The sequence below is a fragment of the Streptomyces sp. NPDC093111 genome (genome assembly GCF_040683955.1).
Lineage (GTDB): Bacteria > Actinomycetota > Actinomycetes > Streptomycetales > Streptomycetaceae > Streptomyces.
The window spans coordinates 1-55,150 of sequence record NZ_JBFBNW010000028.1; the positions used below are offsets into that span (position 1 = coordinate 1).

Consider the following 55,150-nt stretch of genomic DNA (forward strand, 5'->3'; position numbering starts at 1 on the left):
ACGGGGCGTTCACCGTCGCCAGCGCAAGGACCATGGCAGCGACGACAGGCGTCATTGCCTGCGACAACACAGCGATGGCCGACACTCCTCACAACAAGGATGGGTGACGACCGTAGCGGCGGGCTCCCCGGGATGCGCTCGGCATCGATTCGCAGATCACCCGAATAAGCAGCAACAGTCCGAATGGTGCTGGGTCTGGCCGGTTCCGGCAGCCCTGTTGCCCGTGGAGCCGCGCGTGACCTCGACGACGCTGCCCAGGTCGCTGAGTACCGGGCCGGACTGGGGCGTGTTCCGAAAGTGGCGTCGTCCGCCCGTCAGGGCGGGGCTGGGGGCGTCCGGTGCGTGCGATCGCACGGCGGAGGTTGGCCCCCCGTGCCGCCAGGCACAGGGGGCGAGAGCTCAGCGTGCTGCGCCGACGACCGACAACGCGGCGAGCGTGCGTGCCGGACGCCCCCAGCCAGGCGGGGCGTTCGAAACACGCCCTAGTTGCCGGGGAAGACCGTGCCGAGGGGCTTCCAGCCGTTCGGGCCCGAGGTGTCGCCGCCGTCGAAGAGCCAGGCGGAGACGGAGCCCGCGGGACCGGCCAGGAGGTAGTCGGCGTGGGTGTCGCCGTCGAAGTCGGCCAGCTCGACCCGGTTGTGGTCGGTGGTCACCCCGGTCGCCGTCCGGTCCAGGAACCGCCAGCCGCCGTGGCCGTCGCCGCCCCGGTTGAGGTAGGTGGTGACCGAGCCGTCGGGGGCTACGGCCCAGTAGTCGGCGCGGCCGTCGCCGTCGTGGTCGGCGAGGTGGACCCGGGTACGGTCCTGGGTCGTGCCGGAGGCCACCTGGCCCAGGGGGAGCCAGCCGGTGTTGCCCGTGGCGTCGCCGCCCCGGTTGAGCCAGGCGTTCACCGCGCCGTTGTCGGCGACGGTGAGGTAGTCCGCCCGGCCGTCGCCGTCGAAGTCCGCGAGCCGGACCTGCTCGGGCCGGGTGGTCGTGCCCGTGGCCACCGCGCCGATGCCCTGCCAGCCACTCGCGCCCACGACGTCACCGCCGTGGTTCAGCCACACGCGCACCGAACCGTCGGCCTGTATCACCCAGTAGTCGGCGCGGCCGTCGCCGTCGAAGTCGGCGAACCGGACCCTGGTGCGGTCGTTCGTGGTGCCGGTGGCGACCGCGCCGAGCGCCTGCCAGCCGCCGCCCGGCGTGCCGCCCCGGTTCAGCCAGGCGCGCACCTCGCCGTTGTCCGCGATGGTGAGCCGGTCGGTGCGGCCGTCGCCGTCGAAGTCGGCCCAGCGGACGGAACCGGTGCCGCCCGCCTCGTTCCCGGCCCGCGGGGCCTTCGCCCGGACGACCCATCCGTCGGTGACCGCCTGCTCCAGGGCGTCGTCGTACACCCGGGCCATCTTGCGGTACCCGGCGTTGTTGGGGTGGATGCCGTCAGGGAGTTCGGTGGCGACGTCCACGTCCGGCGCGTCGACGAAGGTGAACCGTTCCCCGCGGGCGCGCCGGTCGAACTGCTGGTCGCGGATGAGGTCGTTGAACCGGACGGTCTCCGCCGGGACCCCGGTCGTCTCGGTGAACAGGCCCTGGACGATGACGGTCACGCCGGGCCGGTTGGCGAAGAGCGTGTCGATCAGCTCCGTCATCCGGCGCGCGGCCTTGTCCGGAGGGGTGTGGTCGTTCTTCAGGTCGTTGATCCCGAGGTGGAGCAGGACCACGTCGGGATCCGCCGCCCGCTGCCACTGGGTGACCCGGGGCAGGATCCCCTCGATGGTCCAGCCGCTGTGCCCCTCGTGGTCCCCGTCCTGGACACCGCCGGACGAACCCGAGCCGACGAAGTCCGGCATGAAGCGGGACTGGCCGGCCATCAGCTCCCACAGCGGCGCCCGGTACCCGCCCCCGTTCGAGCTGAGCGCGCCCTCGGTGATCGAGTCGCCGAGCGGCATGATCCGTACCAGCGGAGGGGTGGGCGCCGGGGCGGCGACGGCGGGGGCGGTGCCCAGGAACACGGAACCGAGGGCGACCGAAAGGCCGGCCGCGACAGCGGTGGTGCGCTTCATCAGGGTGAGGTGCCTTTGCTGGAGGAGACGGTCCGACCGGGTGCGTCGCGTCGGCCCGGTCAGACTAACGAGCTCGTGCGCGGTAGGCGCCTTCGGCCATCGTGATCTCGTCGTTCTCTCGCACCGGCACCGTCAGCAGCAGACAGAGGCGAGTGAGGATGCGGAGCGCAGGAAGCTCTCCGGCGCGGCAGCAGTCGCCACAGGCGCTGCGGGCCTCCTCGGGATCGCAAAGGCCCGCGACGAGATCGTCGGTGCGCTCACCCCCACCGGCGAAGCCGATGCGCCGTATCAGGCCTCCGCCGTCACCTGCTCGGCCCGCAGGCGGGGCCGGTCCCGCTCATCTGCGATGGTCCGCTTCGAACCCAACCACGGGCATCGCCGGACCAGTTGGGCCGTCCGGCCCACGCGCACCGTCCCGGACCGCCATGCTGGATCACTCGACGAAGGAGCATCCGATGACCGTGCTGGCCGACGGCCCCGCCGTCGCTTCGCTCGACTTCCTCTCGCTGGAGATCACGTCCCGCTGCCAGCTGACCTGCCCCGGACACTGCTACGCCGAAGCCGGCCCGACCCTCGGTCATGGCCCGATGACCACCGCCGACTGGTTCCGGATCCTCGACGAGGCCGCGGCGATGGGGACGCGGACCGTGCAGATCATCGGTGGCGAGCCGACGCTCCACCCCGGCTTCGTCGACCTCGTGGAGCACGCGCTGCGGGCCGGGCTGCGGGTCCGGGTGTACACCAACCTCTACCGCGTGCGCGCCGAGCACTGGGCGCTGTTCGGGCACCCGCGGGTCAGCGTGGCCACCTCGTACTACAGCGACGACGCCGTGCGGCACGACACGATCACCGGGCGGACCGGATCGCACGCGGCGACGCGCGCCTCCATCGCCGAGGCCGTACGGCGGGGTGTGCGGATCAGGGTCGCGGTCATCGACCGGGGCGACGGTCAGCGGGTGCGGCAGGCCCTCGCCGAGATGCGGGCCCTCGGGGTGGGCTCGGTGACCGTCGACAGGGTCCGTGCGGTCGGCAACGCCGCCGGCGGGGTGCTGCCGTCCGCGTCGTCGCTGTGCGGGCGCTGCGGGGTCGGGAAGGCGGCGGTTCTTCCCGACGGGCGGGTGGCTCCCTGTGAGTTGGGCCGCTTCCTGGCCGCGGGCAACGTCCAGGAGACGTCGCTCTCGGCGGTCCTGGCCGGCCCCGAGTGGACGCGGGCGCGAGCGAGCGTTCCGGCCCGGACGTCGGCGGACCCGTGCGGGCCGGACTGCGGCCCTTCGGACGACAGCTCGGGTGGTGGCGGCTCCTGTGGACCGATGGGCTGAGACGACCGACGCAGACGAGGAGCGCTCATGGATTGGGACGCACACGCGACGCGGCTGGCCGGCGAGGTCGCCCGGCCCGGCTCCCGCTGGGGGGCCGCCGTCGCCGGGGTCCCCCGGCACCTGCTCGTACCCCGCTGGTACGAGAGGGACCGGGCGGGCGGCGGCCGGGTGGTCCGCGACGGCGCGGCCGACCCCGGCGCGTGGTTGGCCACCGCGTACAGCGACACCACGCTGGTGACGCGGGTCGGGGCCCTGCACGCCGACCACGCCGAACCCGGAACCGTCGCCTCCGGGGCGTCGACGTCGTCCTCGACGCATCCGGGCCTGGTCGTCGGGATGTACCGGCACGCGGAGATCGTCGACGGCTCCCGCACCCTGGTGACCACGGGCACCGGCTACGGCACCGCCCTCGCCTGCCACCGCCTCGGCTCCGACCTGGTCACGAGCGTCGACATCGACCCCTACCTCGTGGAAGCCGCTACCGACCGGCTCGCCTCCATCGGACTCCGCCCCGAAACCGCCGTCTGCGACCTCACCCAGGGCCCGCTGCCCGGCGAGTACGACCGGATCGTGTCGACCGTGTCCGTACCGGCCATTCCGGCCGCCTGGCTCAAGGCCCTGCGGCCCGGCGGCCGGCTGGTCACCACCATCACCGGCACCGGACTGATCCTCTACGCCGACAAGACCCCGGACGGCGGCGCCGTGGGGCGGACCGCCCACGAGCCGGCCTCCTTCATGAGCGCCCGCCAGGGCAACGACTACGAAGAGGCGGTCCCGGCATCCGTCTGGGCCGAGGCGAAGCGCGGCGACGGCGAGGCGGGCGTCAGCAGGCATCTGCTCGTGTTCGTCCCGGAGACCTGGAGCATCCGCTCCATGCTCCAGCTCCACACCCCCGGCATCGAACACCGCGAGCGTTGGTACCCGGACCGCAGCCACACCGTCTGGATGACCCACCCCGACGGCTCATGGGCCCGCGCCCACGCCACCGCCCCCAGGGAAGCCCCCACCGTGCACCAAGGCGGCCCCCGCCGACTGTGGGACCCCCTTGAAGACATCCTCGACCGCCTCAACTGGCTCGGGGAACTGCCCGTGTACGGCGCCCGCGTCACCATCAATCCCGACGGCGAGACCACCTTCACCCACGGGCGCTGGCAGGCCACTCTCTAGTGCTCTGACCGGGGATGTTCGCCGGGTTGGTGGCTGTGGGGCGCTTGGATGGTGAGTCGACGTCCGATACGACGGCTGGGGTCGTGGTGGCTGAACCTGTGGGTGTGCGCAGGTTGACCGACCAGGTCCTGTCCGGCGGATCATGACGTCGTAGGCTGCGGCGTATGCACAGCACGCTGACCGAGCACGCCCGATGTCTCTACGGAGACGAGTACCGTTCGACACCGGCGTGCGCTCAGGAGCACCGCGAGCACTACTTCGTCGAGGAGCTGACGTTCGCCGATGCGGAAGCGATCCTCTCGATGCTGCGGGAGCTCTGCCCGAACCTGGTCGACGGGCAGCTTCCGGTGTGGGTTCGCAACCTCGCCTATCGGCTCGTGCTGTTGCAGAGGCCGGACGAGCCGACTCTTCTGCGGGAGGCCGCGCAGAACCTGTGGCTGCATGGTCCGGACTGGGACGGCATCGCGGCGGAGCTCGCTCAGAAGGCCGAAGAGCTGGAAGCCCGCTGACGGAACCGGCTCGTCAGGGCTTGAGCCACAAGCGGATCGAGGCCACGGTGACGGTGCCGGTGAAGACGTAGGCGCGCTTGTCGTATCGGGTGGCCACGGCCCTGGAGTGCTTGAGCTGGTTGATCGTGCGCTCGACCTCGTTACGGCGCTTGTACATTTCCTTGTCGAACCCGGCTGGTCTGCCACCCATGCTGCCCCTGCGTCGGCCGTTGGCGGGCGATCGCCCGGGAAGCCTTCCGCTACCTCACCACACCGGTCACCGACCCGGACGTGTCCGATCTCCGGCCTGCACGCCAGGGCAACAGCACCCCTCACCACCGTCGCGGAGCATTTCGGCGTCTGGCCGGCAGTGATTTCCTGAATCGAACGCGGCACACGCCGCGAAGACGACCTCGCCAGTGCCTAACGAGGCTGGCTCACCGCGGCCTGACGGCTCCAGCAGCGGATTCACTCATAGGCGGTGGCAGCCTGAAGGGCTCTTGCCAGGAAGGTCCAGTCCCCGCCCTCGGGAAGCTGCTTCCCAAAATTCCGATACCAGCCCGGCGAGTCATCCATCCACGCCGCAAGGGCCTCAAGGAAGTGATCGAGGCTCTGGTTCTCCCACTCATGCCCCCGGCGGAGGTAGTCCTGGCGCAGTTCTCGGACGAAGGCGACCAGCTCGTCTCGGCCGCAGACCTCGCCGTCGGGAGTGAATGACATGGACTGAAGGTACCTCGCTCCTGCGAGCGCCTCCCGACCCTTGACGATCAATTAGGAGCATCAGTCCTGGCTCACCGGTCAACCGACACCCGGCCATGAGCCCTCGGCCAGGGGCCAGCAGATCCGCCGCCATATCCTTCTTCCGTGGCGAACTGGTGGCGGTCTCTCGGGCATGGGTTCTGGGCTCTGGATCGGGCCCTGGGCGGGCAGCAGCGTCCGACTCAGTTCCAGAGGTGGGTGGCTCGACATCCGGTCAAAGCCGGTCTGTGTGCGGCCATCCCGTCACGCTCGTCTTCGTGCTCTTCTTCTTGATGCTTTCGCGTGATGGGGATGTGGGACGGATCCTGAGCAGGGCCCGGAGCTGCCTGGGCGGCGGGGACATACGAGAGCAGGAGGAGGGCGGGGATGTCACGAAACCCGAGGGTGGAGTTCTTCAATGGCCCTGGTGGGATGTGCTTGAGCATCGTGTTCTATGGGTGGACAGCGGCCAGTAGCAGCACCGCCCCCTGGTTGAGGGTTGCTGCGACGCTTCTTCTGGCGGTCTGGGTGATGCTGCTGGCGAGGGATCTTTTGCGACGGGCTCGTGGCCGTAGGTCTCCTGAGCATCCGGATGAACCGGCATCTTGAAGATGGCGATGCTGTGGACGACCCGCCATCTGTAAGGGAGGTGGCCTTTGCCTCCCGCCCCGGCCTCACCTCCGTGGCCCTACAGCGGCCCGGGCGCAGCCGTTGCCGGTCCTGCCAGGGCACATGACGCATGGTTCCCAGGATGCCCTTCGATCCCTTGCCTTGCAGCATCTGTCGCCCGGGGATGCTGAGAAGTGGATTGGTCTGCTTCGCCCTGGCGTGCGTCTTGAGGTAGCGGCTGGCTCTGACGACGTGGCGGGGCGGCTCGGTGGCCTTCCAGCCTTGCCAGCCGCCTCGGAGTGGCCGGTGTGGGAGGGGCATGGTCCGCTCTCCTTCGTCGCCTCGATCGATTGTGCGGGACTGCCGACGGCCGCGGTGGACATCGATCTGCCCAAGGCTGGCACGCTGCTCTTCTTCTACTTCGACAGCCAGCTGGACGACGGCGAAGCCCCCGTTCTTGCTGAGGACCGGGAGAGCTGGGCGGGGGCTCGTGTGCTCTATGTGGCAGCTGGTGAGGAGGTCGTGGAACGCGGGACGCCTGCCGGAGTCGATTCGTACCCGGCGGCGCCGCTGACCGCGCGGCTGGAGATGACGGCGGCCGAGCCCTGGCATCCTCGAATACGGGACGCCTTCGCTGCAGGTGCCCCGCTCGGGAACCGGTACGACCACCTGGTCTGCTCGCAGGAGTTCCTCGAGGCGCTGTGGGAGTTCGACGACGAGGTGGGGCATCAGATCGGCGGCCATGCTCACTCGGTGCAGAACCCTGTGGAGATCGAGGTTGCGGAGGCGGTTTTGGACGGCGAGGTGTCCTGGGAGGACCCGCGGCTGTCCGAGGAGGCGGGCAACTGGGTGCTGCTGGCCCAGTTCGACAGCGAGGGCGCCGCGGACATGATGTGGGGCGATGGCGGAGCCCTGTACTGGCTGATCCGCCCGCAGGACCTGGCCGAGCGGCGCTTCGAGCGGGCGATGTTCACCTGGCAGTGCAGCTGATGACCGCGGCACCCCCCGCTTGGGGAGTCCAGTACACGCTTGGCCTGCCGAGCGAGGACGCTGCCCGCACCACCGCGGCCGAGCTGTTCGGGATGGGGCATCGTCTGACGGCAGTGCGCGTGCACGATCACTTCCGGATCGTTCCGTCGAGCTTCTGGTACGGCCGGCCGTCGATGGACCCGGAGCTGGAGGGGTGGTGGCAGGTCGGCTCGCTGGCCGTCTACAGCGGGTACGAGCGCTTGGCTCTCGAGCCGTTCTTTCGAAGCGAACGGATTCGGGTGGCCCATGTGGCCCGTACCCACGGCGGTTTTCAGCAGGGGTGCAGCGAGGGGCATGCTGCTGCGGCTTGCTGCTTCGGGGCTGGCTGCAGAGGTCGCCCTGGCCGATCGCATCACCGTACTCGGGGGTGTCTGGGAGGAGTCTACAGCTGAGTACCTGACACGTTGGGCCATCGGCAGCGAGCTGCCGAGACTGCTGTCCCGCTGGGAGGGCGAGAGCGATGCCGTCCGATTCGCTCTCGCCGCCCTCACGGCGCTCTGTGGCACTCGTGACCAGCACGCACTCTCAAGGCTGGCCGCTCTCCCGGCTCCAGCAGGCAGCTCCCGCCCCGATGTCGTGTCGCTCGTGGCAGCCCTGCTCAGCGACGACCGAGAAGGCTTGGTACCTGCACTGGACGGGCTGGTCTCCTGGCAGCCCGGCGTTGCAGAGAAGGCAGCCAGCCCGTACGTGGATCTTCAGAGTCTGGGACTGGCCATCCTTCCGGACCTCGTCCTCGAAGACGTGGCGTCAGGAATCGCAGCAGAGCGTGATCTGCCATAACTGAGCTTCTTCAGCGGGCCGGCCGGCGGCTTGAACCACACCTCAGCAGAGCACCGTCATACAGTGCCCGGACGGGACCGGGAGAGTTCCAGGAAGTCAGCCGCGGACGATGTTCTCGGCCTGCGGGCCCTTCTGGCCCTGTGTCACGTCGAACGTGACGCTCTCGCCCTCGACGAGCTCGCGGAAGCCGTTTCCGGAGATGGGAGATGCTGGAGTAGTGGGCGAAGACGTCCGGGCCGCCACCGTCCTGGGCGATGAAGCCGAATGCCTTCTCCGCGTTGAACCGCTTCACCGTGCCGCCGGCCATGCTGATGTCCTTCAGATCGAGGCCGCCACGTTGGGCGACCAGCCAGAGGCCGCGCCTGGTGTGGGAGTGGCGGATGTGGCCCCGTCGGAGCGGGGCAACCGCGATACCAAGCGCACGGCAGTGGCCGCAGCTCTCGAGGACGGTCCGTCCCGCCACCGTTCACGATGTCGACTCCGGAGCTGACGCGAGCTTGATCCTGTCCCAGGGTGTGACAGCAGCACGCACGGGCCCGTTGTGTCTGTTGATGTGAGGGTCGGTGCTCGATTGGCGTATTGCGTCATTCCGGTAGCCGTGGTCTTTCACTCTGCTGCTCGTGGGAGCGTGCCGTGCTCAGCGCCGGCTGCTGATCCTTGGTGCGGCAGCAGCCCACTCCCAGGAAAGAGAGAGCAACATGACCGTGCCCGCTCCCCACCACGCTCCGAGCCGCCGTCGCGTCTGTCAGGCGGCCGCCCTGGCTCTCCTGCTCACGTCCTCGGCGTTCGCGGCCGGGCCCGCCACCGCGGCCGACGGTTCCGACGGCTCGCACGGAGGCGGCGCCAAGCCGACGGTGGTCCTCGTGCACGGCGCCTTCGCGGACGCGTCGGGGTGGAACGACGTGGTCGACCGGCTCCAGCACGACGGGTTCCCGGTCGTCGCCCCGCCGAACCCGCTGCGCGGCCTGAGCAACGACTCCACGTACGTCGCCAGCATCCTCAAGAGCATCAAGGGCCCGATCATCCTGGCCGGACACTCCTACGGCGGCGCGGTGATCAGCAGCGCCGCGGCCGGCAACCCCCACGTCAAGGCGCTCGTCTACATCGCCGCCTTCATGCCCGACAAGGGCGAGTCCCCGGCCGAGCTCTCCATGAAGTTCCCTGGCAGCGACCTGGGAACCGCCCTCAGGCCCGTCCCGTACACCGACAACACCGGCAGCGGCACGGACCTGTACATCCAGAACGACAAGTTCCACAGCGTGTTCGCCGCCGACCTGCCCGACGATCAGACCCGGATCATGGCGACCGAACAGCGACCCGTGACGGCGGCCGGGTTCGCGGAGAAGGCAACCGTGGCGGCCTGGAAGACCATCCCGTCCTGGTTCCTGGTGTCCAAGCATGACAAGGCGATCGCGCCCGACCTGGAGCGGTTCGAGGCCAAGCGGGCGAAGTCCCACACGATCGAGATCGACTCCTCTCACGTGGCGATGATGTCCCACCCCGACGTCGTCACCCACCTGATCCGGAAGGCCGCCTGGGCCACCCGCTGACGCGGCCGGCACGCCCACCAAGCCCCGGCCGCCCACACCGACGGTGTCGTCGACGACAGGTACCTGCGCCGAGTCCCCACTCCACACGACTCCGTCGGTCAACGGCTCGTCATCTCGGACGCCGACTACAGGGAGGCAATCGGCGACGCCACCGCCCTATGCCTTCGCCCACTTCCGGCCGAAGGCGGACCGCCAGAACGGTGCTCCCCTCCGCCCGAAATGCTCACCATCCTCGACGGCTGCGCGAAGTACACCAGCGACTGGGACGACTTCTACGGCTGACCTCTGCGCTGCTGTCCTACCGGGCCAGGGCCTGAAACGGGGCGAAAGCCACGGCTCGATCACGGCCCGATCCCCGTCTTCAGGCGGGCTGCAGGGCGGGCGTTGCCGGAGCGGTCGCGGCCCTGCGGGTCTCGCGGAGGATCAGCAGGCCGTTGAGCATCATCAGCGTCGCGGTCAGGCAGTGGACGCCGAGCGCCGTGGCCACGGAGCCGTGGTGGGCCAGCACGTTGGCCATGTCTCCGTACGCGGCGAAGGCTTCCACCAGCAACACCCAGCCCAGTGCCCGGCGGTGGCCCGTCACCAGCAGGACGCCCAGGACCAGGGCCAGGACGACGTCGCGGATTCCCTTGACGACGAGGAATCCGTCGCCGTCGCCGGGTGGCCAGCTCGGCAGGCCGTAGCCCGGCGCCGGCGTCTGCGGGCTCAGGATGTACTCCGTCCCGAACCAGAGGATGAAGAGGATGAAGGTGGCGGCCAGGACGGTGTTGACCTTCTTCAGCGACATGGGTCCTTCTCCTTGCGAGTCTTCGTCGGCTTGGCTTGGTGAGCTTGGTGAGCTTCGTGGAGCTTGCCGAGTTGTGGGATCTGAGCGGCATCCCGGGGGAGCGCAACTCCGGCTGCCCTCCCCCGGGATGCCGCTGTGTCATACGTCGATCTGCTCGAAGATGTGCGGGTACGACACGATGTCGTCAGGGAACTCGGCGGCCATGCGCTGGAACTCCGGGCTGCCGAACGCCGTAGCGAGAGCCTCGGTCGACTCCCAGACCGCGACGTTCATCAGGAGTTGGCTGTCCGCCGTCCCCTTGTGCATCTGCAGAGAGACGCATCCCGGCTGAGCCTTCATGAACTCCGCCTGCCTCCGAAAGAGGGCCAGGAACGCTTCAGTCCTCTCCTTTGGGACGACGAAGGTGTTGGCCAGGACAATGGGCCCGGTCTTCTCCTTGAACTGCGCGAACATCGGCGTCTTCGGGTCCAGGCTCTGCAGCTTGGTCATCTTCGGTACTTCCTCTCGCTATCGGTCAGTAGATGGAGGTGCTGGTGCCTTCGGGCACACGGCCGAGCGATTTGCGGCTGACAGCCGGGCGGGTGAGCCCACGGGCTCATGGCGTGGCCGAGCTGGCGGCTGTCCTCGGGAAGCGCGTCGAGGATCCGGTTCGTGATCAAGGCAATGGATAGCCCCACCCCACCATCAGGCCGCCGATCACAGTGGTGCCGATCGCGAGCGCGCTGAGCATGCCCACCCCCGAACAATCTAGCGTTGCTAGGTGATGATGCAACGCTAGTACTGCCGACGCTTGATTGTCTAGCGGCGCTAGAATGCGAAGGGTTACCGCGACCCTCGCCTCACGCAACAGCAAGGTCACGGAGCGGCCCAAGTGGCCAATTGGGGACGAACGGACTCCGGCGACCAGTACGGCACCACGTCGGCCGAGTACAAGGCCGTCCAGGACGCCTGGGCCGGCGTCGCCGCCGGCGCCCGCTCCACAGTTGAATCGGAGCGCCCGGTGAGTAGCTGAACCGGGGCCTCCTCATGCTGCCCGGCCTCGATGCCAGGCAGCGCCCGATCCGCAAGCTCCACGGCGGCTCCAACACCGCACGCCGCTCCAGGACACCCACGGTCGGGCCACGGATCCACCGAGACCAGCGGCCTGGTCGGGGACCGGGTCCGCCACGTCGCGCCGCTCCAGCACCCGGACCACTTGATCGTAAGAAGGACCGCGTCGAACACCCCTAGGCGATCGCCGTCGGACAGGTCACACCTCCGAGGCTGGTGAGCCCGAAGGCGCCTTCTGCCCGGACGAGTTCGGCCGACTCAACCTGATTCTGCCGCTACCTGCGCAGCCTCTTCCCAGGTGGCATCCGGATCGCGATCGTGGCCGACAACTATTCCCCGCACCTGGCCACAAGAAGGTGCCAGCGAGTCGGCATCTGGGCCGCGGCGAACAACGTCGAGATCGCCTGTACGCCGACCACAAGGAGCGGGATAGCAGGATCCGCCGCTACATCATCCGGCGAAACCGCCACGCCGACGATCGCCGCCTACGCGGCGTCGTCGACAGGGCCAACGCTGCCTGACCCGCGCTATACGCCAGTGCTCCCGTCGATGCGTTCCCGGAGCAGATCCGCGTGTCCGTTGTGGCGGGCGTACTCCTCGATCATATGGACGTAGATCCAGCGGAGACTCACGTCCTGCTCCATGAAGCGACCGGTGTCGGCCAGCGCACGGCCGGCGCAGTGCTTCCGTGCGCTGGCGATCTCCGCGTGCCAAGTGACGAGGGCATCGCGCAGGGTGGCGCCCTTGGCGAGTTCGAAGCCGCCGTCGGGGGCATCCGGGTTGGCCTGTGGGTCGTAGATCGGCGGGGCCTGCTCTCCGGCGAACACGCGCCGGAACCAGTTCCGTTCCACCTCTGCCATGTGCTGAACGAGGCCGGTCAACGTGAAGTCGGATGGCGGCACGGACGCGACCGCGGCCTGCTCGTCGTCCAGGCCCTCGCACTTCATGGCGAGGGTGGTCCGGTGGAAGTCGAGCCAGCTTTCGAGCGTGATGCGCTCGTCGGCGTTCAGCGGCGGCATGGGCCGTTCGATAGCACTCATCAGTCGATTATCGACATCGGCCGAACCTCCCGACGGGCAGGGCCGACAGCAGGGCGAACGTTACCCGATGCAGCACTAGCAGATACCCGGTCTGACCTGCGAAGACAGCTGAGCTGGTTCGGCTAACAGGCCCCACCCTCCGCCGCCGCTTCTGCCCCGACTGCGGTATGCATCTGGTGTCCCTGACCGTCGGCTCCGCGGCACGCCGCCGGCGCCCGGGCCTCCAACCTCAACCCTCGCGCCTGGGTCGCCGAAATCGGCGACTTCCTCACCTGCCACCTTCAGGACCAGTACGGCCTCGACCCGGCTTCCCTCCGGGCCTGGCCGTCCGGGCTCCACCGCACCTCCGCCGACCTCACCCCACCGACCAGGGCCGAAGCCGAGCGCATCGTCCGCGGCCTCGGCATCCCCGCCGGCCGACCGGTTGTCGCCGCGTTCGGTCGCACCGACCACACCAAGGGCCTCGACATCCTCATCAAGGAGCTCGCCTCGCTGCTCGTACTGACGAACATCGAGGCCACTACCGGCAATTGACCTCTACCGCAGGTAGCCCACGACAGCACATGCCTCCGGAACAGCGTCACTGAGCCGGGATCGGCTGGGTGAGGTTCACCGGGTTGCCGTCGGGGTCCTGGATGTGGGCGACGCGCTGTCCCCACGGCATGTCGTTGGGGCCGCTGCGGACCGAGCCACCCAGCGCCTCCACCCGGCCGAGCGTCTCGTCGACGTCGTCGACACCGATGCTGAGCAGGATCCGCGGCGCTGCCCCGGTCCCCGGGTCCGCCTTGGCCACCAGCCCGAGGTCGGTGTCGCCGATGCGCAAGCCGATGTAGAAGGCCGGGCCTTCCGCCGGTACCCGGAAGATCTCCTCGGCGCCGAACAATTTCGTATAGAAGCCGAGCAGAACGTCGTGGTCGGCAGTGATGATCACTGGCTGGATGGTGGACATGGCACTCCTGTCGAGAACGGTCGTGTCGCTGGGTAGACCGTTCGAGGACGGTGAACTCATCGGCAAAATCCACCCCGCCGGACGATCTACAGCACAGACCGCCGCCCACGACCAGCACGAGCACCCCGAAACGAAGACACGCCACCCCGCTGACCAGCCACTTCAAGATGGCGGAGCTTCACTCACGTGGTCTCCGCGCGAGCGGGGGTGTTCCGAAGGAGCGAGCCTCTCTTCGTTTGAAGGTGACATCAATGGATTCCGTCAGGACTCTTGAACGCCCTCATTCGCTCCTAGCCTTCAGGGGCCTTGCCTTGGCCGGGCAGCTTGCGGCCCAGCCGCCGGCCAAGTCGGGAAGAGGCCGGACAGCCTGGCCCAGCGAGGAGGCGTTCGCGGGTGTCGCCGTCTGCAGCGCTGCTCCGCTGTGAACACCCTGGCCGCACTCAGGTCGATCCGGGCCGTCCGCCCGGACGGCGCTCCGATCCAGGTCATCGTGGACGACCTGTCCGCCCACAAGGGCGACACAATCCGGCGCTGGGCGAGGATGAACCGGGTCGAGCTGTGCTTCACCCGGACTTACATCTCCTGGGCCAACCCGATCGCGGCTCACTTCGGGCCGCTGCGGCAGTTCACGATCGCCAACTCCAACCACCGCAACCACACCGAGCAGACGCGGGCTCTCCATGCCTATCTCCGCTGGCGCAACCAGAACGCTCAGCACCCTGACGTTCTCGCGGCCCAGTACAAGGAACGTGCCCGTGCCCGAAGCCAGAAGGGCACCGTTAGGCAGGAGGCGAGCCAGGGGCAGCCTTCCTGCGGAAGAGGCACCGACCTGCCTTGCAGTCACAAGCAGGATCAGCGGTCGTCCTCGGCGTCGCTGACGAGACGGCCACGGTGGCCTGCGGGCCATCGCTCATCCACGTCGGAGGCGACTGACCGGCATGTCGTGCAGGCTGTCGCCCTCAGGGGGACCACGAGTACCGGTAGCCGGTCGGCCCTTCCCGCTCGATGTTCACACCGCACAGCGTCACCGTGATCACGGCGGCATGCTCGACCTCAGCCTCGGCCCACCGCGTGAATCTGAAACAGCCCCGAGCACGCCCGCTGATCACGCTGGCGCGCCCGAGAACTCCGTGATCCTCGACAGAGTCAAGCTCAGGTCAGGCCGCGACCAGGAGAGAAGTGACCGTGTTGATCGTCAGGGAGGAGGTGGGTGGGCCCGGGGCTGCGGCGAGGCGGAGGGTGGGGAAGCGGGTGAAAAGGGCCGAGAGGGCCGTGCGGAGCTGGAGGCGGGCAAGGGGAGCGCCCACGCAGAAGTGGGGGCCGCGGCCGAAGGCCAGGTGAGGGCCGCCGCCCTCCGTGAGCCGGAAGACGCCGCCCTCGCGGGAGGGGTCGCGGTTCGCCGCCGAGTAGCACAGCAGCAGGGCGTCACCGGCGCGGATCCGCTGCCCGCCCAGCGTCACGTCTTCGCGCGGGAAGGCGAAGGGCAGGGCGAAGACACTCGAGTCGTAGCGCAGACCCGCCTCCACTACCTGGTCCCAGTGCACAGTCCCGTCGAGGGCACGTGCCAGCTCGGCAGGATGCTCGAGAAGGGCGCGCACGGTGTTGACGAGGGCGGCCACGGTCGTGTCGAAGCCGGCCGCGAGGAAGAGCCAGAGGGTGTCCCGGGCCTCCTGGCGGCTGAGTCCGTCGGCGGAGTCGGCCGACTCGTTGAGTGCCGCCACGAGTCCACCCTCCTCCCCGACCGGCCGTTCGAGAAGGAGGTCGAGGTACGCGCGGATCTCGGCGTTCAGCAGGCGCGACTCCTGTGCGGTGAGGGCCGCCCGGGACAGGGCGCGGAAGACCAGGGATGTGGCCCGGGGCCGCTCCTCGTCGGGTACGGCGAGCAGCGAGCACAGCACGTCGAGGGCGAGCGGCAGGGCGAACTCCGTGCGGAGGTCGACCGGTCGGGCGGCCGGGTCGATGCCGTCGAGCAGCCGCCCGACGGCGCCGGTGACCGACGGTGAGAGCGTCTTCACTTGGCGGGGTGCGAACGCGCCCGCCGCCACCCGCCGCAGCCGAGTGTGGTCCGCGCCGTCCGCAGTCAGCATCCACTGCCGGGTGAGGTGGGCGGTCATCGGCCAGTCGGCAGGGATCTCGCCGTCCCGCAGCGCCCGCCAGTGCGCGGGCGAGCGGGCGAAGATCGGCTGGGTGAGAGCCGCCTCCAGTTCGGCGTAGCCGACGACGGCCCAGCACTCGACACCGCCTGGCCAGCGGGCCGGGACGACGCTGCCGCGCGCCCGCAGGACTCGCGCTTGCTCCTGGAGGTCCATGTGTGGGTCGAGGGTGACGGGGTCGAGGGTGACGCGGTCCGGCCCGATGAGGTGCCTCCCGAGTGACAAGTGACAAGTGACAAGTGGCGAGTGGCGAGGAGTGTGGGGCGAGTGGTGGTGGACGTGCGGGCGAGCTCTGCGGGATGCTCCGGAGCCTGCCCTTCAGGACGGGATCAGGACCGCCTTGACCACCTCGCCGCTCGCCATATCCTGTTCCGCGCGGTCGATCTCGTCGAGCGGGTAGCGGCGGATCAGCCGGTCGAAGGGGAACCTGCCCTGCTGCCAGAGGTCGATCAACTGCGGTACGAACAGTTGGGGTACGGCGTCCCCCTCGATGATGCCCTTGATCGAGCGGCCGGACGCGATGAGCAGCGGGTCCACCGTCAGGTCGCCGCGCTGGACGCCGACCAGGCCGCACGATCCCTCGCTGTGGAGCCCGCGGACGAGCGAGGTGATGACCGGGGGAAGCCCCGTGGTGTCGACCGCGTGGTCGGCGCCGCCGGTGATCTCCAGGATTTCCTCCGTGAGCGTGCCCGAACGGCCGTCGAGGGTGTGGGTCGCGCCCAGTTCCTCGGCCAGCTTGCGTCGTAGGGGCAGGACGTCGACGGCCACGACGACGGTGGCGCCCACGGCCCGCGCGGCCATCACCGCCGCAAGCCCGACCGCACCCGTACCGGCCACGACGACGCTGGAACCAGCGCGTGCGCCCAGGGAGTTGACCACCGCGCCTGCCCCCGTCTGGAAGCCGCAGCCGAGCGGCCCGAGGAGTTCCAGCGGCAGCGCCTCGGAGACCGGGACGAGGGCTCGTACGGGGACCACGGCGTGCGTGGCGAAGGAGGACTGTCCGAACCAGTGCGCCGACATCTCCTCGCCCGCGGTGTCCTTGGCCGCGCCCGTGCCGTCGGGCCGACGGCCGGACAGGTTGCGGGGAAAGAACGTGGCGCAGCCGGCCGGGCGGGCGGAGAGGCACGCGCGGCAGGTCCCGCAGGAGTCGAAGGACATGACCACGTGGTCGCCCGTGGACACCTCGTGTACCCCCGGCCCGGTCGCCAGCACCGTCCCGGCCCCTTCGTGGCCCGCGATGAGTGGCAGGGCGACGCCGAGCCGGTCGGTGCGGGGCAGGAGGTCGGTGTGACAGAAGCCGGTGCCGGCCACCTGGATCAGGGCCTCACCGGGACCAGGCCCGTCCAGGATGACGTCCTCGACGCGGAAGGGGAGCGTACGGGAGCGGAGCACCGCCGCCCGGGCCGCTACCCTTGTCCCGCCGCCGGCCGTCACAGCTTGGCCTTCGTGCCGTCCCAGAACGCGTCCGCCCACACGTCCCCGTACAGCCAGTTCCCGGGGGACTCCGCCTCCGGGCTGGTGTAGAAGTCGCGGTGCGCGCGCAGGACGTCCGCCATCGGCAGGCCCGCATCCTCGCCACGCAGGCCCATGAGGTCGGCGGCGAGGCGGATGTTCGCCGCAGGGGTGCCCATGCCCCGCTGGAACGCGGCGAACTCGGGGAGACGCACGATGCCGTCGTCGTCCCGGTCCACGGCCGCCCAGGTGGACTCGCCGACGGGCCGGAAGTACGCGTCGTAGTCGGCCATGCCTCCGGACAGGGCTTTCGCCATGGCCTCGCGCCACTCCTCCGGGGTGATCCGGCGTTCAGGGGCCCAGCCGGTGACGGACGCCATGTGGTCGCAGAATGCCTGCACGGCGGTGTGCACGGCGAGGGCCTTGGGGCTGCCGAGCGGCTCACCGACATAGATCAGGATGCGGGTGAAGAGGATCGACACGTCGGCGAGTTCGATCAGGGCGTCCTGGTCGCGGTCGGCGTGCGCGAAGCACACGTCGACCTTCCGCTCGATCAGCCGGGAGCCGATGTCATGAGGAGTGCGCATGAAGGTTTCTCTCCGGAGAGGGGACGAAGGCGGCCGCACGGCGCGTGCGGGAGGAGGGGGCGGTGAGCGCGTTCACCAGGGGGACGAGCGTGTGCCGGTCTGCGACGGTCCAGCCGCCGTCCCGGGCCAGAGCCCGCAGGGCGTCGTCGGGCTCGAACGCGACCGGGTGCCCGACCGACCCGAGCAGGGCGTGGTCGGAAGCGCTGTTGCCGACAGCCAGAGCGGTACGGAGGTCGGTGCCGAGTCTGACGGCGAGCGCGCGCAGGAGCTCGGCCTTGACCTCGGGGACGGCCGGCAGGGAGAGGAAGCGGCGCGTGTAGGCGCTGTCGGCACCCGTCGCGAGCCTCATGCCGAAGCGGTGGTCGATGCCGAGTTCGCCGGCCATCCGGTCGACCATCTCCTGTGGGCTTCCGGACAGCAGCACCGGCGTGAAGCCGTTCCGGCGCAGGTTCTCCACCAGGGGGGCGGTGCTGTCGAGGAGCAGATGGCGCACCCGGCGCCAGGCGGTGTGGGAGGCCCGCACGGCGTCCGTGTGCCGTACGCCCTCCACGGCGCGGGCGTACGCGTCGCTCGCGGGTCCTGTGGTGTCGCGGAACCGGTCGCCGGCACTGCGGTGGGCGTGCATGGTGTCGCGCACGTGCCGGACGGCGGAGGCGCCTATCAGGCCGGAGGCGCGCAGTTCGTCGAGTAAGGAGAAGCCGAGGGTCCCCTCGTAGAGGGTGCCGTCGACGTCCAGTGCCGCTATGCTCATTCGGCTTTCCCGGGACTCGGCCCGTGGGTGTGAGGTGTGTGGGATGTGCCGGGGGGGCAGGGCCGGCGGGCGGACGCGGTCGGCGTTCTTCTCCGGCCCTGCCGTCGGTGGATCAGGCGGCCTGGAAGTCGGCGCCGAAGAGCCAGTTGCCGTTGTCGTTGACGTCGGTGCTGGTGTAGAAGTCGCGGAAGGCGATCATCAGCTCCTCCACCGAGAGCGTGCCGTCCTTGTCGAGGTCCAGCTTCTCGAAGCCGAGGCGGGCATTCTCCGGGGTGGTACCGAAGGCGAGCTGGACGGCACTGAACTCGGCGGCGGTGACCTCACCGTCGTCGTCGCGGTCGCAGAGCTTCCAGATGGCCGTGGCGACGGGGCGGCTGGCCGCGTCGAAGGCGGCGGGCGAGCCGACGATCCGACGCATGCCGACGCGGTACTCCTGCGGGTCGATCTTCCCGTCCTTGTCGGTGTCGAGCTCCGACACCATCCCCTCCCACCAGTTCTGACAGACCCGCAGCATTTCGGTGGCCTTCGGGGAGTCGAAGGGCTCGCCGACGGCGGTGATCACGCGGGCGGCGAAGGTGAGGATGTCGGCGGCGTCCACCACGCCGTCCTTGTTCTGGTCGGCGTGACCGAAGCACATGTCGAACTTGCGGTCGAGAAGGTCGTTCTGCGGGGCGATGGTCATGCGTATTTCCCTTACATGGCGACCGCACGGCTGTCCGGGTGAACGGCCGTGCGGATCAAACAGAGTCGGGTTGAGTGTACGAATCGGACCGGTCTCGATTTTCCCCGCGGAAGGTTTATTCACTCCAAAGACTGATTAAGCCGTTGACCGCTGGTCGGTGGATGAATAATCGTTTCCCTGACTGAAATTGATGCCACATCAACCCAGCCCAACCATGCGGGAGATGCCTTCACGGGGCGAGCCTGGCCGTGAAGGGATTGGATCCCCTGGCTGATTCACGCTGGATGAATCTCCGGCCGCATGCGCCGAACTCACACATTCGTTCGTAAGGGCTGGAGCCTTCCGGCGGTCAGGCAACTCCCCACGATGCACGTGATCTCAGCTTCACGTAATTCCCCACCCACGTGGCCGTGTCCCCCAACGGGGCGGCGCTCGCGAAAGAGCCGCAGCGAAGTCCCGGCGGCGGGCGAACTTTTCGTACGTCGATTGGTTCGCCAACCTGGCTGGTCTGCCGCCAACTTCGACCGCCGTCATGCGGCGATGGCCGGGCGTCGCACTCGGAGCGTTAGCGAGCTGGCCCTGACCGAGCGCCCCCCGCTGAACTCGACGACGAGTACGACATCCTCGAATACGGCGACAAAACCGGCACGGCTGGTGCACGTGGACCAGTACTACCTGCGGACCGACACGATCGCCGCCGCGAACGGCCGGCTGGTAGCGGCCTAGGTGCGGATGCCGATCACCGCGCACTGGGGCGAGGGCCTGCTGGCCTCGGTGGACGGGCCGCGGTTCATGGTGCCCAAGCGCACGATCAGCGCCGGCCCGTCGCCGAAGTACTACCACTTCAAACGCGGCACCACATGGCTGATCACGGTGAACGGGCCGGCGGTTCCGGTCGTTTCTGCACAGGCGGGCGTGGACGCACGCCGAGGGGCCAGTGGCGCTGTTCAACCAGACGGTGGGGTGGCGCGGCCCGACCTCGGTCTCCAACCCATTAGCACCCTGGAGGGTCCTTCAACCTCCGTACGGCGTTGCCTCATTGCACCGTGCCAGGGCGCGGGCGGTGACGGCCGTCGCGAGCGCCCCGGCAGCGCCACTTCGGACAGACCATCAGCTCGGACAGGGAGAACGTGGCGGTGGCCTCGGGGGCTGGGGGAGGCCAGGTACGCGCGGGTGATGTCGACGCCCCCGTCGGCGACTTCGCGGCGGGATTCCAGCGCGTCCAGGGCTTCGCGCAGCCGCAGCCGTTTGCACGCGCATCGACACTCGGGTGACGACCTCCCACTGACACTCCACTGCAGAGCATCACGTGCAGTAGGCATCCCGCGAGGTGTAGCCGAGCGGGGCCCAGTGCGGGTGCGCGGCCTCGACCCCGGGCGGTGAGAACCGCCACGGAGTGCCGGACGTCGTCCATCGCTGCGCACAGACCCGCCGTCATCGCGCGCTCCTGTGCGGTGGTCAGCAGTTCCTGCGCCATCACGGCCGTCAGGACACCGCTGTCCTACTGCCGGGAAGACCGTGGCGGCCGGCGATGGCTGGTCAGGCTCTGGTCTGTGAGGCGGGAAGTGTTACTCGCGTTCACGGACCAGAGCCCTGGGGCCTGAGGCTGCCCCCGGTCTCCCGGATCTCGAAGTCCAACGCACCCCTTGAAGCTGGGGTGTTGCAGCGACCACTAGAACCTGAGCGGAACCGGGGACTTGCTGTTCAGGTACTTATTGTGATGCCCCTTGAGAACGGCGGCGCACCCATTGGTTCACGCCCTCCGTAAGTAGCGCGACAACAACGACGGCCGCCAGTCTCAGCCACCAGGGGAAGTCGAACAACTTGTCGCAGGTGAATGCGACGCCGATCCCGAATGTTACGGTGAGCAGCAAGGGTAGGTTCTTGGCTTCGCCGCGGTGAGCCATCTGGATTGGTCACTTTCGATATTTGAATCAGTGGAAAAGCTGCCAGATATCGTAGAGGTTGTAGGCGACGCCGGAAGCCTTGAGCGAACCCTTGACGTACCAGGGAAGACCGTCGAACCACTTCTTGAATGCGCTGTACGGCTTGCCGACGGCGGAGCTGAAGCCCTTCACCTTCTCCAGGAGTTTGATCAGCGGGTCGAACTTGCCGTAGGTCTGGGGAGCGGTGCCGTTCGCGATCGACTGGAGTTCTGCGCGCTCCGAGGGGCTGAAGCGGGCGCTCTCGTACCTGAGGAGGTTCGCGGCGAGCTCTCGGGCCGCCTGCTCACTGGTCATGCTGGTGGTCGAGCTGGATGTGGCGGAGGGTGACTCGCTGGGAAGATGACGTCGTGACAGGTGGTTTCACGCCGGGTGAGGGCAGGCGGGGCCGCGCAGCGGGCTGGCTGCCCTCACCCGGCTCAGAGACTATCTTTGGAGAGGATCAGGTCTTCTTTTCACTTCCAGACTTGGAATGCACCACCGTTGCAGCGGTGGGTGTAAACGGCGCCTTCGCGGTTGCTGTCGAGACACAGTCCTGTCTGCCGATTGACCAACTGCATGCCATCTCCCTTCCAGTTTTCCTTCCACTGCTGGTAGTAATTCGCCGGGGAGGAACAGGGTTCGATGTAGACGCGGCCGATTCCATTCCTGTCGGCGTACCAGCTAGCGAGGCAGTAGCCGTTGAAATACGAGTTTCTGGTCGTGATCTTGAAGGAACCGTTTGGGCTCTCAAGGTTGCTCTGCGAGTCGTCCCAGCGGGTGCTGTAGTGCTTCCCATCGAAGATGCCCACCATCTGGCAACGCAGTGCTGACCCTGCATCGGTGTAGACCTGGGCGTTGTTGTAGACCACGAGGCATCCACCGGTTGCCTTGTTGCGCCAGACAATGTTCTCGGACGCCTGAGCTGGGGTGGAGAATCCCACGAGCAGTACGGGAGCCAGGATTGCCGCCAGAACGGGCGTGCGCTTGGTGAACGCCTTAATCACTTTCTTCTCCTTCTTCAGATGCGGAGAGTCCGCGCACAGGAGGTTGCGAGTACTTCCTGTGCGCGTTGAAGTGCGGGAGTCGAACCGGCCGACGCCGGTCTCTTACGAGGATTTCGTTGTTCCTTGCCGCTCCCACAAGCGTGATGAGGGCGAGCGCCGCCCACGACCGATACGACCGCGAGACCGTCATCCGGTCCGGCGGTCCTCCTCGACGCCCGCAACGCACCGCACCGGCCGGCGCCGGACGATCCTTTGCGAGGGAGTTCGACCAGGCGGGGCGGTGCGCACCGTCTATGGACGGGGTCGGTGCAGGAGGAGGGCAGGGAGCGCGCGTTCTCCCATGTGGTCAGGCTGCCCCTAGAGCGTGCGGCGCAGGGTTGGTCGGCCTGGAGACGGCTGTGGTGGAGCTCGACGCCCGGTACGAGGGCGAGGAGACCAGCAGTGCCAGGCAGGAAGGAGGGCCCCGGCCGGATCAGGTCGGGGCCCTCGGCAACCACCTGTCCCCGTTGAGGCCGCGTGGGCCGCGGTTCAGCTGACGGGGGGCGAGGAGGTGATGAACGAGATGTTCGTCAGGATCGGTGTCGAAGGCGGTGCCTTCTAGCCCCGGTAACCACAGCTCCCCCAATAAGAGCTGCCGTCCCTCCCGTCCCGAGCGCCCATGCAGTGCCTTTGCCTGTGCCGGTTTCAGCGAGGGCGCCGGCTGCGCCGTTCTGCTCGGGACGGCCTTCCGTGGGGACGACCGAGCCGCCCTTTTCAGGTTCAGGGCGCGGATGAGGATCTGACGTGGGATCGGAGGAGGGTTCACCGTTGCCCGGCTCCGCAGCCCCCGGGTCCTCCTTGCCCGGCTCCTCCTTGCCCGGGTCGGGGGCTGTGATCTTGGTGCGGGACGGCTCGGACGCTTGCCAGTGCGGGCCATTGATCCGGGCTATGAGATTGGCGGTGTCAGCCGGGGGAACGTTCGGGCCGACCTGGACACGAATCGGTACGACGACTCGCGACGCGGGAAAGCCGACCCCCTGTACCAACGTGGTCGTCGAGAAGGTCCCGTCCGAGGTGGGGGGTTCGGCATCGCGCCATGCGCCGTCGAAGAAGGCCTGGACCCGGTAGTCCTCTGGTTTCGACGCTGCGGGGAAGATCCTCAGGCTCAGCTTGTACGGGTCGTCCTCCTTCAGCGCGCCGTTGGAATTGTCCACGATCAGGTGGGCCTGCGCCCAGTCGCCCCCGGCCTCCATTTTCTCGGGGACGTCCTGCCAGGCGAACTCCGCAAGGCGCGGCCAACGCGCGCTCGCCGCAGGCCGACCGCTCGTCTTCTCGCCGGCCTGCCGTGCGGGATCCACGGACACGGCCGGCATCTCCTGCGTGGCGTCCGGCTCCCGCTGCTCAGCGGCTTTCGCAGCAGTCGTTTTCCGCGGCAGCGGCAGCCAGGCAGACGGACCAGCCGGCCCCGGCTGGTCCGTACTGGCCGTAACCGCGCCGGGGGTTGGGCGGTCCCCGTCAGCGACCCCGTCCAGCTCCGGCACAGCGTCCGGGGCAAACACGGCAGGCTCCGCCACGGCGACTGGCGCGGCCAGGAACGGCGCCGGCGCCAGCACCCCGGCCGCAGCAGCGAGAACAACTCTTCCCAAACGCACAAGTACTCTCAATCTCTCTTATGACTTGCCGGGCCGACGCCCAGCCTGCGCGCAGTATTCACGGTGAATGCCTCTCATCGAGATGAAGTTCGGTCTGCTACGAGGGGATCCGAGCGGTCCTCCGGCGCCCCGCGAAAACGATCTTTGACCAGCCCAACAGCTCATCTTGCACCTAGGCCCGCGATAAGCGAACAGCCTCGGCTTTCGGCCTCCCATCGACGGCGAAGAGTCAAGATGCTTGTCTCTCCCGGAGTGCAGAATGGCTTGCACGGTCCCCCGGCGTAGCAGTCGACTCTTCGGCGACATGAAATATGCCAGCACCGACAGGTCTCCGGCGCGAGATTCGGGCGCAACTTAATGCAAGGGGCAGCTTCATCAAGTTGCACACCGCACGTGCCGGGATCTGCAGCAGGGCTTCGGCGTAGTCGGTGTCGGTGGGCGCCCATTTTGTGATCAGGCGCGGCCGAGGAGTGCGAGGGGCCGGCGGGCGTCGCGTGCGTTGCGGCGGAGGCCGGCGGCAATGTTCTTGACGCCGCTCAGCCGGAGGGCGCCGACGGCGAGGTTGCGCCAGGTCGCCATCGCGCGGGGTGCGTTGCCGGTCCACAGTGGGGAGGCGTCCTCGGCGAAGGTGGTGTTGCGGACGTGGTGCAGGGCCTCGATCTTCCAGTGGTCGCGGATCAGTCTCGCGAGTTGGACGGGGTGGCCTGCTCAGCGGTCAGGCTGGTGACGCGTAGACGGTCGCGATGGTGGTCTTGCCGGTCTTCAGGTCGGTGCGGCGGCGTTTGATCTGGACGGCCTGGCGGGCGCCGGGGAAGAGCAAGTTGTTCACGGTGGCGACCTTGATCCGGCGGAGCTCTGCGCGGCCGTGGCCGGTGCCCCGGGTGCGGCCCTGGAACGGGATGTCCTTCCAGGGAAGGGACTTCAGCTGCTTGCGCAGCTTCTTCTGGTTGCCCTTGACGATCGCGATGTCATGGGCCCCGCGGCCCAGGAGGTAGGTGGCGTGCTCGCGTTGCGTATGGAGCGCGTCGCTGGTGACCACGGTTGTGGCCAGGTCGGCGGCGGTGTCGAGCAGCGGCTGGAAGCGGGTGACCTCGCCGGTCTTCTCGCCGACGTCGAGCTGGGCCAGGACCAGCCCGGTGGTGTGCTCCACCGCAGCGAGTAGGTGGATCCTCCGCCCCTGGGCCTTCGCCGCACCGCGCAGGGACTTGCCATCCACGGACAGTCCCCGCAGCCCGGTGCTCTCGGGCCGGCGGTCGGCAAGCCATCCGCCCACCGCCAGGTCCAGGGCATCACCGTCGATGCGGGCGAGCAGCCGGCGGACCGCCGCCTCCCAGGGCACCAGCCTCCGCGGCCGTACTAGATCGGGGCGCACGCCGAGTCGCTCCCGCACGTGCGGGAGCGCGTCCGCGATCCACTCGCCGGCCGCCAGCAGCGAGGTCGCGCCCGTCAGCACCGCGTACGCCGGTCAGCGTGAGTACGACGGCCAGGGCATGGCGCACGCCGCGCGGATCGCGCGGATCTGGCACCTGAGCCAGCCGCTCCAGCAGGCCGGGCACCTGCCCGGGCCCGACGTCGGACTGCTCGCGGAGCCGGTCAAAGGCAGGGTGAATCAGGGATGACGCGTCGGCAGGCACGGTCTTCCAGGCAGGTCACGGGCGTAGAGCACTCCATGATCACGGGAACCTTGCCTGCATCGCCCCCGGTCACAACGACGCCGTATTCTGGCCCGCCACCCAGGTCGGCCATGCACGACGGGTGTTCGGCAGGTCGGGGCGGTCAAGGAGCCAGAGCACATAACCGGCGTGGCACCGGGCCCACGGACTGTCCGAATCAGCTGCCCGATCGAGCCTGCCCCGTAGGTCAGCGCTGTCGACAGCCCGGGCAACCCGCACGTATTCGCGATCCTTGCAGCGATACGCCCGGTGGACGACGATCTCGACCAGGTCGGTGAGCTTCGCCTTGATCGCCTCGTCCTGGCGAGCGCGGGCCACCTCCCGGATCAGGCTCTGCTTCGTACCCCACTCCTTCGCATGCCGCGTCCACTCCAGGGGGTACCTCGCCTCCCACTCCAGGAAGAGCAACACATAGGGCAGCCCTGGCCACGTCGCCAGATCCCCGTCCACAGGACCACCCCACACCCCATCAGGCAGCGAACGCCTCTGGGCTTGCCGATGCCTCCGGCGCGCCTGCGCAAAGGCCGGCTCCCGGTACTGCTCGTCCACTCCCAGGGGCCGCGTGAGCAGCCACATCTCGTGGGACCGGATGAGCGCGTCCGTGACCTTCCTCTGGGCCTCCGCCAGATGGACGAGCGCCGCACCTCTCACAGCCGGATCCTCCGCTATGAGCCCGAACGCCCAACCCAGCCGCTCAGCCCATGCACAAGCGTCGTCCGCATCTGTACCCGCCTCTTCAGCCACGCACGGGATCATCTCCTGGCGCAGTCGGCTCGCTCCACCCGATAATGCGGGAGACGCAAAGGCTCCGGGGCGCAACGGACCTGATCAGCAACCGCCCGCTATCCCTCACCGCGGGAGCTGTGTGCCTTGTCTGCGATCACATGATCGGGACGGCTACGTGGGCGGCCGGGACCAAGGCGGGGGACGCGCATGCCGTTCAGCAGCGGTTGCGCACAGACACTGTCATGGCGTTGGCCAGGGGTGATCAGCAGGGCCAAGGGCCTGCCGCCGCTGTCGCAGGCAAGGTGAAGCTTGGTGGTCAGACCTCCGCGGGGCCGACCGAGGGCCTGACCGTCCGCTTCGTCCAGTGGATGCATCCCCCTTTTCGACCGGTGGCGGCGGCGTGCTGGTGCGCTCGCACGATGGCGGAATCGATCCTCTGCATCAGATCATGACCCACTGACATATGTTTTTGGTGCCAGGGCTGTAGGGGGACCTCGCACAATCGCGGTATGACCAACATCGTCGACGCAGCCTGGCACAAGGTCCTGACCACTTACGGCGAACCTTCCCGACCGGGAGAACCACCGCTTCTGAAGCCGTTTGCGAAGCTGGTGCGGGTAGCGCATGCCGAACCGCTGCTTCGTCAGCTACACCCATGGACCGGTATGTGGGAGCTGCACTTCAGCAGATGCACGGAGATGAACTACACCTGGGACATCCCGTATATCGGCACGCTCAGAGACGGCCGGTACTACATCGAAGGACCAAGCCGAAACAGCCCGCGGATCGCTGAGACAGACAGCGCGCAGGCTGCAGTGGCGATGGTCGTCGATCGTTTGCCGCCAGGCTGCGGCCCGGCCTTCATCGGCAACGCAGGTGAACTGGCCGCCCAGGAGAAGGCAAGAGACAGCCGGAACCTTGGCGGCATTGAAGACGGGTCCTAAGCGTGTTGCAGAAGGTTGCGTCTGGGCAGGTCGGAGCGGGTTTCGGGGTCTGCCTGCTCACGCGGCCATGGCGAGGTTGTGCATGTGGGCGACGGCCTGCACCGCGTGGTGGAGGCCGTTGCCGCGTTGGCGGCAGTCGCGGAGGACCTTGTAGTGCTTCATACAGGCGAAGGCGTGCTCGACGCGGGCCCGCAACTTGCGGTGCTCGGCGTCGTCCTCCTCCTCGCCAGGCAGGAGGGCTCGTCCGGAGCATTTGCGGTGCGGGACGACGAGCCCGGCATCCCCCTGCCGGTCGTGACCGCCGACGATGCGGCCCTCCCCGCACACGTCACCGCGCCGGCCTCCGAAGCCGGGGAGGGCTCCTTCCTGGGCCGGAAGCCTCTGATCGTCGACGACCTCCTGATGGGGCATCCCGACGACGGCCCCGACGACGACTACCTTCTCTACCAGGACCAGGACCAGGACCGGGGCTGGCTGATCATCGCTGTACGCGCGGACGACGGCCAGAACCAGTTCGTGCTGTTGCCGATCACGCACCTCGAACGCCCCAGCCCGGCTGCCCGGATCCTGCGCAACTACGCGGCGCCTCGCCCACAGCCCTGATGGGCCCGCCTGATCACGGTGGTTACCTTCCAGCGCGTAACGGAGCTGCTTCCGCCTGGACGGGACGGCGGCCGGTCCCGGGCATGGGGCGCCAACACACCACCCCCGTCATCCCTGTGACTCCCGGTGCGCGGCCCGATAGTCTCTGCCTCACCTCACGAGCCTCCTAACTCAGTTGCCCGGAGGTTCAGTTCACGACCGAGGAGCATCATGCCGCTGTCTGAAGGGCAAGCCCTGTACACAGTCGAAGTGCCGCTGGGGAGCGGCGGCGAGGTCGTACGAGTGCAGGTGAACGACTGCGGGGACGACGTCGTGCGCGTCGGCCGCGGCAGTCGTGCCCTCACCCGGGCCGAGCAGTCCCTGGAGCAGATGCTGGATGTCGTACGGCCGGTCGCGGACGCGTTCGTCGGCCGCTGCCGTGGCATGCTCCGGCCGCCTGACGAGGCGACCCTGGAATTCGGCATGTCGCTCTCGGCCGACGCGAAGGTCCTCATCGCGGGCTCCTCTGCGGAGGCCAACTTCTCCGTCAGCCTCACCTGGCACAGCAGCCCCGCCGGTTCGGACACGGTGCCGGAAGCCGAGCCCGGCCCGGATGCCGCGGGCCGAGGCCCTGCGGGCGCCCACGCCTCCGGCGGCTGAGCCGCGCGGGTCGGGCCAGGATCCGCCTGCGCACTGCCAGCACCCTCTCGCTCTCCTTACCGCTCCGAGGAGGCCCTGTGTACGACCAGGACGAATCCGGCCCAACCTCGGTTGGGGCCGGGCACGGCGAACATGAGGATGCCGACACCATCCTCGCCGCGGGGACGGTCCGCCTCCGTGACGGGCACGGCGACTCTGCCGGGACCGGTTTCCTCGTCGGCGACGGGCTGGTCCTCACCTGCGCCCATGTGGTGTGCGACGCTCTCGGGAAGCCGCGCGACACCGAGGTGCTCGCCGGCGCCCGTGTCGCCCTCGATCTGCCTCTCCTCGCAGGACCAGGAGTCCCGGGGCATGACATCGAAGCAGAGGTGGCGCACTGGGTACCGATCCGGGAGGACCGGGGCGGCGATGTGGCCGTGCTTCGGCTACTCGGACCGGCACCGGGGGCGAGGCCGCTGCCCACCAGCCTCTCCCGGCGCCTGTGGGAACACGGGTCCCGCGTCGTAGGCTTCACCGGGGCCTCCGACCGGCCCGTGTGGCAGCGGGGCAGTCTCCTCGGCCCTGCCGGGAAGGGCTGGGTACAGCTGTCCCGGGCCGACGGCCAGACGGTCCGTGTCACCGGCGGGTTCAGCGGCAGCCCGGTCTGGGACAACGCTCTCGGCGCCGTCGTCGGCATGATCGTGGCCGCGGAGCCGGCACGCGACGACCAGCAGGCGTACATGCTGCATCTCGGGGCGCTCGCCGACGAGATCCCCGCTCTCGCCGGCGCGCTCTTGGCCCCGACACCGTTCCGTGGCCTGGAGCCCTTCCGCGAGGAGGACACCGATGTCTTCTTCGGCCGAGAGGAGGATACGGAGACAGTGGTCAGGGCACTGCGCGGTGACCACGCGGCGGTGACCTTGTGCGGGCCCTCCGGGTGCGGCAAGTCCTCCCTCGCCCTCGCGGGGGTGGCGCCCGTGATGCGACGTGCCGGCCACGAGGTGGTGGTTGTCAACTGCGGCCGCACCTCCCGTCCGGTGGGTGCCGTGGCGGTCGAGCTCCTCGAACTGGCGCGCCAGGAACGGTTCGGACCCCCGCGGGCCGTCGGCGTCGAGCGGGTCGTGGCCTGGCTGACCGGGGCGGGCCTCGCGGACACCGTCCACCGGCTCACCGGCAGTGCCACCACCGACCTCCTTGTCGTACTGGACCAGGCCGAGGCCCTGCTCGACCTGCCCGAGGGGGACCTCACGGCTCTCCTCTCGGTACTCTTCCCCGCCCGACGCACCGCCGGAATGCGGGTGCTGTTCACTCTGCGCGCCGACTTCATCGACGCGGTCCTCAGCCACGATCACCTCGGCCCGGTGCTGAAACGGGGAGCCGTCCTGCCGCTGACCCCGATGACCCGGGAGCAACTGCACGCCGTCATCACCCGCCCCGTGGACCGCGTCCCCGGCGTCTCCTACGAACCGGGGCTGGCCCGCCGCATCCTTGAGGACGCCGGCAGCGAGCCCGGTGCCCTCCCCCTGCTCTCCTTCGTCCTGCGGCATCTGTGGGAGGAACAGTCGGGCGGCCGCCTGAGGGTCGACGCGTACGAGAGGGCCGGCGGTGTCTCCGGCGCACTGCGCAGGCACGCGGAGGAGGCATGGCGAAAATACGTCCCGCCCGTGACCGGGACCGGCTCCCCGCTTCCCGCAGACACTCCGGACCCCGCGGAGACCATCACGCACGCGCGACGGCTCCTCGCCGGACTGGTGCGAGTGGTGCCGGGCAGCGGCGCACCCGCACTGCGGCGGGTGTTGACCCGTGCGGAAGCCGGCGAGCAGCGCTGGCGCCTGGCCGTATTGTTCGCCGGGAAGGACGAGCGTCTGCTGGTGCTCCACGGCGGGGCCGGAGTGCCGGAGAGTGTGGAACTCGCCCATGAGGCCCTCATCAAGGCCTGGCCGACTCTGTCCGAAGTGGTGCGCGAGGACCGGGACTTCCTGGCCGCGCGCACGGAGTTGCAGCACGACCGGGAACGCTGGGAGCGGGAAGGCTGTGCCGACGAGCTCCTGCCGCGAGGTGCCCATCTCGCCTCTCTCGAGAGCCGCCTCGCGGGGCGCACCGCCGACCTGACCACGGCTGAGAGCGACTTCCTCGACGTCGCAGACCGGCAACGCCGCGCCGTGGAGCAACAGCGCCGTGCCCGGCACAGACGTATCCGATGGGCATGGGCGGCCGGCAGCCTCGCTCTGGTACTCATCGCCACATTGAGCGTCTTCTTCGTCCAGGAGTCCCGGGTGAGCAGGGAACGGGCGGCGGAAGGCCGGTCCAGGACGCTGGCAGTGCAGGCGGACGAACTGGCCGAGGCCAACCCCGCTCAGGCCGCTCTGGCCGCGATCGCGGGCTACGACACCTCCCCGACGCAGGAGGCCCGCAACGCGCTGATGCGACGGTACTCGGAAATGATGAAGGTACGTTGGGTCCTGTCCGGACTGGATTCCGACATCGACCAGGCGAGTATGAGCGCGGACGGCAGGGTGACCCTGGTGACCACCGTGGGCGGCCGCGCGACCCTGTTCCTCCGCTCCGACGACGGACGAGTGCGACTGGAAAACCTGCGGCTGCCCCGGAAGGTCCGCAACCCTCAGGTGAGCGGCGACGGCCGGAGAATCGCCTACTTGCGCGAAGCCGACGCGCTCCTCGCCTGGCACGAGGTGACCACTTCCGGGAAGCACCTGGCAGGCCCGGCCCACCTGCTCCGGCACTCACAGGCACGGAACAAGGAAGGCGCCGTCCTCGCGGTCAAAAGGTCCAGGTTCTCTCCCGACTCGCGGTTCCTGGTGGAAGCCTCCCAGGTGTCCGGAGGACTGCCTCTCCTGGTGTGGGATCTCTCCAGCGGCCGGGCTCACGAAGTACCGGGGGCCATCACCGACGTGCGCTGGATCTGGTTCGGCGCAGATAGCGGAACCCTGGTCGCGTGGAAGGGGCTCAGTTTCGAATCGGGAGGGGGAGAGCGTTCCTCTCTGCTGGTCATTGATGTCGCCACCGGGTCCGTCCGTGAAGTGGCCCATGACTTCTACTCCATTCCCGAGGTCTCCTGGGACGGGAGAACGGCCGTCGTCTGCCAGAAGAAGGGGGAGAACGTCCGTCTCTACCAGGCCATCCGGGTGTCGGACGGCAGAATCCTCCGCAGCCAAGGACTCAAACAGTCGTCCTGCCAGAAACCGGAGTTCGACACCACCAGCCGCTACTTCGTCGTCCAAGGGGCCGACTCGGGTGACTGGTCCCGTATCGCGATCCACGGCGAGGCGGCGCCCGAACGGTTGGCGCCCCGTCAGCAACTCTCCACTTCGATCGGGGTCGAACGCCTGCCCCTCCTGATGTCCGGGTCGGAAACCGTGATGCCGTTCGCGGAGGGCCGCACGGTCACGGGCGTCAGCATGTCCGTCGGTCCCTCCAGGCCGGCATACGGGTATCCGGTGCTGCTCGGTGACGGTGACCGGATGCTGGTCCGCAGCGATGGGGGCAAGGCGCTCCGCATCGTGGAGACGAGGCCCGGGGCCCGCACGATCGCCCGGGTCGAGACTCCCGGAACGCCGCCGGCCGAGGAGCAGCCCCTTGTCACCGACAAGGAGGAATCCCTGGTGGCGGATGTCTCGGACCACAACAGGATCACGGTCCGCGCCCTGCCCTCCCTGCGTCGACTCAGCCAATTCGCCGTGTCCGCGCCGCCCCTCGACGAGGCGACCGGAAAACCGGGCACGATCGACATCATGTTCCAGAGCGACGACAGGGTGGCCACCTTGTCGGGTTCGGTTCTCGAGTACTGGGACGCACGGCAAGGGCGCCGACTCTCGTCCGCCATAAAACTCCCCAGCCTCGGGCTCAGTAGCGCCGAGGCCCCGTTCTTCACCATGGGGGCCCATCCGGACCCGGCATATGTCACGGTGAGTGTGCAGGGAGAGCCCGACGTACACACCATCGACCTGCGGACGGGAAGGGAGGACCGGAAGCAGCGTATCCGCCTCGCCGAGGACCTGCTCACTGCGGAGTATCTGCCGGATACGCGCTACATGGCGGTGCTCACCACCGGCAGGATCGTCGAGATCTGGTCCGTGGAGAAGGGGGCACCGCCGAGAAAGGTGCTGGGGCCGTTCGGACCGCTCCAGCCGCATCGCTGGACCATGGGGTCCTCCGGCAGATCCGGGTTCTTCCTCGCCTACGAAAGCACAATGGTCCGTCTCCGGGCCGACGATCCCGAGCATCGGGACACCTTCGTGTTCTCGAAGATCCAGCGGTTCCTGGACGCTACCAAGGACGGCAGGACCCTGCTGAGCATGCCGGTGGAGGGTGATCTGGACGACCCGTCCGGCCCCGGAGGCAAGTTGACACTCTTCCGGATCGACCCCGCGCTCTGGAAGGAACACCTCTGTCGTGTCATCGGCCGGGAGCTCACGGCCGACGAACGCACAGCTCTCTCCGGGGAGCTGCCGGAGAGAAGCTGCCCCGACCCCGCACAAGGCTGAGGCCGGATCTCGTCTTGCGGGCGGCCTCCTCATGCCTTTTACGACCTCTGCCGCCATGTAGGCACCTCGGCGACCGACTCGCTGAAACTCAGCCCAGTCAACGGGGCTGTCCAGGATGGGGCCGACGCCGTGAGCACTCCAGTCACAGCAAGATCATGGCGCCGGCCGATGGCCTGTTGCACTACCGGGTCCTCATGCCTGCACCGAGAATGGCTGAGGAAGCGATCCCGCATACCTCCGCCGCTACCCTGGGTGCGACCTCGATGCAGGGGGAATGGTCGGAAGAAAGGTCCGTCGGGCTGCGGGAACGCTGACCGTCACGGATCTGCTCCGGCATCCGGGGCGTCTCATCGAGCAGTTCAACGGGGTTGCTCGGCCTCGCGCCGAGGCGGACGTCGCAGCGTTGCATGCGGGAGAAGCTCACGAGGTCGCGGCGTTCGCCCGTGACGGCCATCGCTTCCGGCAGGGGTCGTCGATTCTGGATCCTGCCGCAGCATCGCCAGTGGTGTGGAAGCCGTTTCGACTGCTCGGCGGAACCGGCGAAGGCATGGCCTTGATTGCTCCGTTCCACATTCATGGGGCGGGCCGGTCGCCGGCCCGGGGAGCGCCGCCGACGCGAGTGCACCTTCCAGGCGGCACTGCCACCCCTGACGATCGCGCTGAACCGCCGGGATGCGCTCGCGCTCGAAGCTCTGGACCAGCTGTGCACCCTGAGTGGGAGCACCCCTGGGGTCTTCGTGGACCTGGCGGAGTACTTCGCCCGACGCGGCTGGAACGACGCCGACGTCTGGCAGATCATGAGCCGGCTCTCCGGTCTCGGCCTGGCCCACCAGCTGGTGACCACCCAGCACCCATTCAACCCGCCCAGCTACAGGGCAACACCGGACGGCATGAGGAAGAACATGGCGAACTCCGGCCGCAGAGCCAACACCTCAAACGTCAGCATCACCCAGCACACCCATCAAGGTGATCCCACAGTCACAGCGGTCTTCGGCACCGGCAACGCCACGACGAACCAGTACCGCCAAGGCGAGGTCCGGGACGTCCACCAGCAGGTGGTGGAGCGGCTGCGCGCGGAGGCCGCCCAGGCTCCGACGGCCGAAGCGGATACCGCCGCGAGCCACGCGGACAACCTGGAAGCCGCCCTCAACGCCGCAGACGCGGACGCCCGCGACGTGGTGCTGGGCCGAATTCAGCGCTTTGTCCAGACGGCAGGCAGCGGATTCCAGGCCACACAGCAACTGCTCACCCTCCAGGGCCTGCCCGGCTCCTGAAAGGTCATCGGCGACCTCAGCACACGTAGTGCTGCAACTGTCGTGCTCAGAGTAGATGTCGGTGCCGCGCAGGTTTGTGTCACTGCCCCTGGCACGTCGTAGACGGACAGTTGGTGGGGCGGCGAGCGGGGCGCCGGCACCGGGCCGGCAGAGCACGTCCTCGGCGGGCAGGTTCGCCCGGAGGGCTTCGCCGACGTCGGCGTTGGCGGTGTCCGGGTGGGCGCCCGGCCATACCCATGTCAGGCTGCAAACGCCGGGGCCGTGCCGCCCGCTCAGGTGGACCGGGGCCGGGCTGTGGTGGCGGAGCTTGAGGTAGCACGGTCCCTCGCCGGCCCTCGAAGCCGCGGTGACCGTGCCCGCGTTGAACTCCTCAGCGTCCGGCAGCCAGTGCACCCGGCTGCCGAACAGGGCGGGGACCGTCCCTGCAGGCGCGGGGAGCAGATGACGAGGGGGTTGGTGCCGGTGGGTGGGTCGGGACCATCCCCGCAGGCGCGGGGAGCAGCAGCCGGAGGGCCGACTTCACGACGGTTGGTCAGGAACATCCCCGCAGGCGCGGGGAGCAGACTCCGTGACCTGTAGTTCTATCCCACCTCCAAGGCTGCTTGCACCACTTTCACCGAAACCGACAAACCAGACACCACTCCCGCGTCTTCCCTGCACGCGAAGCAGTTCTGGACCCTGGCGCAAGTGGCCTTGGCGTCGGGACCATCCCCGCGCGCATGGGAAGCCCACTCAACGACGGCCAGTGGGCGTAATTCCTCCGACGCCCGACGAAGCTCGCGGTCGCAGGCCGGCGGCCTGCCTCCGGCCTGGCCGCGCCGCAGGCGGTTGGCCCCCTAGTCCACTCGCTCCGCGATCACCGCCCGGACATCCCGCCTGCGCAGGATCTGGCGGATTGTCTGCGATGACCGCTGCGGGCCTGAGGCGGGGACGCCGGCCCGGGGCACCCTCAGCACGTTCATGACCTCGCCGAAGAGGGTGGAATCGTTGACGTTGCCAGGCGCGACGACGACTGCCAGGGGCAGGCCCCGGCCGTCGCAGGCGAGGTGGATCTTCGTCGTCACTCCGCCACGGGACCGGCCCAGCACCTGGCCAGCCGACGGACGTGCCGGATCTTCCAGTTCGTCCCCTCCGCCGCCCTCCCTTTGCGAGTATCGGTAGCGCGTGCTGGTCAGCCCGGCTGATCGTGGAGTCGACCGACAACCTCCACTCCACGGCTCCGACGGACTCGTCGCGGACCTGGGCTTGTTCGGGCAGGCGGGCCCAGGTTCCGGCCCTCTCCCAGCGGGCGAACCGGTCGTAGGCCGTCTGTCACGGCCCGTAGGGCATTCACGGAGATATTCATCGTCGTACTCACGTACCACTCACGCAGGGCGCTGCGTTCACTTTCTGCAGGATCTCGACGTTCATGCACCCATTGGTAAGCAAATTCCCGAACCTCTCCGCCCATCCGACGCTTCAGGTGGTTGAAGGGGCTTCGGCTCCTGAGGTGGGTGTGAATGTTGCCCGGGAGGTCTTGTGGCGCAGCGTCCATAGGCTTGCCCGACGGGGCCCGATCGGGTTGCAGCTGGGCCGGCTGCCCCTCATGGCGCCACGAGCCCAGAACGACTCGGCGGCACATCGCCGACCTGCTGCACCCCGGCGCCGACCGTGCTCTCCGCCGGTCGCTCTCGGCAAGGCGCGGCCACCGGGCGCGGGGCGACGGGAACGGTGACCGCCTGGCACAAGGAGGGGCGCCCGCTGGAGCTGGGATCTCGTGAAGGGGGAAGCCGAGCAGGTCCTCCGCCCTGTGGTCCCATCGGACGATGACGCGTCACCGCGCATCGGTCGCCGGCGGTACGCCCGGGCCGACCGGGTCGGCCCGGACCGGGCACTCGGTGGCAGCCGGACGTACCCGCACCGCCGTGACCTTGCACTCCGGGCACGAGATCACGGTGTCGGCATCGGACATGCCTGTGCCAAGGGCCGCTTCGCGTACGGATACCTGACCTCGGCCGAGCGTCTCACCGAACCACTGGTCCGCCGCGACGGCGTTCTTTCGCCGACGAGTTGGGACGCGGGCTGCGTGCCGCCGTCCGGCAGGGTGGCCCCGACGCGGTCGCCGTGATCTCGTCGGCCCGCGCCACCAACGAGGAGAACTACCTCGTCCAGAAGCTCCTGCGGACCGTCATCGGCACCGACAACGTCGACCACTGTTCCCGCCTCTGCCACGCCCCCTCCGCCGCCGGACTCACCGCCTCCTCCGGGCGCGCCGGCGGCACCGACCCCTTCGACCACGTCGAGACCGCGGACTGCCGGGGCCTGGCCTTTCGGCGGCGCCGCGCACCGCGCGGCCGCAGTGTGGCGCTCTCGATGCGCGTGATCGAGTGGGTGTGCCGGGGCCCGTCCGGCCCTTCCTGGACGACCGACGTCGAGATCACACTCGGAGGGTGGCAGAGAGCCGCGCCCTCGGGCCGGTGGCTTGAGGCTCGTGTCGAGTGGAGGTCACGATGACCGTCTCCCCGTACACCGTCAGTGACGTGATGACCCACACCGCCGTCGCGATCGGCCGTGACGCTCCCTACAAGGAGATCGTCGCGCTCATGGACCAGTGGAAGGTGAGTGCTCTTCCCGTCTTGGAGGGGGAAGGGCGTGTCGTCGGGGTCGTGTCGGAGGCGGATCTGCTGCCGAAGGAGGAGTTCCGGGATGTGGAACCCCGTCCTGAGGAGTTCGGAGCGGCCGCCAAGGCCGGGGCCGTGCGGGCCGGGGAGCTCATGTCGAGTCCCGCTGTGACCGTCCACGCGGACGCCTCGCTCGCGGAGGCGGCGCGGATCATGGCGAGGCGGAAGGTGAAGCGGCTTCCCGTCGTCAACGGAATCGGCATGCTGGAGGGCGTGGTCAGCAGGAGCGATCTGCTCAAGGTGTTCCTGCGGGGCGATGAGGAGATCGAGGCAGAGGTCCGCCGGGCCCTGCTCGGCGGGGCGCCGGCCCTGGCGGGCCTCGACGTCGCGGTCGTGGAAGGCGTGGCCGTTCTGCGCGGCGAGCTGTCCGATCGGGCTCTGGTGCCGCTGGTCGCCCGGGCCGTACGGGCCGTTGAGGGCGTCGTCGACGTACGGATAGAGCTCGGTACCCGTGAAAGCGGATCCTGACGGACAATCCTTGTGAGGGGTGGGCGGGTACAGCGGGTACATACGGACATAGAAGGATCGCCATGACCGATCACCCCGCATTCGGCACCGCGACCACGCGGGTCTTCCTCGTGGACGACCACGAGGTCGTCCGTCGGGGACTGCGTGACCTGATCGACGACGAGGCCGACATGGAGGTCGTCGGCGAGGCGTCGACGGCGGATCACGCGCTTGCCAGAGGGCCTGCCCTGCGGCCGGACGTGGCCGTCCTGGACGTACGCCTACCCGACGGCGACGGCATCACCGTCTGCCGGGAGCTGCGCGCGCGGATGCCGGACCTCGCGTGTCTGATGCTGACCTCCTTCGACGATGAGGACGCTCTGCTCGACTCGATCATGGCCGGGGCGGCGGGATACGTGCTCAAGCAGATCAAGGGCGCCGACCTGGTGTCGGCGGTGCGAACCGTGGCGGCGGGAGAGTCGATGCTCGACCCGGCCACGACCGCCCGGTTGATGCACTCGCTCCGGGACCCCGAAGCGGCGGGGCCGCCGGAGGACGAACGGCTCGCGGCGCTGTCGGAGCGGGAACGGTCCGTCCTGGACCTGATCGGCGAGGGGCTCACCAACCGGCAGATCGCCAAGCGGCTGTATCTTTCGGAGAAGACGGTGAAGAACCACATCTCCCGGCTGCTCGGCAAGCTGGGCGTGGAGCGTCGTGTCCAGGCGGCCGTGATCTCCGCCCAAGTCCACGAGCACGAGCACGACTCCCACGGGAAATAGCATCTCCTACTCGTCCGACGCCAGCGGGATACGCCATTCGAGCCGGGTGCCGCCCCCAGTACCCGGCCGCGCCCGAACCGAGAGGGCTCCGCCCAGTCCCTCGGCCCGCTCCGCGAGGTTGCGCAGTCCGCTCCGGGGGCAAGCCGGGGCGATGCCGACGCCGTCATCATCCACCGTCACCGTCAGGAAGCCGTCCTCGGTGACGACGGACACCTCCGCCCGTCGGGCCCGTGCATGGCGAGCCACGTTCGCAAGTGCCTCACCGACGACGGCGACGACTTGGTCTGCCGCCTCCGCCGGGACGTCGGTGTCCAGGTCGTCGATCGCGCGGTTCAGACGGTCCGCCGCCTCCGGGTGATCGACGAACCGGCGGGCACTCCGCAGCGTCATGCCGGTGGCGAACAGGCGTCGGATCGCGATGCCGGCGGCGACGGCCAGGGGCGTGACCACCGCCTCGTCCTCGGCGTCGAAGTCCGTGCCGCCCCGCTTCTCGGTGAGGTAGAAGTTGCCGAACACCTCGTCGCGCACGCGGATCGGGACGCCGAGGAACGTGTGCATCGGCGGGTGGTGCGCCGGGAAGACGTACGAGGAGGAGTGGGCGGACAGTTCGGTGAGGCGCAGGGGCTGCGGGCTGCGGGCTGCGGATGAGCTCGCCGAGGATGCCGCGTCCTGAGGGCAGCGCACCGATCCGCTCACGTGTGTCGGCGTCGATGCCGATGGGCACGGACTCGGGGAGCCTGCGGCCATCGCCGATCACACTCAAGGCGCCGTACTCGGGGTCCCGTTCGGCCATCGGCACCTCCGGTGGCGTCGGGCACACGGACCGCACCCGTCGTTCCCTTCGCTTCACCGTTCACCGTAGTCCCGGTGCGCCGCCGACCGGTCCTGCCGGGATCGGTCGGCGGAACGCGGTGCGGACCAGGCGTGCCGCGAAGAATCCGGCCGGCGCGCATACCGCGGCGATGCCGACGCCTGCCCAGCCGAGCGGCTCGGTCTCCAGGACCGACCGAAGGAAAGGCACGTACAGGGCTGCGGCGGCCAGGAGGGCGGAGGCGGCAACCGAGATCGGCAGGAGCGGGTTCTTCCGGGTGAGCAGCCGGGCACGGAGGCCGAGCACGACGCCTAGCTGCGCGGCGAGCAGGGCGAGGAAGAGCACACTCTGCCAGGGCAGGCCGAGGGGCTCGGGCGGCGAGGCCGGCACCGAGGGTGACGGTGGTGACGACGGCGGCGAGGAGGAGCAGTCGCTGCCACGCGCCACCGCCGAGGATGTGCTGGTCGGGCGGTCGCGGCGGTCGGCGCATGGCGCCGGGGACCGCCGGTTCCGCGCCCGTGGCGACGCCGGTGAGGCCGTGGGTGAGGAGGTTGATCCAGAGGATCTGGCCGGCGCGCAGGGGCAGGGGCAGCCCGAGCAGGGGGCCGGTCAGCATGACCAGGATCTCGGCGGCGCCGCCGGACATCCGTAGATCAGGAAGCGGCGGATGTTGTCGTAGACGCGCCGGCCCTCCTCGATCGCGGCCACGACGGTGGAGAGCTCGTCGTCGGTGAGGACCAGGTCGGCCGCCTGTCTGGCCACCTCGGTGCCGCGGGCGCCCATCGCGACGCCGATGTCGGCCCGGTGCAGGGCGGGCCCGTCGTTGACCCCGTCGCCGGTCATGGCGGTCACCGCGCCGCGGGCGCGCCACGCCTCGACGACGTCCAGTTTCTGCCGGGGGGTGGTGCGGGCGAGTATCCGGACGGCGGTGAGGTCGCGGACGCGTCCGGCCGCCACGTCCGCGCCGGTGACGACCTGTCCCTCCGTCTCGCTCCGGTCTCCCAGGAGGGCTACGCGGGTCGCGACCGCCCGTGCCGTGGCCGGGTGGTCGCCGGTCATGAGGACGGGGGTGATGCCGGCGGCCCGGCAGGCGGCGAGGGTGGCGGCGGCGTGCGGCTTGGGCGGGTCGCTGAGGGCGACGAGCCCGAGGAGTGTCAGCCCCGTGTCCGCCGCCGCGACGGGGTCGGGCAGGTCGTCCCGTACGCCGGAGGCCACGGCGAGTACCCGGTAGCCGCGCTCGGCCAGGCGGGTGGCCTCCTGCCGGGCGTGTTCCCGGGCCTCCGGGCGATCGGAGAGAACGGCGGGGTCGAGTACGGATTCGGGTGCGCCCTTCAGGCAGACGACGACCCGGCCGTCGCCCGCCGCGTGCAGCGTGGTCATGCGTTTGCGCAGGCTGTCGAAGGGGGCCTCCGCGATCCGGGGCCGGATCGCGGACAGTGCGGTCGCGGGCGGGCAGCCGGCCTTCACCGAGGCCGCGAGCAGCGCGGCCTCCATGGGGTTGCCCAGGGCCGTCCAGCGCGCGTCGGGCCCGGCGGCGGAGTCCGGTGGGCGCAGTGTCGCGTCGTTGCACAGCACCGTCACGGTGAGGAGTTCCCGTACGGACGCGAGTACGTTCTCGTCGGCCGGTCGGCCGGCGGCCAGTGCCTCGCCCTCGGGCTCGTAGCCCACGCCCGTGAGTTCCACGCTTCCCTGCGGCGTCCAGACGTGCTGCACGACCATCCGCCCCTCGGTGAGGGTGCCCGTCTTGTCGGTCGCGAGGACGGACACCGAGCCGAGTGTCTCCACCGCCGGCAGTCGGCGCACCAGGGCGTGCCGGGCGACCATGCGCCGGGCTCCGAGGGCGAGGGCCAGCGTGACGACAGCCGGGAGGGACTCGGGGACGGCGGCCACCGCCAGGCTGATGGCCGTGACCGCCATCGTGCCGAGCGGGAGTCCTCGCGCGATCCCCAGGGCGAAGACGAGGACGCACAGGGCGAGGGTCACGGCGGCCAGGACCCGTCCGAGCGCGGCGAGGCGGCGTTGCAGCGGGGTCGGTTCACGGCGGTCGTCGAGCAGCGCTGCGATGCGGCCCAGCGCGCTGTCGGGGCCGGTGGCCGTGACCGTGGCCACGCCCCGGCCCTGTACGACGACCGTCCCCGCGCTCAGTGCGTCTCCGGCGGTCTTGTCCACGGGCACCGACTCGCCGGTGAGCATGGACTCGTCCAGGAGCAGGGCGAACGCCTGGACGAGCCGGGCGTCGGCCGCGACGATGTCGCCCTCCCCGAGGAGCAGCATGTCACCGGGGACGACGTCCGCGGCCGGGATGTCGCAGGCGGCGCCGTCGCGCTGTACCCGGGCGTGTGGCGCGCCCAGCTCCGACAGGGCGGCGACGGCGTTGTCGGCCCGGATCTCCTGCGCGACTCCGACGGTGGTGTTCACGACGACGACCAGCGCGATGACGATCGCGTCGGGGTGGTCGCCGATCGCGAGGGTGAGGACGACGGCACCGAGCAACACCATGATCAGCGGGTCTCGCAGCTGGGCGAGCACACGGGCGCCGAGTCGGACCGGCTGCCGCGCGGTCACCTCGTTGGGCCCCTCGGCGGCGAGCCGGCGGGCGGCCTCCGCCCCGGTGAGGCCCGTTGCCTCACTGGTCGGCGCGGTCGCGGAGGACGTCATGTCGGACTCAGAGGACGTCATGTCGGACTCATTCGCCGGGAACGGTGATGACTGGACAGTGGGCGCGGTGGAGCAGTCCGTGGGCGACGGAGCCGACGCGCATCCCGGTGTATCCACCGTGGCCCCGGCGGCCGACGACCAGGGCCAGGGCGTGCTCGGCCACCTCCGCCAGGGTCTCGACGGGCGAGCCGATGATCACCTCATGGGTGACGCGGACGTCGGGGTACTCGTCCGCCCGTCCTGCGGTCGTCTCGGAGAGCAGCCGGCGCTCCGCGTGGAACAGGGTGTCCCCGGTGTGCAGGGTGAAGACCGGCGGCTGCCAGACGGCGATGGTCCTCAGCGCGCAGTGCCGGAGGTCCGCCTCCTCGAAGGCCAGGGCCAGAGCGGCCCGGGAGGACTCGCTGCCGTCGACGCCGACCACCAGGTAGGGCGGGTCCTGCGTGCTGTGCTCGGCGTCGCCCACGACGACGACCGGGCAGCGCGCCTGTGCGGTGACCGGGAGCACGAGAGAGCCCGCGCTGAGGAACTCCTCGGTGCGCCGGAGGTGCCGGGAGCCGAGTACGACCATGGCGGCCTCCCGGGACAGGCCGGCCAGCACCTTCGGCGGAGGTCCGTCGAGGAGTGCCGTGGTGACCCGGACCGCGGGCTGTCGGTCGTGCGCCCAGGCGGCCGCGGCACGCAGTGCTTCCTCCCCGGCGGCCGTCCGGGCGAGATGCCGAGGGGTGTCGTCGACGTGCTGCGTGTGGTGGGGCGGCGCGACGCCGACTATGAGGTGGAGGGTGAGGTCGCGCCGACGGGCTTCGTCGGTGGCCCAGGCCAGTGCGAGACGCCCGTTCCTGACGGGGTCGATGCCCATGACGATGTCACGGCGCTTCGTCGTGCCGGTCATGATGTGCTCCCGTGTCCGGGGCCGTGCCGGGGGATGAGTTCCACCGGGCAGTGAGCGTGCTGCAGCAGGCTCAGGGTGGTCCGGCCGAGCGTCGGTCCGAGGTATCCGGGCGCTCGCCGGCCGCCGACGACCAGGAGGTCGACGTGCCGTGACGCCTCGACGAGCGCTCCCGGCACGCTGTGGCTCTTCTGTCCCTCGGCGTCCAGCCGAAGGTCCGGGAACTCCGCCCGCATCCGGTCCGTGACCTGCGACAGGGCCCGCACATGCTCACGGGCGGTTCCCTCGGGACCGCCGCGCAGCACGGCCCGCGCACCCGGGTACGGCACGGAGCCCCACACGTGCAGGAGCCGCAGCGGCACCTTGCGCAGCAGGGCCTCGTGTGCGGCGGCGCGGGCGCAGCCGACGTCGTTCTCGTCCCGGACGGCCGCGAGTACGGATCCGGTCTCGGCGGGCTCCAGGTCCCCGCGCACCACGACGACGGGTGTGGTGGCACCTGCCGTGGCTGCCAGTCCGACCGAGCCGAGCAGGAGCGAGGAGAAGCCGCCGCGGCCTCGGTGTCCGACCACGATCGTGCCGCTCAGGGCAGCGGCTTCGCGCAAGCCGGCGGTGGGGGCGCCCCCGCTGAGTTCCGTGACGACCGTGAGACCGGGATGGCGGCCCACGAGCTCCGCGGCGGTCCGGTCGAGCAGTTCCCGGCCTGCCCGCCGGTACCGGTCGAGCTCCGCCGGGGAGAGGGTCGGGGGCGCGGTGTCGGTGTCCGTCGCGTGGACCAGGCAGAGGACGCCGCCGCGCAGCACCGCCTCGTCCGCGGCCCATGTCGCCGCCGCCTGCGCGGAGGGTGATCCGTCCACGCCGACGACGACCGTGCCGAGGCCGGGACGGCCGGTGGTTCCGTCCATGGCTCCTCCTCGCCCGGTCCGCCGGAGTCCCGTCGGTGGCATCCGGTCGGAGGGGCTGGTGTTCTCACCCTGGCATGGGGGTGCCTGTGCCCGGAGGGCCGCTGGGGGCAAGGGAGGGACCAAAGGTCCCTTCCGTCCGCGCGAGTCCCTTCCGTCCTCGCTGGCCCCTTCCGTCCGCGCGGGTCCAGTCGGTCCCGACGCTGGGCCGTTCGGCCCTCGCCGGGCGCCGGATGGGAGGCGGAGAGTGAGGTGGAAGGAACCAGCCACCAGGCCCGCTCGGAAAGGAGGCGTGGTGATGAAGCACCTGAAGGTCGGCAGCCTGATGACCGACGACGTGGTCTCCGCCGTCCCGGACACGTCGTTCAGAGAGGTGGCGAAGCTGCTCGCCGAGCACGACGTCAGTGGTGTGCCGGTCGTCGACGAGGACGACCACGTCGTCGGGGTCGTCTCCGAATCCGATCTGCTGGCTCGTCGGCAGCTGACCGCGCGGGGGCTCATGACCGCGCCGGCGGTCACGGTGCACGCGGAGGAGAGGGCAGCCGACGCGGCCCGCATGATGGTCCGCCGTGGAGTGGAGCGTCTCCCCGTCGTCGACGAGGAGGAGCGGCTGGTGGGCATCGTGACCCGCCGCGATCTGCTGTGCGTCTTCCTCCGCCCGGACCCGGAGATCCGCCGCCGCATACGGGAGGACGTCCTGGCGGGCGCCCTGGGCCTGAGCGCCGACGCGGTCGACGTCCATGTGCTGGACGGCGTGGTGACGCTCGAAGGACGGGTCCGGCGCCAGAGCCAGGCCCGCACCCTCGCGGGTCTCGCCGACCGGGTGGACGGCGTTGTCGCCGTCGTGGACCGGCTGTCCGTCGACGAGGACGCCAGGCGGTTCGCCTCCCCCGCGCACAGCCGGCACGACAGCACCTGGTGACCCCCGCACTCAGACAGGACGAACCGTGCCCACCACTCCCCTCACCCGACCGCTGGTGACGTCGCTGATCGAGGACGCCGTCACCGCGCCGTCGATGCACAACGCGCAGCCGTGGAGGTTCGTCCACCGGACCGGCGGCGACACGATCGAGCTGTACGGCGACCCCTCGCGCGAGATGCCTCGCGAGGACCCCGACCACCGCGGCCTCCATCTCGGCTGCGGGGCCGCCCTGTTCAATCTGCGGGTCGCCGCGGCACACCATGGCCGGCACGCCGTGCCCCGGCTGCTGCCCGCCCCTGACGACCCTTGGCGTCTCGCCGAGGTGAAGCTCACGCCGGCCGGTGCGGAGGGCGACGAACTCGCCGTGCTCCACCCTGCCGTGCGCGAGCGGCACACCAGTCGCTTCCCCTTCACCGAGCAGGAGGTCCCCTCCGAAATCCTCGCCGAGCTGCGTGCCGCCGCCGCCCTGGAAGGCTGCCGACTGGTCGTGCCCGGGGCCTGGCACACCGACACGGTGCTGAATCTCGTCCACACATCCGAGCTGTTCGAAGCCGCGGACGAGGCCGTGCGCGCCGAGGTCGCCACCTGGATGCGGGGTGGTGCGGCCGATGAGGGCGTAGGGACCGAGGGGATACCGGACCGGCATCCGCGAGAGACCCTCACAGCCGGAACCAGCGCTCCTCCCCGGGCGGCACCGTGAACCGCCGTTCGCCGGGGAGCACGACCACGAGCGGGCCCTTCGGTGAGGGCGGGACGCGGACGGCCAGGCGCCCGGGAAGCATGCGCACACGCACCCCTCGATGACCGTGAAGGCAGAGGGTGAAGGCGAAGCGGGGTATCTCCGCCAGTGCCACCGGCGTCACCCGGAACCCGCCCGGGACGGCCTCCAGACCGGTGAAACCACGCTCGACCAGGTCGATCGTGCCCGCCATCGCCCCGAGGTGGATGCCCTCGCCGGTCGTCCCGCCCTGAATGTCGGCGACATCGGCGAGGAGCGCCTCCTCGCAGTACCGCCAGGCGTCAGCACCTTTCTCCCGGGCCAGTACCCAGCCGTGGACAAGGCTGCTGAGGGTCGATCCGTGGCTGGTGCGGCGCAGGTGGTACGCGACGGTGGCACGCCATACCTCGTCGTCCAGCACGTAGCCGAGCCGGGCGAAGAGCTCGGCGAGTTCCGCGGGCCGGAACAGGTAGCCGAGCATGAGGGTGTCGGCCTGCTTGGACGCCTGGTAGCGGTTGACGGTGTCACCCTCCGCCTCCAGGATGCGGTCCAGTCTGCGGATGTCGCCGTATCGGGCGCGGTACGTCTCCCAGTCGAGCTCCGCCAGCTCCCCGTATCCTTCGAACTGGCTCACCACGCCCCGGTGGAAGGGCACGTGGAGGCGGTGGGAGACGTCCTCCCACCGGTCGAGTTCGTGAGGGTCGAGCGACAGCCTCTCGACCAGCTCGGCGCGCCGGGCCCCGGGCAGTTCGCCCAGCAGGTCGAGGCCGCGGGCCAGTACCCAGGCGGCGGTCACGTTGGTGTAGGCGTTGTCGTCGATGCCCGGGGCCGCGGCGTCCGGATAGGCGTCGTGGTACTCGTCGGGGCCCACCACCCCCCGGATCCGGTAGCGCCCCGTGTCCTCGTCGAGGGCCGCTGCCCCGGCCCAGTAGCGGGCGACTTCCAGCAGGATCTCGGCACCCGCCGCGTGCAGGAAGCCGCGGTCCCCGGTGGTCCGCGCGTACCGCCACACGTTGTACGCGACGGCCGAACTCACGTGTCGTTGCAGCCGGGAGCGGTCGGGGAGCCAGCGCCCGGAGCGCGGGTTGAGATGCAGCTCCTGGGTCTCCTCACGGCCCGAACTCGCGCTCTGCCAGGGGTAGACGGCCCCGGCACCGCCTGCCCGGCGGGCCGCCTCGCGTGCTGCCGGGAGGCGGCGGTACCGGTACATGAGCAGGGCCCGGGCCACCTCGGGGAAGTGGAGGTCCAGGTAGGGCAGCACGAACAGCTCGTCCCAGAAGACGTGGCCCCGGTACGCCTCGCCGTGCAGTCCACGAGCGGGAACGCCGACGTCGAGGTCGGCGGTGTGCGGGGAGAGCGTCTGCAGGAGGTGGAAGAGGTGGAGGCGCAGGACGCGGCCCGCCTCCCCCGGTACGGTCAGCTCCCCTTGGGCCCAGAGCCGTTGCCAGGCCGCCCTGTGCGTGGTGAGGAGGCGAGGGTACGCGGGAGCCCGGCGGAGGTCCTCCAGGGCCGCCACGAGCGGATCGGCAACCGGCCGGTCCGTCGAGGCGCGCAGTGCCAGTGTCTTCACCACCGTCGCGGAACGGCCGGGACCGATCGGCAGGCGGTACGTCTGAGTGGTTCCGGTACGCGTGGCCGTTTCCCGTGCGGGGCGGGCGGGGCGGGTGACGGTGCGCACCGCCGAGGCGATCGATATGCCCGGATCGGTGGTCCGGCAGGTGAGCCAGGCGACGCCGTCGGAGGAGAACCCGGTCCGGTGCCGTCCGAGGTGGTTGCTCTCCAGGTTCCCGTAGCGCTCCACCCCGGCGTTGGTGACCGCGCCGTCGATGACGCACCTCACCTCGACGGCCCCGCTCCAGCCGTACGCGCGGAATGTGGTGCGCTGGGCCGCGAGATGCGGGTCTCCCATGTGCACGATCCGGGTGTGTCCGACGCGCAGTCCACGGCCGCGGTCGTCACGGAAGAGCATGACGCGCGTGAGGGCGCCGCCGCGCAGGTCGAGCCGCACGTCGTGCTGTCGCAGTGATCTCGCGTCGGGTGTCAGCCACGGGCCCGGCGGTCCGCCGTCCGGCAGACAGCGGTAGGAAAGTGCCGTCCAGTCCGGGAGGTTGACGAGATCCTCGTTCTCCACCCGCTCGCCGACGACGACCGACACACGCCGGTCGTAGCAGCCCGCCAGGTACGTACCCGGGTAGTGGCGGCCGTCGGCGCGGCACTCGGGGGACGATCCACGGGTGGCGAACCGGCCGTTGCCGAGCGTGCAGAGCGCCTCGACGAGCTGTTCGCGTACCGGCTCGTAGCGGTCGTAGCTCCACGTCCAGGCGGTACTCATCCGTGCTCGTCCCACACGCGGCGAACCAGTGCGCGGAGGTCGGCGACGACCAGGTCGGCGCCCCGCTCACGCAGGGCGGAGGTGCCGTGCCCGTCCGGGCTGCGGTCGATGCCGACGACGAGACCGAAGCCGCCTCGACGTGCCGCGACCACGCCGGCGAGCGCGTCCTCGACGACCGCGGTGTCGCTCGGACTCGTACCGAGCAGGCCGGCGGCGTGCAGGAAGAGCGCGGGGTCCGGCTTTCCGGCGAGACCGAGCCTGCCGGCATCCTCTCCGTCGACGACGGCTGCGAGGTACGAGTCCAGCCCGGCCGCGGTGATCAGCGCCCGAGCGTGGCGGGACGCGGACACCGCGGCGCTGGGCACGTGCAGCGAGCGGAGAGCGGCGAGCGCCGTCGCGACGTCGCTGAAGGCGGCGACCGGGTCGTCGGCCAGCCGGTCCAGGAAGGCGGCCTCCTTGCGGGCGGCGACCGCCCATACGGTCCCGCACCCGGGTGGGTCATCGGGCTCCCCGGGGCCGAGGCGGATGCCGCGGGCGGTGAGGAACGCGTGGGCTCCGTCGTATCGGGACCGGCCGTCGACGAACCGGCGGTACTCGGCGTCCGCGTCGAACGGCGGCCACGCTCCGGGCGCGAGCTCGTCGAGACAGGTGTCGAACGCCGTCTTCCACGCCGCCGCATGCAGGACGGCCGAGTCGAGGAGTACGCCGTCGGTGTCGAGGACGACCGCTCGGGGCGGTGCGGCCGGAGCGGGACCGTTCATGGGGTACCCGGCGCCTCGTCGGCCGTGGCCGGGCGTCCGCCGAGCGCGACCTTGATGGCCCCCGTGTCCGCCGCGCGGCCGAACACGTCGTACGCCTCCTCCATCTGCCCGAGCTCGAAGCGGTGGGTGACCAGCTCCGCCGTCGGGAGCCGGCCGGCCGCCAGCATGCGCAGCAGCATGGGCGTGGACGAGGTGTCGACCAGGCCGGTGGTGATGGTGACGTCCTTGATCCACAGGTCTTCGAGGTGCAGTTCCGCGGGCTTGCCGTGGACGCCGATGTTGGCGACCCGGCCGCCCGGCCGGACCATCCGTGTGCACAGTTCGAAGGTCGCCGGTATGCCCACGGCCTCCATGACGACATCGGCGCCCAGGCTGTCGGTCAGATCCTCGACGAGCTGCTCCGGCCCGTCCCCGGCGGCCACGGTGGCGTCGGCGCCGAGCGTGCGCGCGGCGGCGAGCCGGGACTCCGCGAGGTCGACGGCGATGATCCGGCCGGGGCTGTAGAGGCGTGCCGTGGTCATGGCGGCGAGGCCGATGGGGCCCGCGCCGACCACGACGACCGTGTCGGCGGGCTGGACTCGGCCGTTGAGGACTCCCACCTCGTAGGAGGTGGGGAAGATGTCCGCCAGCAGGACCGCGTCGAAGCTGTCGACGGCGGTCGGCAGGGGGTGCACGGACAGGTCGGCGAACGGCACCCGCACGTACTCCGCCTGGGTGCCGTCGACGAGGTGCCCGAGGACCCAGCCTCCGCCTCCGCGGCACTGCCCGTAGCGGCCCTCGCGGCAGAAGCGGCAGCGGCCGCAGGCCGATATGCAGGAGATCAGGACGCGGTCCCCGGGGCGGACGGTGCGCACGTCCCGGCCGGTCTCGACCACCGTGCCCACCGCCTCGTGGCCGAGCACCCGTCCCGGCGTCACCTCCGGGACGTCGCCTTTGAGGATGTGCAGGTCCGTGCCGCAGATGGTGACGACGTCGACCCGCACGATCGCGTCGCCGGGGTCGTCGAGACGTGGGTCGGGTACGTCCTGCCAGACGATCCTGCCCGGCCCCTGGAAGACGGCTGCCTTCATGGCACCCACCCACCTTCTGTCGCGTGTGCGGACGTCCCCCACGTTCAGGCTCGGCTGCCGCTCCACGACGCCGCATGTGCCGATCGGACCACGAAAGGGACCGATCGGACCCTCCGTTCCGTACCGCTCCGGTGGGACGGTGAAGACCGGCACCCCCTGCGAAGGAGGGCGGCCATGTCCGAGGCAGCCCCGCAACCAGCTCCTTCCCCGGCCGCCGGTGCTGCCGCGTCGCGCCCGGCCCTGATCGGCTTCCTGGGCGGCGTGGGGACGGTCACCGGAAGCAAGTTCCTCATCGAGATCGACCCTGCGCGGATCCTCCTTCGACCGCGGTCTCTTCCAGGGTTTCGCGAACCTCGGGCCCCGCAACCGGGAACGGTTCGCCCGGGACGCCGCCGACGTCCGCGCCGTGGTCGTCACCCACGCCCACCCGGACCATTGCGGCTATCCGCCACACCTGGTCCGGCAGGGCCTCCGGGGCCCGATCCTCACGAGTCCCCACACGGCACGGCTCGCGGGAATCGTGTGGCGCGGCGAGTACCTGCCCGTACGCGCCGAGGTCTTCGACGTCCCCGCACACCACCTGCCTCGTCCACGGCGAACCGGCCGTCCGGTCCGCGACCCGGCGTACGCCCGGTGAGGAGAGAGTCATGACATCCCAGCCGTTCACCGTGGCCGACGTGATGACCAGGAAGGTCGTCGCGGTCCTGCCAGGGGCTGACTTCAAGGAGCTCGTCACCACCATGCTGCGGTGGAAGGTGACCGCCCTCCCCGTCGTCGAGGGAGAGGGGCGCGTCGTCGGTGTGGTCTCCGAGGCGGACCTACTCCTCAAGGAGGAGTTCCACGAGCACCGCCTGGGCCTCGTCGAACAGCTGCGGCGGCTCGACGCCACAGCCAAGGCCGGGTCCCGTCGGGCCGACGAGCTGATGACCTCGCCCGCCGTCACGGTCACCCCCGGGGCGTCCCTGCCGTACGCGGCGCGTCTGATGGCCACCCGACGGGTGAAGCGGCTCCCTGTCGTCGACGCGAGCGGCACGATCCAGGGGATCGTCAGCAGGTCCGACCTTCTCAAGGTCTTCCTGCGCCCGGACGATGAGGTCGCCGCGGTGGTGCGCCGGGACGTCGTCGAGCACCTGTTCCCCATCTCGCGGCAGCAGGTCGACGTCCGGGTCGACGCCGGCGTCGTGATCCTTTCCGGACAAGTCCGCGACGGGACGCTCATCCCCCTCGCGGAACGCCTGACCCGGGCCGTGGAGGGCGTGGTGGACGTCCGATGCGAGCTCGTCGCCGACGGGGCGTGAAGCCCCGCAGAGCAGGAGGCGAAAGCCGAGCACCGACGTGCTCCCCGGCAATCAGCGGTCGATCCTGGAAGGGTACCGGTCACATGTACGAGAAGGTGACAAGCGATGAGGCACCGCAGCGTCGCTGATCTGGTGACGCCCACGGGCGTCAGCGTCGCACCGGAGACGACCTTCGAGGAGGTCGCACGGCTGCTGGACGAGTTCGGCATCACCGCGATGCCGGTGGCCGACGAGCGGAACCGGCCGCCGGGTGTCGTCTCCGAAGCCGATCCGGTGCGTCACAGTGCTGCGGGCACCCGCCCTGGCACGGCCGGCGAGCTCATGTCGGACCCCGCGGTCGTCGCCCGCCCGGACGTCCGGGCCTGGTGCCCGCACTCCTCCGGCTCTGCGACAGGGGCGACGGCGTCGTAGCGGTCGTCGACCACATCGACCACATCGACCACCAGGGCGACACCGATTCGAGGAAGTGACGACCATGGACACATCGCCCGCGCCCCGTGCCGCGGTGACGGTGACAGCCGAGCTCGACGCCCCGCTCTCCCGCTGGCTCTGGCTGGTCAAGTGGATCCTGGTGATCCCCCACTGGATCGTGCTGATCTTCCTCTGGGTCGCGTTCTTCGTGGTGACGGTCATCGCGTTCTTCGCCATTCTGTTCACAGAGCGCTACCCGAGGGGTCTGTTCGACTTCAACCTCGGCGTGCTCCGCTGGTCCTGGCGCGTCTCGTACTACTCGTACAGCGCCCTCGGCACCGACCGCTACCCGCCGTTCAGCCTCGGGCCCGAGCCCGACTACCCCGCGAGGCTCGACATCGCCTACCCCGAGCGGCTCTCCCGTTCGCTCGTCCTGGTCAAGTGGTGGCTGCTGGCCATCCCGCACTACCTGGTGATCGCCTTCTTCACCGGAGGCATGCGCGCCGGCTGGTGGTCGGGCGGACTGATCAGCCTGCTCGCGCTCATCGCTGCCTTCGCCCTGGCCTTCACCGAACGCTACCCACGAGACCTGTTCGCCCTGATCATCGGGCTGAACCGCTGGGTCCTGCGGGTCGCGGCATACGCCACCTTGATGACGGACGCCTATCCGCCGTTCCGCCTCGACCAGGGCGGTACGGAAGCGGACCCCGCTCCCGGCCCGTGACGGCGCCGCCAGCCCCGCCGCAGCTCGTCCGTTCCCCACACCAGAACCGGGAACGTCACGATGAGGAGCACGACGTCCGCTGGGAGAGCTGCGGTGCCGAAGAGACGCACCATGGCGGCGGCCTCGCGTGCCACGTCCGTGCCCGAGCGTCCCATGGCCACGCCGATGTGCGCGCGGTGCGGTGCGAGAGCTCGTCGACCCCGTCTCCCGTCATCGCGACGATCCGGCCGTGCGCCCGGAGAGTGTCGGCCACCTTCAGCTTCGTCTCGGGCGAGGAGCGAGCGAAGACGATCTCGGCGTCGCCCGCCACGAGGAGCGAGCGCGTCAAGTCCGTCGTCGTCCAGCGCCTCGGAGGCGGCGACCACCTGGAGACGGGGTACGCCGATGCCGACCTCGCGGGCGACCGCCGCCGCCGTGGCGCCGTTGTCACCCGTCACGACGTGCACCCGCACTCCGGCCTCGTGTCGTCGCCCGACCGCCGCCGCCACCTCGGAGCGCGGCGGGTCGTACAGACCGACGAGACCGAGCAGGGCCAGATCCGACTCTGCGTCCTCCCGGCGCGACGGAGGCGGGGTGTCCGGCAGTAGATCGCGTACGGCCACGGCGAGGACGCGCGTCCCTGCCCCGGCCGGCCCGTGCACGCCCTGCGCCGCCGCCCTGGCGCCGTCTGCGTCCGCTCCCCGTCTCAGCCGGGGCAGGATCGCCTCCGGGGCACCCTTGACGACGATCCGCGCGCGATCGCGCGCCCGGTCGTCCTCCCGCACCACCGACATCATGCGCAGCCGGGGACCGAAGCGGAACAATGCCCGTCGCCCCGCGTCGCGACGGCCGGTGTCGACAGGCACGCCTCGCTCCGCGGCTCCGGTGACGAGGGCCACTTCGGTCGGGGCACCGTGCGGCTCGCCGTCCGCGTCCCAGGTGACGGTGGTGCACAGGGCCGCCTCATGGACCAGCTCTTGGGACCAGGGACCCGGTTCCGCGCCGTGGCCGGGTGTCCACACCGTGCGCAGAGGCATCCGGTTGCGGGTCAGCGTGCCGGTCTTGTCCGTGCAGATGACGCTCGTGGAGCCGAGCGTCTCCACGGCGCTCAGCCGTTTGACCAGGGCACCCCCACGGGCCAGGGCGCGCACGCCCACGGCCAGCGCCAGGGTGATGGTCGGAAGGCCGGCGGCGGCCTTGCCCGCCCGCTCGAACACCACGGCCCGTGCCTGTCCTTCGACGCAGGTCGTTCCGCTGAAGACGAGGTTGGGCTCCTCCAGCAGCGGGGCGCCGTGGAGCCCGGCCGCAGCGATCCGTTCGGCCGGCACAGACTCCCCCGTGAGCATCGACAGGTCGACCTCGACCCCGCCCTCGGCGAGGCGGGCGTCGGCGGGAACCTTGTCGCCCTCCTCCAGGAGGATCACGTCACCCGGCACCAGCTCACGAGCCTCCACCGTGAGCGGCCTCCCGTCGCGTACGACGAGGGCGTGCTCGGGCAGATAGCGCGCCAGAGTGTCCACCGCGCGCTCGGCCTGGCGTTCCTGGAGCAGTGCGAAGGCTGCGTTGACCGCGATGACCGCCCAGCCGAGGACCGCGAGGCCGGTGACGAAGGCGAGCGCCGCGGCGGCCCAGAGGAGCAGCGCGAGGGGGTGGATCAGCGGCCCGGTCAGCTCGCGTACGAACGAGGAGCGTGCCTTGCGCTCGACCTCGTTCGGGCCGTGGACGGCGAGGCGTCGGGCAGCCTCGCGCGCGGACAGTCCGTCCGGCCCGGTCGCCAGTTCTCGGCGGAGCCGCGACAGCGGCTCGCTCGGGTCGAAGGGGAGCGCCTGGTCGGATCGCCCGGCCTGCCGCTCGGCCGATGTGCCGCCCGGGCGGTCATGCATCGCCCGTCCCGGGACCACTGCCCCGGCGGGGGCGGCCGGACCAGACGGGTTCCACCTGTTCCCACTCCCGCTCCCAGGCGGCGAGTCGACGGCCTTCGGTGCGGTGCCGTACGAGGGCGCGGGCTCCCAGAGCGGTCGCCGCGGCGACGCCCGCCACGGCCGTGCCTCCGGCCAGCGCGGTCATCGCCCGGTCCCCGGTGCTTCCCGGCGAGCGGGCGGGGCTGCCGCTGTCGTCGACCCAGACGGTCAGGGTGCGCCCCTTCGGGGTCCGGGGCGGGACCTGGATGGTCCCGGACCGGTGGACCGCGTCGGGGTACTCCCAGACCGCCGGTGCGAGGGACCGCGGCTCGGCACCGGGCCGGACCGCGACGGGCGGATCCCCGGCAGGCCCCGTCGTGGTCGCCTGCACGGGGTGACGGTGGGCCGCCAGCTGTCGGTCGGCTCTGGTTCCGACGTTCCACAGGATGCCCGCCGCGACCGCACCGCAGATCACCGCGATCGCGATCACGAGGACGAGGACGAGGACGAGGGTGGCATGCATGGCCCGTTCCGTGCCGGACGTTGCCGGCCCGTCGCTCGGTACGCGCTGGTAGCTCATGTCGCACCTCCGGGGTGGGAGGCTTCGTCGGCTCCCTCGGCGATGCCGCTCAGGGCGTGGCGCCGAGCTCCTCACCGATGTGATGTGCCCAGGCATGGATCCGTGCAGGGTTGCGGTAGTCCCCGCCTTTGCCGTGGCGGACCATGGACTGGGCTATGCGCCCCGGTGTCTCGGACGTCATGGCGCCTCCGAAGGTCATGTGCTCGCGCGCCCTCAGCTTCTTCATCCGGCGGGCGACGCCGGGAGGTGGCGGGATCTCGTGTTGCTCGGCGGAGCTGTCGACGGGTCCACTGCTGAAGAGCCAGACGGGCCGGTTCCGCAACTGGTCGGCGTTGCGCCGGGCGCAGCGGCGGGCCTTGCCGTTCCAGCGCCCGGCGTAGAGGGCACCGCCGAGCACGACTCCGTCGTATCCGCTGACGTCGGTGACGGTGTCGGCCGGGAGGACGACCACGTCGACGCCGTCGGCGCGGAGCGCCCTGCCGATCTCGTCGGCGATACCCTCCGTCGCCCCGTGCTTGCTCCCGTAGGCGACCAGGACGCGCTTGGGGTTCATGACTCCTCTCCCCTCTCCACACGCTTCACCGGAATGCTGCGCGCGGTGCCGGCCTTCTCCTCCGGCATCGGGATGACGACGGTGAGGATGCCGTCCTGGTACGAGGCGTCGACCTCCTCGGCGGGGATCGTGGCGGGGAGCCGCAGGGTCCGCCGGAACGATCCGTAGCGGAACTCCGAGTGCTCCTTGTCCTCCTCGTTCTCGCTGTGCTCCGCGCCCACCATGATCAGGTTGTCGTCCACGGTGATCGAGATGTCCTCCGGTTCCATCCCGGGCAACTCGGCCCGCAGCACGTAGCGGCCGTCACCGCTGGTCGTCTCCACGGGGATGGAGTGCGCGGCGGTGCCGGGACGCCATCCCGGCAGCCCCGGGAACTCGCGGTCGAACCAGTCGTTGAAGTCCGGGATGAGGCTGTGCCTGCGTGACACCTTGTCTCCGGTCATCATTCCGCTCCTCGTGTACGGCTCCCATGACCGGACTCGGTGGACGGGTCCGGTCGGAAGCGCTGGCCCCCTCCTGCTCGCGCGCCCCATGCGTGCCGTGTTTCCCCGGTCAGCAGCAGACCTCCTCGACGGAGTGGCCCACCTTGTCCTCCGGCAGGTGCCTGGCGAGGTCGGCCTCGCTGATCATGCCGACCAGGCGGTGGCCGTCGATCACGGGCACGCGGCGGATGCGGTGTTCCTGC

At 70.1% G+C, this 55,150-nt stretch carries 49 protein-coding genes and 12 pseudogenes (1 of these 61 cut by a window edge); 24 read left to right on the top strand and 37 right to left on the bottom strand.

Features of this window, described 5'->3' with window-relative positions:
* Window positions 1-482 precede the first annotated feature (482 nt).
* Window positions 483-2,042, bottom strand: a complete 1,560-nt coding sequence (locus AB0Q96_RS34800; RefSeq protein WP_365332599.1) for an FG-GAP-like repeat-containing protein — start codon at window positions 2,040-2,042, stop codon at window positions 483-485.
* A 455-nt stretch (window positions 2,043-2,497) separates the two neighbouring features.
* On the opposite strand from AB0Q96_RS34800, the gene AB0Q96_RS34805 reads away from it, so the two are divergent.
* The 3 genes from AB0Q96_RS34805 to AB0Q96_RS34815 all read left to right on the top strand — a co-directional run bounded on the left by AB0Q96_RS34805 (window position 2,498) and on the right by AB0Q96_RS34815 (window position 5,037).
* Complete coding sequence (locus tag AB0Q96_RS34805) at window positions 2,498-3,361, top strand: radical SAM protein (RefSeq protein WP_365332601.1); 864 nt, start codon at window positions 2,498-2,500, stop codon at window positions 3,359-3,361.
* Window positions 3,362-3,388: 27 nt separating this feature from the next.
* A complete protein-coding gene (locus tag AB0Q96_RS34810; protein ID WP_365332603.1) occupies window positions 3,389-4,528 on the top strand; it encodes a methyltransferase domain-containing protein in 1,140 nt (379 codons plus the stop codon).
* Window positions 4,529-4,692: 164 nt separating this feature from the next.
* Complete coding sequence (locus tag AB0Q96_RS34815; RefSeq protein WP_365332605.1) at window positions 4,693-5,037, top strand: hypothetical protein; 345 nt, start codon at window positions 4,693-4,695, stop codon at window positions 5,035-5,037.
* A 13-nt stretch (window positions 5,038-5,050) separates the two neighbouring features.
* Here AB0Q96_RS34815 and AB0Q96_RS34820 read toward each other — a convergent pair.
* Window positions 5,051-5,248 (bottom strand): annotated as a pseudogene (locus AB0Q96_RS34820) (transposase); the annotation flags it as partial.
* Window positions 5,249-5,484: 236 nt separating this feature from the next.
* Complete coding sequence (locus tag AB0Q96_RS34825) at window positions 5,485-5,736, bottom strand: hypothetical protein (protein ID WP_365332607.1); 252 nt, start codon at window positions 5,734-5,736, stop codon at window positions 5,485-5,487.
* A 909-nt stretch (window positions 5,737-6,645) separates the two neighbouring features.
* Between AB0Q96_RS34825 and AB0Q96_RS34830 the strand changes: the two genes are divergently transcribed.
* Window positions 6,646-7,353 (top strand): YwqG family protein, encoded by a 708-nt coding sequence (locus tag AB0Q96_RS34830; RefSeq protein ID WP_365332609.1) that lies wholly within the window; start codon window positions 6,646-6,648, stop codon window positions 7,351-7,353.
* Between the two features lie 333 nt (window positions 7,354-7,686).
* Complete coding sequence (locus AB0Q96_RS34835; protein WP_365332611.1) at window positions 7,687-8,172, top strand: hypothetical protein; 486 nt, start codon at window positions 7,687-7,689, stop codon at window positions 8,170-8,172.
* Between the two features lie 96 nt (window positions 8,173-8,268).
* Here the strand turns inward: AB0Q96_RS34835 and AB0Q96_RS34840 are convergent.
* Window positions 8,269-8,479: pseudogene (locus tag AB0Q96_RS34840) on the bottom strand (cold-shock protein).
* 391 nt (window positions 8,480-8,870) lie between these two features.
* Between AB0Q96_RS34840 and AB0Q96_RS34845 the strand changes: the two are divergent.
* Window positions 8,871-9,722: an alpha/beta hydrolase gene (locus AB0Q96_RS34845; protein ID WP_365332613.1), complete on the top strand. Its 852-nt coding sequence runs from the start codon at window positions 8,871-8,873 to the stop codon at window positions 9,720-9,722.
* Window positions 9,723-10,083: 361 nt separating this feature from the next.
* On the opposite strand, the gene AB0Q96_RS34850 is transcribed toward AB0Q96_RS34845, so the two are convergent.
* The 3 genes and pseudogenes from AB0Q96_RS34850 to AB0Q96_RS34860 all read right to left on the bottom strand — a co-directional run.
* Complete coding sequence (locus AB0Q96_RS34850; protein WP_365332615.1) at window positions 10,084-10,509, bottom strand: DUF4267 domain-containing protein; 426 nt, start codon at window positions 10,507-10,509, stop codon at window positions 10,084-10,086.
* Window positions 10,510-10,647: 138 nt separating this feature from the next.
* Window positions 10,648-10,998 (bottom strand): antibiotic biosynthesis monooxygenase family protein, encoded by a 351-nt coding sequence (locus tag AB0Q96_RS34855; RefSeq protein ID WP_365332617.1) that lies wholly within the window; start codon window positions 10,996-10,998, stop codon window positions 10,648-10,650.
* Between the two features lie 110 nt (window positions 10,999-11,108).
* Window positions 11,109-11,239 (bottom strand): annotated as a pseudogene (locus AB0Q96_RS34860) (DUF1772 domain-containing protein); the annotation flags it as partial.
* A gap of 141 nt (window positions 11,240-11,380) precedes the next feature.
* Between AB0Q96_RS34860 and AB0Q96_RS34865 the strand changes: the two are divergent.
* Together AB0Q96_RS34865 and AB0Q96_RS34870 are read left to right on the top strand one after the other, a co-directional pair.
* The gene (locus AB0Q96_RS34865; RefSeq protein WP_365332619.1) at window positions 11,381-11,521 is read left to right on the top strand and encodes a hypothetical protein; all 141 of its coding nucleotides are present in this window, start codon (window positions 11,381-11,383) and stop codon (window positions 11,519-11,521) included.
* A 305-nt stretch (window positions 11,522-11,826) separates the two neighbouring features.
* A pseudogene (locus tag AB0Q96_RS34870) lies at window positions 11,827-12,080 on the top strand (IS630 family transposase); the annotation flags it as partial.
* A gap of 6 nt (window positions 12,081-12,086) precedes the next feature.
* On the opposite strand, the gene AB0Q96_RS34875 reads toward AB0Q96_RS34870, so the two are convergent.
* Entirely contained in the window at window positions 12,087-12,599 is a 513-nt protein-coding gene (locus tag AB0Q96_RS34875; protein WP_365332621.1) for a DinB family protein, read from the bottom strand.
* 580 nt (window positions 12,600-13,179) lie between these two features.
* Window positions 13,180-13,548 carry a VOC family protein gene (locus AB0Q96_RS34880; RefSeq protein WP_365332623.1) on the bottom strand — a complete coding sequence of 123 codons (369 nt, stop codon included), beginning with the start codon at window positions 13,546-13,548 and terminating at the stop codon, window positions 13,180-13,182.
* Window positions 13,549-13,972: 424 nt separating this feature from the next.
* On the opposite strand from AB0Q96_RS34880, the pseudogene AB0Q96_RS34885 reads away from it, so the two are divergent.
* Window positions 13,973-14,323, top strand: a pseudogene (locus AB0Q96_RS34885) (IS630 family transposase); the annotation flags it as partial.
* Window positions 14,324-14,705: 382 nt separating this feature from the next.
* Here AB0Q96_RS34885 and AB0Q96_RS34890 read toward each other — a convergent pair.
* From AB0Q96_RS34890 to AB0Q96_RS34910, 5 genes are all read right to left on the bottom strand, one after another.
* Window positions 14,706-15,926 carry a cytochrome P450 gene (locus AB0Q96_RS34890; protein ID WP_365332625.1) on the bottom strand — a complete coding sequence of 407 codons (1,221 nt, stop codon included), beginning with the start codon at window positions 15,924-15,926 and terminating at the stop codon, window positions 14,706-14,708.
* Between the two features lie 93 nt (window positions 15,927-16,019).
* The gene (locus AB0Q96_RS34895; protein ID WP_365332627.1) at window positions 16,020-17,093 is read right to left on the bottom strand and encodes an NAD(P)-dependent alcohol dehydrogenase; all 1,074 of its coding nucleotides are present in this window, start codon (window positions 17,091-17,093) and stop codon (window positions 16,020-16,022) included.
* Window positions 17,094-17,131: 38 nt separating this feature from the next.
* On the bottom strand, window positions 17,132-17,740 hold the full coding sequence (locus tag AB0Q96_RS34900; RefSeq protein WP_365332629.1) for a hypothetical protein: 609 nt from the start codon (window positions 17,738-17,740) through the stop codon (window positions 17,132-17,134).
* Complete coding sequence (locus tag AB0Q96_RS34905) at window positions 17,724-18,491, bottom strand: haloacid dehalogenase-like hydrolase (RefSeq protein WP_365332632.1); 768 nt, start codon at window positions 18,489-18,491, stop codon at window positions 17,724-17,726. The genes AB0Q96_RS34900 and AB0Q96_RS34905 overlap by 17 nt, the downstream gene beginning before the upstream one ends.
* Before the next feature lie 112 nt (window positions 18,492-18,603).
* On the bottom strand, window positions 18,604-19,173 hold the full coding sequence (locus tag AB0Q96_RS34910) for an EF-hand domain-containing protein (protein ID WP_365332634.1): 570 nt from the start codon (window positions 19,171-19,173) through the stop codon (window positions 18,604-18,606).
* A gap of 645 nt (window positions 19,174-19,818) precedes the next feature.
* Here AB0Q96_RS34910 and AB0Q96_RS34915 point away from each other — a divergent pair.
* Window positions 19,819-20,556: pseudogene (locus AB0Q96_RS34915) on the top strand (Tn3 family transposase); the annotation flags it as partial.
* Window positions 20,557-21,107: 551 nt separating this feature from the next.
* On the opposite strand, the gene AB0Q96_RS34920 reads toward AB0Q96_RS34915, so the two are convergent.
* The 7 genes and pseudogenes from AB0Q96_RS34920 to AB0Q96_RS34950 all read right to left on the bottom strand — a co-directional run.
* Window positions 21,108-21,413: a hypothetical protein gene (locus AB0Q96_RS34920; protein ID WP_365332636.1), complete on the bottom strand. Its 306-nt coding sequence runs from the start codon at window positions 21,411-21,413 to the stop codon at window positions 21,108-21,110.
* A gap of 158 nt (window positions 21,414-21,571) precedes the next feature.
* Entirely contained in the window at window positions 21,572-22,102 is a 531-nt protein-coding gene (locus tag AB0Q96_RS34925; protein WP_365332638.1) for a ricin-type beta-trefoil lectin domain protein, read from the bottom strand.
* Window positions 22,103-22,671: 569 nt separating this feature from the next.
* The gene (locus AB0Q96_RS34930; RefSeq protein ID WP_365332640.1) at window positions 22,672-23,445 is read right to left on the bottom strand and encodes a hypothetical protein; all 774 of its coding nucleotides are present in this window, start codon (window positions 23,443-23,445) and stop codon (window positions 22,672-22,674) included.
* Window positions 23,446-24,186: 741 nt separating this feature from the next.
* Complete coding sequence (locus tag AB0Q96_RS34935; RefSeq protein ID WP_365332642.1) at window positions 24,187-24,312, bottom strand: hypothetical protein; 126 nt, start codon at window positions 24,310-24,312, stop codon at window positions 24,187-24,189.
* Between the two features lie 136 nt (window positions 24,313-24,448).
* Window positions 24,449-25,186, bottom strand: a complete 738-nt coding sequence (locus tag AB0Q96_RS34940) for an ISAs1 family transposase (RefSeq protein ID WP_365332644.1) — start codon at window positions 25,184-25,186, stop codon at window positions 24,449-24,451.
* A gap of 250 nt (window positions 25,187-25,436) precedes the next feature.
* Window positions 25,437-26,150: a hypothetical protein gene (locus AB0Q96_RS34945; RefSeq protein WP_365332645.1), complete on the bottom strand. Its 714-nt coding sequence runs from the start codon at window positions 26,148-26,150 to the stop codon at window positions 25,437-25,439.
* Window positions 26,151-26,257: 107 nt separating this feature from the next.
* Window positions 26,258-26,473 (bottom strand): annotated as a pseudogene (locus AB0Q96_RS34950) (transposase); the annotation flags it as partial.
* 168 nt (window positions 26,474-26,641) lie between these two features.
* Here AB0Q96_RS34950 and AB0Q96_RS34955 point away from each other — a divergent pair.
* The gene (locus AB0Q96_RS34955) at window positions 26,642-27,076 is read left to right on the top strand and encodes a DUF6193 family natural product biosynthesis protein (RefSeq protein WP_365332647.1); all 435 of its coding nucleotides are present in this window, start codon (window positions 26,642-26,644) and stop codon (window positions 27,074-27,076) included.
* Between the two features lie 57 nt (window positions 27,077-27,133).
* Here AB0Q96_RS34955 and AB0Q96_RS34960 read toward each other — a convergent pair.
* Window positions 27,134-27,358, bottom strand: a pseudogene (locus AB0Q96_RS34960) (transposase family protein); the annotation flags it as partial.
* Here AB0Q96_RS34960 and AB0Q96_RS34965 point away from each other — a divergent pair.
* From AB0Q96_RS34965 to AB0Q96_RS34980, 4 genes are all read left to right on the top strand, one after another.
* On the top strand, window positions 27,251-27,679 hold the full coding sequence (locus tag AB0Q96_RS34965) for a hypothetical protein (RefSeq protein WP_365332743.1): 429 nt from the start codon (window positions 27,251-27,253) through the stop codon (window positions 27,677-27,679). The pseudogene AB0Q96_RS34960 and the gene AB0Q96_RS34965 sit on opposite strands and share 108 nt — an antisense overlap.
* Window positions 27,680-27,889: 210 nt before the next feature.
* Entirely contained in the window at window positions 27,890-28,318 is a 429-nt protein-coding gene (locus AB0Q96_RS34970; RefSeq protein ID WP_365332649.1) for a CU044_2847 family protein, read from the top strand.
* 77 nt (window positions 28,319-28,395) lie between these two features.
* A complete protein-coding gene (locus AB0Q96_RS34975) occupies window positions 28,396-32,802 on the top strand; it encodes a trypsin-like peptidase domain-containing protein (protein ID WP_365332651.1) in 4,407 nt (1,468 codons plus the stop codon).
* A gap of 557 nt (window positions 32,803-33,359) precedes the next feature.
* Window positions 33,360-34,076 carry a hypothetical protein gene (locus AB0Q96_RS34980; RefSeq protein WP_365332653.1) on the top strand — a complete coding sequence of 239 codons (717 nt, stop codon included), beginning with the start codon at window positions 33,360-33,362 and terminating at the stop codon, window positions 34,074-34,076.
* A 980-nt stretch (window positions 34,077-35,056) separates the two neighbouring features.
* On the opposite strand, the pseudogene AB0Q96_RS34985 reads toward AB0Q96_RS34980, so the two are convergent.
* A pseudogene (locus AB0Q96_RS34985) lies at window positions 35,057-35,161 on the bottom strand (transposase); the annotation flags it as partial.
* A gap of 869 nt (window positions 35,162-36,030) precedes the next feature.
* Between AB0Q96_RS34985 and AB0Q96_RS34990 the strand changes: the two are divergent.
* From AB0Q96_RS34990 to AB0Q96_RS35000, 3 genes and pseudogenes are all read left to right on the top strand, one after another.
* Window positions 36,031-36,338, top strand: a pseudogene (locus AB0Q96_RS34990) (molybdopterin-dependent oxidoreductase); the annotation flags it as partial.
* A 227-nt stretch (window positions 36,339-36,565) separates the two neighbouring features.
* Window positions 36,566-37,204, top strand: a complete 639-nt coding sequence (locus tag AB0Q96_RS34995; RefSeq protein ID WP_365332656.1) for a CBS domain-containing protein — start codon at window positions 36,566-36,568, stop codon at window positions 37,202-37,204.
* 62 nt (window positions 37,205-37,266) lie between these two features.
* Window positions 37,267-37,962, top strand: a complete 696-nt coding sequence (locus AB0Q96_RS35000) for a response regulator transcription factor (RefSeq protein WP_365332658.1) — start codon at window positions 37,267-37,269, stop codon at window positions 37,960-37,962.
* Between the two features lie 6 nt (window positions 37,963-37,968).
* Here AB0Q96_RS35000 and AB0Q96_RS35005 read toward each other — a convergent pair.
* The 6 genes and pseudogenes from AB0Q96_RS35005 to AB0Q96_RS35030 form a co-directional block, all read right to left on the bottom strand.
* Window positions 37,969-38,743: pseudogene (locus tag AB0Q96_RS35005) on the bottom strand (GAF domain-containing protein); the annotation flags it as partial.
* A gap of 72 nt (window positions 38,744-38,815) precedes the next feature.
* The gene (locus tag AB0Q96_RS35010) at window positions 38,816-39,163 is read right to left on the bottom strand and encodes a cation transporting ATPase C-terminal domain-containing protein (protein ID WP_365332660.1); all 348 of its coding nucleotides are present in this window, start codon (window positions 39,161-39,163) and stop codon (window positions 38,816-38,818) included.
* 46 nt (window positions 39,164-39,209) lie between these two features.
* Window positions 39,210-39,419: pseudogene (locus AB0Q96_RS35015) on the bottom strand (cation-translocating P-type ATPase C-terminal domain-containing protein); the annotation flags it as partial.
* The gene (locus tag AB0Q96_RS35020; RefSeq protein WP_365332661.1) at window positions 39,383-41,452 is read right to left on the bottom strand and encodes an HAD-IC family P-type ATPase; all 2,070 of its coding nucleotides are present in this window, start codon (window positions 41,450-41,452) and stop codon (window positions 39,383-39,385) included. The gene AB0Q96_RS35020 and the pseudogene AB0Q96_RS35015, both read right to left, overlap by 37 nt.
* 7 nt (window positions 41,453-41,459) lie before the next feature.
* Window positions 41,460-42,320, bottom strand: coding sequence for a universal stress protein (locus tag AB0Q96_RS35025; RefSeq protein WP_365332663.1), 861 nt, complete (start codon window positions 42,318-42,320; stop codon window positions 41,460-41,462).
* Window positions 42,317-43,219 (bottom strand): universal stress protein, encoded by a 903-nt coding sequence (locus tag AB0Q96_RS35030; RefSeq protein WP_365332665.1) that lies wholly within the window; start codon window positions 43,217-43,219, stop codon window positions 42,317-42,319. Before AB0Q96_RS35030 ends, AB0Q96_RS35025 begins: the two co-directional genes overlap by 4 nt.
* A gap of 295 nt (window positions 43,220-43,514) precedes the next feature.
* On the opposite strand from AB0Q96_RS35030, the gene AB0Q96_RS35035 reads away from it, so the two are divergent.
* Together AB0Q96_RS35035 and AB0Q96_RS35040 are read left to right on the top strand one after the other, a co-directional pair.
* Window positions 43,515-44,138, top strand: a complete 624-nt coding sequence (locus tag AB0Q96_RS35035; RefSeq protein WP_365332668.1) for a CBS domain-containing protein — start codon at window positions 43,515-43,517, stop codon at window positions 44,136-44,138.
* A 25-nt stretch (window positions 44,139-44,163) separates the two neighbouring features.
* A complete protein-coding gene (locus AB0Q96_RS35040; RefSeq protein WP_365332670.1) occupies window positions 44,164-44,838 on the top strand; it encodes a hypothetical protein in 675 nt (224 codons plus the stop codon).
* Here AB0Q96_RS35040 and AB0Q96_RS35045 read toward each other — a convergent pair.
* The 3 genes from AB0Q96_RS35045 to AB0Q96_RS35055 are packed head-to-tail and all read right to left on the bottom strand — an operon-like array spanning window position 44,798 to window position 49,019.
* Window positions 44,798-47,188: a glycoside hydrolase family 65 protein gene (locus AB0Q96_RS35045; protein WP_365332671.1), complete on the bottom strand. Its 2,391-nt coding sequence runs from the start codon at window positions 47,186-47,188 to the stop codon at window positions 44,798-44,800. The two genes, AB0Q96_RS35040 and AB0Q96_RS35045, sit on opposite strands and share 41 nt — an antisense overlap.
* Entirely contained in the window at window positions 47,185-47,949 is a 765-nt protein-coding gene (locus AB0Q96_RS35050; RefSeq protein WP_365332673.1) for an HAD-IA family hydrolase, read from the bottom strand. Before AB0Q96_RS35050 ends, AB0Q96_RS35045 begins: the two co-directional genes overlap by 4 nt.
* Window positions 47,946-49,019 carry a zinc-dependent alcohol dehydrogenase family protein gene (locus AB0Q96_RS35055; RefSeq protein ID WP_365332674.1) on the bottom strand — a complete coding sequence of 358 codons (1,074 nt, stop codon included), beginning with the start codon at window positions 49,017-49,019 and terminating at the stop codon, window positions 47,946-47,948. The genes AB0Q96_RS35050 and AB0Q96_RS35055 overlap by 4 nt, the downstream gene beginning before the upstream one ends.
* A gap of 304 nt (window positions 49,020-49,323) precedes the next feature.
* Between AB0Q96_RS35055 and AB0Q96_RS35060 the strand changes: the two genes are divergently transcribed.
* The 4 genes from AB0Q96_RS35060 to AB0Q96_RS35075 all read left to right on the top strand — a co-directional run bounded on the left by AB0Q96_RS35060 (window position 49,324) and on the right by AB0Q96_RS35075 (window position 51,452).
* The gene (locus AB0Q96_RS35060; protein ID WP_365332737.1) at window positions 49,324-49,656 is read left to right on the top strand and encodes an MBL fold metallo-hydrolase; all 333 of its coding nucleotides are present in this window, start codon (window positions 49,324-49,326) and stop codon (window positions 49,654-49,656) included.
* Between the two features lie 10 nt (window positions 49,657-49,666).
* The gene (locus AB0Q96_RS35065; RefSeq protein WP_365332676.1) at window positions 49,667-50,317 is read left to right on the top strand and encodes a CBS domain-containing protein; all 651 of its coding nucleotides are present in this window, start codon (window positions 49,667-49,669) and stop codon (window positions 50,315-50,317) included.
* Window positions 50,318-50,422: 105 nt separating this feature from the next.
* Complete coding sequence (locus tag AB0Q96_RS35070) at window positions 50,423-50,728, top strand: CBS domain-containing protein (RefSeq protein WP_365332678.1); 306 nt, start codon at window positions 50,423-50,425, stop codon at window positions 50,726-50,728.
* Window positions 50,729-50,792: 64 nt separating this feature from the next.
* Window positions 50,793-51,452, top strand: a complete 660-nt coding sequence (locus tag AB0Q96_RS35075; protein WP_365332680.1) for a DUF4389 domain-containing protein — start codon at window positions 50,793-50,795, stop codon at window positions 51,450-51,452.
* On the opposite strand, the gene AB0Q96_RS35080 is transcribed toward AB0Q96_RS35075, so the two are convergent.
* The 5 genes from AB0Q96_RS35080 to AB0Q96_RS35100 all read right to left on the bottom strand — a co-directional run.
* Entirely contained in the window at window positions 51,392-53,314 is a 1,923-nt protein-coding gene (locus AB0Q96_RS35080) for a cation-transporting P-type ATPase (RefSeq protein WP_365332682.1), read from the bottom strand. The genes AB0Q96_RS35075 and AB0Q96_RS35080 overlap by 61 nt on opposite strands.
* Window positions 53,307-53,855, bottom strand: a complete 549-nt coding sequence (locus tag AB0Q96_RS35085; protein WP_365332683.1) for a hypothetical protein — start codon at window positions 53,853-53,855, stop codon at window positions 53,307-53,309. Before AB0Q96_RS35085 ends, AB0Q96_RS35080 begins: the two co-directional genes overlap by 8 nt.
* 106 nt (window positions 53,856-53,961) lie before the next feature.
* A complete protein-coding gene (locus tag AB0Q96_RS35090; RefSeq protein WP_365332685.1) occupies window positions 53,962-54,465 on the bottom strand; it encodes a flavodoxin domain-containing protein in 504 nt (167 codons plus the stop codon).
* Entirely contained in the window at window positions 54,462-54,911 is a 450-nt protein-coding gene (locus AB0Q96_RS35095) for an Hsp20/alpha crystallin family protein (RefSeq protein ID WP_365332687.1), read from the bottom strand. Before AB0Q96_RS35095 ends, AB0Q96_RS35090 begins: the two co-directional genes overlap by 4 nt.
* A gap of 106 nt (window positions 54,912-55,017) precedes the next feature.
* Window positions 55,018-55,150, bottom strand: partial view of a CBS domain-containing protein gene (locus tag AB0Q96_RS35100; protein WP_365332738.1) — the 3' portion only. 80 nt of this gene lie beyond the right edge of the window; only the last 133 of its 213 coding nucleotides appear in the window; its start codon lies off the right edge, out of view; its stop codon occupies window positions 55,018-55,020.

What these genes read in the sequence shown, in the direction of transcription:
- AB0Q96_RS35070 (WP_365332678.1), top strand. Translation starts at nt 50,423, where the DNA reads ATGAGGCACCGCAGCGTCGCTGATCTGGTGACGCCCACGGGCGTCAGC.
- AB0Q96_RS34815 (WP_365332605.1), top strand. Translation starts at nt 4,693, where the DNA reads ATGCACAGCACGCTGACCGAGCACGCCCGATGTCTCTACGGAGACGAG.
- AB0Q96_RS34875 (WP_365332621.1), bottom strand. Translation starts at nt 12,599, where the DNA reads ATGAGTGCTATCGAACGGCCCATGCCGCCGCTGAACGCCGACGAGCGC.
- AB0Q96_RS35045 (WP_365332671.1), bottom strand. Translation starts at nt 47,188, where the DNA reads ATGAGTACCGCCTGGACGTGGAGCTACGACCGCTACGAGCCGGTACGC.
- AB0Q96_RS34900 (WP_365332629.1), bottom strand. Translation starts at nt 17,740, where the DNA reads ATGCGCACTCCTCATGACATCGGCTCCCGGCTGATCGAGCGGAAGGTC.
- AB0Q96_RS34995 (WP_365332656.1), top strand. Translation starts at nt 36,566, where the DNA reads ATGACCGTCTCCCCGTACACCGTCAGTGACGTGATGACCCACACCGCC.
- AB0Q96_RS35025 (WP_365332663.1), bottom strand. Translation starts at nt 42,320, where the DNA reads ATGACCGGCACGACGAAGCGCCGTGACATCGTCATGGGCATCGACCCC.
- AB0Q96_RS34935 (WP_365332642.1), bottom strand. Translation starts at nt 24,312, where the DNA reads ATGGCGACCTGGCGCAACCTCGCCGTCGGCGCCCTCCGGCTGAGCGGC.
- AB0Q96_RS34850 (WP_365332615.1), bottom strand. Translation starts at nt 10,509, where the DNA reads ATGTCGCTGAAGAAGGTCAACACCGTCCTGGCCGCCACCTTCATCCTC.
- AB0Q96_RS34880 (WP_365332623.1), bottom strand. Translation starts at nt 13,548, where the DNA reads ATGTCCACCATCCAGCCAGTGATCATCACTGCCGACCACGACGTTCTG.
- AB0Q96_RS35020 (WP_365332661.1), bottom strand. Translation starts at nt 41,452, where the DNA reads ATGACGTCCTCTGAGTCCGACATGACGTCCTCCGCGACCGCGCCGACC.
- AB0Q96_RS34800 (WP_365332599.1), bottom strand. Translation starts at nt 2,042, where the DNA reads ATGAAGCGCACCACCGCTGTCGCGGCCGGCCTTTCGGTCGCCCTCGGT.
- AB0Q96_RS34970 (WP_365332649.1), top strand. Translation starts at nt 27,890, where the DNA reads ATGCCGCTGTCTGAAGGGCAAGCCCTGTACACAGTCGAAGTGCCGCTG.
- AB0Q96_RS35080 (WP_365332682.1), bottom strand. Translation starts at nt 53,314, where the DNA reads ATGCATGACCGCCCGGGCGGCACATCGGCCGAGCGGCAGGCCGGGCGA.
- AB0Q96_RS34920 (WP_365332636.1), bottom strand. Translation starts at nt 21,413, where the DNA reads ATGACCAGTGAGCAGGCGGCCCGAGAGCTCGCCGCGAACCTCCTCAGG.
- AB0Q96_RS35055 (WP_365332674.1), bottom strand. Translation starts at nt 49,019, where the DNA reads ATGAAGGCAGCCGTCTTCCAGGGGCCGGGCAGGATCGTCTGGCAGGAC.
- AB0Q96_RS35085 (WP_365332683.1), bottom strand. Translation starts at nt 53,855, where the DNA reads ATGCATGCCACCCTCGTCCTCGTCCTCGTCCTCGTGATCGCGATCGCG.
- AB0Q96_RS35090 (WP_365332685.1), bottom strand. Translation starts at nt 54,465, where the DNA reads ATGAACCCCAAGCGCGTCCTGGTCGCCTACGGGAGCAAGCACGGGGCG.
- AB0Q96_RS34810 (WP_365332603.1), top strand. Translation starts at nt 3,389, where the DNA reads ATGGATTGGGACGCACACGCGACGCGGCTGGCCGGCGAGGTCGCCCGG.
- AB0Q96_RS35000 (WP_365332658.1), top strand. Translation starts at nt 37,267, where the DNA reads ATGACCGATCACCCCGCATTCGGCACCGCGACCACGCGGGTCTTCCTC.
- AB0Q96_RS35035 (WP_365332668.1), top strand. Translation starts at nt 43,515, where the DNA reads ATGAAGCACCTGAAGGTCGGCAGCCTGATGACCGACGACGTGGTCTCC.
- AB0Q96_RS34910 (WP_365332634.1), bottom strand. Translation starts at nt 19,173, where the DNA reads ATGACCATCGCCCCGCAGAACGACCTTCTCGACCGCAAGTTCGACATG.
- AB0Q96_RS34835 (WP_365332611.1), top strand. Translation starts at nt 7,687, where the DNA reads ATGCTGCTGCGGCTTGCTGCTTCGGGGCTGGCTGCAGAGGTCGCCCTG.
- AB0Q96_RS35095 (WP_365332687.1), bottom strand. Translation starts at nt 54,911, where the DNA reads ATGATGACCGGAGACAAGGTGTCACGCAGGCACAGCCTCATCCCGGAC.
- AB0Q96_RS34805 (WP_365332601.1), top strand. Translation starts at nt 2,498, where the DNA reads ATGACCGTGCTGGCCGACGGCCCCGCCGTCGCTTCGCTCGACTTCCTC.
- AB0Q96_RS35075 (WP_365332680.1), top strand. Translation starts at nt 50,793, where the DNA reads ATGGACACATCGCCCGCGCCCCGTGCCGCGGTGACGGTGACAGCCGAG.
- AB0Q96_RS35030 (WP_365332665.1), bottom strand. Translation starts at nt 43,219, where the DNA reads ATGGACGGAACCACCGGCCGTCCCGGCCTCGGCACGGTCGTCGTCGGC.
- AB0Q96_RS34955 (WP_365332647.1), top strand. Translation starts at nt 26,642, where the DNA reads ATGACCAACATCGTCGACGCAGCCTGGCACAAGGTCCTGACCACTTAC.
- AB0Q96_RS34845 (WP_365332613.1), top strand. Translation starts at nt 8,871, where the DNA reads ATGACCGTGCCCGCTCCCCACCACGCTCCGAGCCGCCGTCGCGTCTGT.
- AB0Q96_RS34905 (WP_365332632.1), bottom strand. Translation starts at nt 18,491, where the DNA reads ATGAGCATAGCGGCACTGGACGTCGACGGCACCCTCTACGAGGGGACC.
- AB0Q96_RS34825 (WP_365332607.1), bottom strand. Translation starts at nt 5,736, where the DNA reads ATGTCATTCACTCCCGACGGCGAGGTCTGCGGCCGAGACGAGCTGGTC.
- AB0Q96_RS35065 (WP_365332676.1), top strand. Translation starts at nt 49,667, where the DNA reads ATGACATCCCAGCCGTTCACCGTGGCCGACGTGATGACCAGGAAGGTC.
- AB0Q96_RS35050 (WP_365332673.1), bottom strand. Translation starts at nt 47,949, where the DNA reads ATGAACGGTCCCGCTCCGGCCGCACCGCCCCGAGCGGTCGTCCTCGAC.
- AB0Q96_RS34855 (WP_365332617.1), bottom strand. Translation starts at nt 10,998, where the DNA reads ATGACCAAGCTGCAGAGCCTGGACCCGAAGACGCCGATGTTCGCGCAG.